Annotated in this window: 51 protein-coding genes, 1 tRNA gene, 1 pseudogene and 1 riboswitch (1 of these 54 running past the window's edge); of the genes and pseudogenes, 42 read left to right on the top strand and 11 right to left on the bottom strand. The window is 73.3% G+C overall.

The window, feature by feature from the left end; genetic code table 11:
• From WDV06_RS14595 to WDV06_RS14575, 5 genes are all read left to right on the top strand, one after another.
• A protein-coding gene (locus tag WDV06_RS14595) for an LLM class F420-dependent oxidoreductase (protein ID WP_395510149.1) crosses the window boundary here: on the top strand, positions 1–87 show its final stretch. The gene continues 939 nt to the left of window position 1, outside the view; 87 of the gene's 1026 nt are visible here — the last part of the coding sequence; its start codon lies off the left edge, out of view; it ends in the stop codon at positions 85–87.
• Positions 88–95: 8 nt separating this feature from the next.
• On the top strand, positions 96–1238 hold the full coding sequence (locus WDV06_RS14590) for an acyl-CoA dehydrogenase family protein (RefSeq protein ID WP_395510148.1): 1143 nt from the start codon (positions 96–98) through the stop codon (positions 1236–1238).
• A gap of 49 nt (positions 1239–1287) precedes the next feature.
• On the top strand, positions 1288–2502 hold the full coding sequence (locus tag WDV06_RS14585) for an acetyl-CoA C-acetyltransferase (protein ID WP_395510147.1): 1215 nt from the start codon (positions 1288–1290) through the stop codon (positions 2500–2502).
• Between the two features lie 45 nt (positions 2503–2547).
• A complete protein-coding gene (locus WDV06_RS14580) occupies positions 2548–4719 on the top strand; it encodes a 3-hydroxyacyl-CoA dehydrogenase NAD-binding domain-containing protein (protein WP_395510146.1) in 2172 nt (723 codons plus the stop codon).
• A 211-nt stretch (positions 4720–4930) separates the two neighbouring features.
• On the top strand, positions 4931–5791 hold the full coding sequence (locus WDV06_RS14575; protein ID WP_395510145.1) for a hypothetical protein: 861 nt from the start codon (positions 4931–4933) through the stop codon (positions 5789–5791).
• A gap of 62 nt (positions 5792–5853) precedes the next feature.
• On the opposite strand, the gene WDV06_RS14570 is transcribed toward WDV06_RS14575, so the two are convergent.
• Entirely contained in the window at positions 5854–6585 is a 732-nt protein-coding gene (locus WDV06_RS14570) for a MerR family transcriptional regulator (protein WP_395510144.1), read from the bottom strand.
• Between the two features lie 85 nt (positions 6586–6670).
• Between WDV06_RS14570 and WDV06_RS14565 the strand changes: the two genes are divergently transcribed.
• Positions 6671–8530 (top strand): AMP-dependent synthetase/ligase, encoded by a 1860-nt coding sequence (locus WDV06_RS14565; RefSeq protein WP_395510143.1) that lies wholly within the window; start codon positions 6671–6673, stop codon positions 8528–8530.
• Between the two features lie 45 nt (positions 8531–8575).
• Here WDV06_RS14565 and sph read toward each other — a convergent pair whose 3' ends face one another.
• Positions 8576–9565: a sphingomyelin phosphodiesterase gene (gene sph / locus WDV06_RS14560; RefSeq protein ID WP_395510142.1), complete on the bottom strand. Its 990-nt coding sequence runs from the start codon at positions 9563–9565 to the stop codon at positions 8576–8578.
• Between the two features lie 150 nt (positions 9566–9715).
• Between sph and WDV06_RS14555 the strand changes: the two genes are divergently transcribed.
• A complete protein-coding gene (locus WDV06_RS14555) occupies positions 9716–10606 on the top strand; it encodes an oxygenase MpaB family protein (protein ID WP_395510141.1) in 891 nt (296 codons plus the stop codon).
• Positions 10607–10642: 36 nt separating this feature from the next.
• Here the strand turns inward: WDV06_RS14555 and WDV06_RS14550 are convergent, their stop codons facing one another.
• Positions 10643–12142, bottom strand: a complete 1500-nt coding sequence (locus WDV06_RS14550; RefSeq protein ID WP_395510140.1) for a M1 family metallopeptidase — start codon at positions 12140–12142, stop codon at positions 10643–10645.
• Positions 12143–12436: 294 nt separating this feature from the next.
• On the opposite strand from WDV06_RS14550, the gene WDV06_RS14545 reads away from it, so the two are divergent.
• From WDV06_RS14545 to WDV06_RS14520, 6 genes are all read left to right on the top strand, one after another.
• Complete coding sequence (locus tag WDV06_RS14545) at positions 12437–13300, top strand: SCO6745 family protein (protein WP_395510139.1); 864 nt, start codon at positions 12437–12439, stop codon at positions 13298–13300.
• Positions 13301–13396: 96 nt separating this feature from the next.
• Positions 13397–15841, top strand: a complete 2445-nt coding sequence (locus WDV06_RS14540) for a Tex family protein (RefSeq protein ID WP_395510138.1) — start codon at positions 13397–13399, stop codon at positions 15839–15841.
• Positions 15842–16086: 245 nt separating this feature from the next.
• Complete coding sequence (locus tag WDV06_RS14535) at positions 16087–16593, top strand: hypothetical protein (protein WP_395510137.1); 507 nt, start codon at positions 16087–16089, stop codon at positions 16591–16593.
• Positions 16583–17788, top strand: a complete 1206-nt coding sequence (locus WDV06_RS14530) for an MAB_1171c family putative transporter (RefSeq protein WP_395510136.1) — start codon at positions 16583–16585, stop codon at positions 17786–17788. Before WDV06_RS14535 ends, WDV06_RS14530 begins: the two co-directional genes overlap by 11 nt.
• Before the next feature lie 49 nt (positions 17789–17837).
• Entirely contained in the window at positions 17838–18623 is a 786-nt protein-coding gene (locus tag WDV06_RS14525) for an SDR family NAD(P)-dependent oxidoreductase (RefSeq protein WP_395510135.1), read from the top strand.
• A gap of 76 nt (positions 18624–18699) precedes the next feature.
• Positions 18700–18930 carry a hypothetical protein gene (locus WDV06_RS14520; RefSeq protein ID WP_395510134.1) on the top strand — a complete coding sequence of 77 codons (231 nt, stop codon included), beginning with the start codon at positions 18700–18702 and terminating at the stop codon, positions 18928–18930.
• A 23-nt stretch (positions 18931–18953) separates the two neighbouring features.
• On the opposite strand, the gene WDV06_RS14515 is transcribed toward WDV06_RS14520, so the two are convergent.
• On the bottom strand, positions 18954–20591 hold the full coding sequence (locus tag WDV06_RS14515) for an ABC-F family ATP-binding cassette domain-containing protein (protein ID WP_395510133.1): 1638 nt from the start codon (positions 20589–20591) through the stop codon (positions 18954–18956).
• Positions 20592–20722: 131 nt separating this feature from the next.
• Between WDV06_RS14515 and WDV06_RS14510 the strand changes: the two genes are divergently transcribed.
• Entirely contained in the window at positions 20723–21694 is a 972-nt protein-coding gene (locus tag WDV06_RS14510) for a GlxA family transcriptional regulator (protein WP_395510132.1), read from the top strand.
• 108 nt (positions 21695–21802) lie between these two features.
• The gene (locus WDV06_RS14505) at positions 21803–22426 is read left to right on the top strand and encodes a DJ-1/PfpI family protein (protein WP_395510131.1); all 624 of its coding nucleotides are present in this window, start codon (positions 21803–21805) and stop codon (positions 22424–22426) included.
• Between the two features lie 3 nt (positions 22427–22429).
• On the opposite strand, the gene WDV06_RS14500 is transcribed toward WDV06_RS14505, so the two are convergent.
• On the bottom strand, positions 22430–23197 hold the full coding sequence (locus tag WDV06_RS14500; protein ID WP_395510130.1) for an enoyl-CoA hydratase/isomerase family protein: 768 nt from the start codon (positions 23195–23197) through the stop codon (positions 22430–22432).
• Between the two features lie 80 nt (positions 23198–23277).
• Here WDV06_RS14500 and WDV06_RS14495 point away from each other — a divergent pair, with 80 nt between their 5' ends.
• Both WDV06_RS14495 and WDV06_RS14490 read left to right on the top strand, forming a co-directional pair.
• Positions 23278–23946, top strand: a complete 669-nt coding sequence (locus WDV06_RS14495) for an HdeD family acid-resistance protein (RefSeq protein ID WP_395510129.1) — start codon at positions 23278–23280, stop codon at positions 23944–23946.
• A gap of 130 nt (positions 23947–24076) precedes the next feature.
• Entirely contained in the window at positions 24077–24571 is a 495-nt protein-coding gene (locus tag WDV06_RS14490) for an ATP-binding protein (RefSeq protein WP_395510170.1), read from the top strand.
• A gap of 61 nt (positions 24572–24632) precedes the next feature.
• Here the strand turns inward: WDV06_RS14490 and idi are convergent, their stop codons facing one another.
• Both idi and WDV06_RS14480 read right to left on the bottom strand, forming a co-directional pair.
• Positions 24633–25235, bottom strand: a complete 603-nt coding sequence (gene idi / locus WDV06_RS14485) for an isopentenyl-diphosphate Delta-isomerase (protein ID WP_395510128.1) — start codon at positions 25233–25235, stop codon at positions 24633–24635.
• Between the two features lie 131 nt (positions 25236–25366).
• Complete coding sequence (locus WDV06_RS14480) at positions 25367–26557, bottom strand: GNAT family N-acetyltransferase (RefSeq protein ID WP_395510169.1); 1191 nt, start codon at positions 26555–26557, stop codon at positions 25367–25369.
• Positions 26558–26974: 417 nt separating this feature from the next.
• Here WDV06_RS14480 and WDV06_RS14475 point away from each other — a divergent pair, with 417 nt between their 5' ends.
• From WDV06_RS14475 to WDV06_RS14405, 15 genes are all read left to right on the top strand, one after another.
• On the top strand, positions 26975–28765 hold the full coding sequence (locus tag WDV06_RS14475) for a DUF5941 domain-containing protein (protein ID WP_395510168.1): 1791 nt from the start codon (positions 26975–26977) through the stop codon (positions 28763–28765).
• A complete protein-coding gene (locus WDV06_RS14470; protein ID WP_395510127.1) occupies positions 28762–29514 on the top strand; it encodes a phosphocholine cytidylyltransferase family protein in 753 nt (250 codons plus the stop codon). The genes WDV06_RS14475 and WDV06_RS14470 overlap by 4 nt, the downstream gene beginning before the upstream one ends.
• Positions 29502–30563: an iron-containing alcohol dehydrogenase family protein gene (locus WDV06_RS14465; protein WP_395510126.1), complete on the top strand. Its 1062-nt coding sequence runs from the start codon at positions 29502–29504 to the stop codon at positions 30561–30563. The genes WDV06_RS14470 and WDV06_RS14465 overlap by 13 nt, the downstream gene beginning before the upstream one ends.
• Entirely contained in the window at positions 30541–31320 is a 780-nt protein-coding gene (locus WDV06_RS14460) for a CDP-alcohol phosphatidyltransferase family protein (RefSeq protein ID WP_395510125.1), read from the top strand. The genes WDV06_RS14465 and WDV06_RS14460 overlap by 23 nt, the downstream gene beginning before the upstream one ends.
• A gap of 35 nt (positions 31321–31355) precedes the next feature.
• Positions 31356–32201 carry a glycosyltransferase family 2 protein gene (locus tag WDV06_RS14455; RefSeq protein ID WP_395510167.1) on the top strand — a complete coding sequence of 282 codons (846 nt, stop codon included), beginning with the start codon at positions 31356–31358 and terminating at the stop codon, positions 32199–32201.
• Positions 32202–32297: 96 nt separating this feature from the next.
• Positions 32298–33233 carry an ABC transporter permease gene (locus WDV06_RS14450; RefSeq protein ID WP_395510124.1) on the top strand — a complete coding sequence of 312 codons (936 nt, stop codon included), beginning with the start codon at positions 32298–32300 and terminating at the stop codon, positions 33231–33233.
• Complete coding sequence (locus WDV06_RS14445) at positions 33226–34008, top strand: ABC transporter ATP-binding protein (protein ID WP_395510123.1); 783 nt, start codon at positions 33226–33228, stop codon at positions 34006–34008. The genes WDV06_RS14450 and WDV06_RS14445 overlap by 8 nt, the downstream gene beginning before the upstream one ends.
• 318 nt (positions 34009–34326) lie before the next feature.
• The gene (gene hpnC, locus WDV06_RS14440; RefSeq protein WP_395510122.1) at positions 34327–35265 is read left to right on the top strand and encodes a squalene synthase HpnC; all 939 of its coding nucleotides are present in this window, start codon (positions 34327–34329) and stop codon (positions 35263–35265) included.
• Positions 35262–36212 (top strand): presqualene diphosphate synthase HpnD, encoded by a 951-nt coding sequence (hpnD, locus tag WDV06_RS14435; RefSeq protein ID WP_395510121.1) that lies wholly within the window; start codon positions 35262–35264, stop codon positions 36210–36212. The genes hpnC and hpnD overlap by 4 nt, the downstream gene beginning before the upstream one ends.
• Positions 36213–36360: 148 nt before the next feature.
• Positions 36361–37749, top strand: a complete 1389-nt coding sequence (hpnE, locus tag WDV06_RS14430; protein WP_395510120.1) for a hydroxysqualene dehydroxylase HpnE — start codon at positions 36361–36363, stop codon at positions 37747–37749.
• A 53-nt stretch (positions 37750–37802) separates the two neighbouring features.
• Complete coding sequence (locus tag WDV06_RS14425) at positions 37803–38903, top strand: polyprenyl synthetase family protein (RefSeq protein ID WP_395510119.1); 1101 nt, start codon at positions 37803–37805, stop codon at positions 38901–38903.
• Between the two features lie 115 nt (positions 38904–39018).
• A complete protein-coding gene (gene shc / locus WDV06_RS14420) occupies positions 39019–41076 on the top strand; it encodes a squalene--hopene cyclase (RefSeq protein WP_395510118.1) in 2058 nt (685 codons plus the stop codon).
• Complete coding sequence (locus WDV06_RS14415; protein ID WP_395510117.1) at positions 41076–41702, top strand: phosphorylase family protein; 627 nt, start codon at positions 41076–41078, stop codon at positions 41700–41702. The genes shc and WDV06_RS14415 overlap by 1 nt, the downstream gene beginning before the upstream one ends.
• Positions 41703–41707: 5 nt before the next feature.
• Positions 41708–42739, top strand: coding sequence for an adenosyl-hopene transferase HpnH (gene hpnH / locus WDV06_RS14410; protein ID WP_395510116.1), 1032 nt, complete (start codon positions 41708–41710; stop codon positions 42737–42739).
• Positions 42736–44151, top strand: coding sequence for an aspartate aminotransferase family protein (locus WDV06_RS14405; RefSeq protein ID WP_395510115.1), 1416 nt, complete (start codon positions 42736–42738; stop codon positions 44149–44151). Before hpnH ends, WDV06_RS14405 begins: the two co-directional genes overlap by 4 nt.
• Positions 44152–44186: 35 nt before the next feature.
• Here the strand turns inward: WDV06_RS14405 and WDV06_RS14400 are convergent, their stop codons facing one another.
• Positions 44187–45005: a tyrosine-protein phosphatase gene (locus WDV06_RS14400; RefSeq protein WP_395510114.1), complete on the bottom strand. Its 819-nt coding sequence runs from the start codon at positions 45003–45005 to the stop codon at positions 44187–44189.
• Positions 45006–45325: 320 nt separating this feature from the next.
• Positions 45326–45473, top strand: a riboswitch (cyclic di-AMP (ydaO/yuaA leader).
• A gap of 4 nt (positions 45474–45477) precedes the next feature.
• On the opposite strand from WDV06_RS14400, the gene WDV06_RS14395 reads away from it, so the two are divergent.
• The 8 genes from WDV06_RS14395 to WDV06_RS14360 all read left to right on the top strand — a co-directional run bounded on the left by WDV06_RS14395 (position 45478) and on the right by WDV06_RS14360 (position 52841).
• Positions 45478–46449, top strand: a complete 972-nt coding sequence (locus WDV06_RS14395; protein ID WP_395510113.1) for a LysM peptidoglycan-binding domain-containing M23 family metallopeptidase — start codon at positions 45478–45480, stop codon at positions 46447–46449.
• A gap of 164 nt (positions 46450–46613) precedes the next feature.
• Positions 46614–47399, top strand: a complete 786-nt coding sequence (locus WDV06_RS14390; protein ID WP_395510112.1) for an SGNH/GDSL hydrolase family protein — start codon at positions 46614–46616, stop codon at positions 47397–47399.
• A 180-nt stretch (positions 47400–47579) separates the two neighbouring features.
• A complete protein-coding gene (locus WDV06_RS14385; protein ID WP_395510111.1) occupies positions 47580–48794 on the top strand; it encodes an MBL fold metallo-hydrolase in 1215 nt (404 codons plus the stop codon).
• 219 nt (positions 48795–49013) lie between these two features.
• Entirely contained in the window at positions 49014–50741 is a 1728-nt protein-coding gene (locus WDV06_RS14380; RefSeq protein ID WP_395510110.1) for a sensor histidine kinase, read from the top strand.
• Positions 50742–50799: 58 nt separating this feature from the next.
• Positions 50800–51249, top strand: a complete 450-nt coding sequence (locus WDV06_RS14375) for a roadblock/LC7 domain-containing protein (protein WP_395510109.1) — start codon at positions 50800–50802, stop codon at positions 51247–51249.
• Positions 51250–51332: 83 nt separating this feature from the next.
• A complete protein-coding gene (locus WDV06_RS14370; RefSeq protein ID WP_395510108.1) occupies positions 51333–51677 on the top strand; it encodes a DUF742 domain-containing protein in 345 nt (114 codons plus the stop codon).
• Complete coding sequence (locus WDV06_RS14365; protein ID WP_395510107.1) at positions 51655–52299, top strand: GTP-binding protein; 645 nt, start codon at positions 51655–51657, stop codon at positions 52297–52299. Before WDV06_RS14370 ends, WDV06_RS14365 begins: the two co-directional genes overlap by 23 nt.
• Entirely contained in the window at positions 52296–52841 is a 546-nt protein-coding gene (locus WDV06_RS14360; protein WP_395510106.1) for a GAF domain-containing protein, read from the top strand. The genes WDV06_RS14365 and WDV06_RS14360 overlap by 4 nt, the downstream gene beginning before the upstream one ends.
• A gap of 14 nt (positions 52842–52855) precedes the next feature.
• Here WDV06_RS14360 and WDV06_RS14355 read toward each other — a convergent pair whose 3' ends face one another.
• Positions 52856–53755, bottom strand: a complete 900-nt coding sequence (locus tag WDV06_RS14355) for a transketolase family protein (protein WP_395510105.1) — start codon at positions 53753–53755, stop codon at positions 52856–52858.
• A gap of 12 nt (positions 53756–53767) precedes the next feature.
• The gene (locus tag WDV06_RS14350) at positions 53768–54469 is read right to left on the bottom strand and encodes a transketolase (protein WP_395510104.1); all 702 of its coding nucleotides are present in this window, start codon (positions 54467–54469) and stop codon (positions 53768–53770) included.
• A gap of 157 nt (positions 54470–54626) precedes the next feature.
• Between WDV06_RS14350 and WDV06_RS14345 the strand changes: the two genes are divergently transcribed.
• Positions 54627–54700, top strand: a tRNA-Pro gene (locus WDV06_RS14345).
• Positions 54701–54773: 73 nt separating this feature from the next.
• Here WDV06_RS14345 and WDV06_RS14340 read toward each other — a convergent pair.
• Positions 54774–55052 (bottom strand): annotated as a pseudogene (locus tag WDV06_RS14340) (hypothetical protein); the annotation flags it as partial.
• A 322-nt stretch (positions 55053–55374) separates the two neighbouring features.
• On the opposite strand from WDV06_RS14340, the gene WDV06_RS14335 reads away from it, so the two are divergent.
• A complete protein-coding gene (locus WDV06_RS14335) occupies positions 55375–55779 on the top strand; it encodes a hypothetical protein (protein WP_395510103.1) in 405 nt (134 codons plus the stop codon).
• The last annotated feature ends 740 nt before the right edge of the window (positions 55780–56519 follow it).

The raw sequence follows: 56519 nt of genomic DNA, 5'->3' as shown, positions 1-56519 counted from the left end.
CGGGAGGCGGGCGCCACCATGCTCAACGTCACGCCCGTCGGCCCCGAGCCGGCCCGGCTGATCGAAACCGTCAAGAGCTGGCTCTAGGGGGACCCATGCAACGCCGCATTTTCGACGCCGACCACGAGGCGTTCCGCGAGACCGTCCGCACCTTCCTCACCAAGGAGGTGCTGCCGCACTACGAGCAGTGGGAGAAGGACGGCATCGTCAGCCGCGACGCCTGGCGCGCCGCCGGCCGGCAGGGCCTGCTCGGCCTCGCCGTCCCCGAGGAGTACGGGGGCGGCGGCAACCCCGACTTCCGCTACGCGGCCGTCCTCGCCGAGGAGTTCACCCGGGCCGGGGCCCCCGGCCTGGCGATCGGCCTGCACAACGACATCATCGGCCCCTACCTGACCTCGCTGGCGACCGAGGAGCAGAAGCGCCGCTGGCTGCCCGGGTTCTGCTCCGGCGAGACCATCACCGCCATCGCGATGACCGAGCCCGGCGCGGGCTCCGACCTCCAGGGCATCCGCACCAGCGCCGAGGACCGGGGCGACCACTGGCTGCTCAACGGCTCAAAGACCTTCATCTCCAACGGCATCCTCGCCGACCTGGTCATCGTCGTCGCGAAGACCACCCCCGAGGGCGGCGCGCACGGGCTGTCCCTCCTCGTCGTCGAACGCGGCATGGACGGCTTCGAACGCGGCCGCAACCTCGACAAGATCGGCCAGAAGTCCCAGGACACCGCCGAACTCTTCTTCCACGACGTCCGCGTCCCCAAGGAGAACCTGCTCGGCGAGCTCAACGGGGCCTTCGTCCACCTGATGACCAACCTCGCCCAGGAGCGGATGGGCATCGCCATGGCCGCCATCGCCGCCGCCGAGCACCTGCTGGAGATCACCACCCAGTACGTCAAGGAGCGCGAGGCCTTCGGCCGCCCGCTCGCCAGGCTCCAGCACATCCGGTTCGAGATCGCCGAGATGGCCACCGAGTGCGCGGTCACCCGGTCCTTCCTCGACCGCTGCATCACCGACCACGCGAACGGCGAACTGGACCACGTCCACGCCTCCATGGCCAAGTGGTGGGCCACCGAACTCCAAAAGCGCGTCGCCGACCGCTGCCTCCAACTGCACGGGGGCTACGGCTACATGACCGAGTACCGCGTGGCGCGGGCCTTCACCGACGGCCGCATCCAGACCATCTACGGGGGCACGACCGAGATCATGAAGGAGATCATCGGCCGCTCCCTCCTCGGCTGAGCCCCGCCCCCGCCCGACTTCCGCCGGAACTCCCCGAAAGGCACGACCTGTGAGCACCGAAGCGTACGTGTACGACGCGATCCGCACCCCGCGCGGACGCGGCAAGGCCAACGGCGCCCTGCACGGCACCAAGCCGATCGACCTCGTCGTCGGCCTCATCCACGCCCTGCGCGAACGCAACGCCGGCCTCGACCCCGCCACCATCGACGACATCGTCCTCGGCGTGGTCGGCCCGGTCGGAGACCAGGGCTCCGACATCGCCCGCATCGCCGCCATCGCCGCCGGGCTCCCCGACACCGTCGCGGGCGTGCAGGAGAACCGCTTCTGTGCCTCCGGCCTCGAAGCCGTCAACCTCGCCGCGGCCAAGGTCCGTTCCGGCTGGGAGGACCTGGTCCTCGCGGGCGGCGTCGAGTCCATGTCCCGCGTCCCCATGGCCTCCGACGGCGGCGCCTGGTTCGCCGACCCGATGACCAACTGGGACACCGGCTTCGTCCCCCAGGGCATCGGTGCCGACCTGATCGCCACCATCGAGGGATTCACCCGGCGCGACGTCGACGAATACGCCGCCCTCTCCCAGGAACGGGCCGCCACCGCCATCAAGGAGGGCCGCTTCGCCGGCTCCGTCGTCCCCGTCACCGACCGCAACGGCCTGGTCGTCCTCGACCACGAGGAGTTCGTCCGCCCCGGCACCACCGCCGACACCCTCGCGGGGCTCAAGCCCTCCTTCGCCGACATCGGCGACCTCGGCGGCTTCGACGCCGTCGCCCTGCAGAAGTACCACTGGATCGAGAAGATCGACCACGTCCACCACGCCGGCAACTCCTCCGGCATCGTCGACGGCGCCTCCCTCGTCGCCATCGGCACCCGCGAGGCCGGCGAACGAAACGGCCTGCGCCCCCGCGCCCGCATCGTCTCGGCGGCCGTCTCCGGCTCCGAGCCCACCATCATGCTCACCGGCCCCGCCCCCGCCACCCGCAAGGCCCTCGCCAAGGCCGGCCTGACCATCGACGACATCGACCTCATCGAGATGAACGAAGCCTTCGCCGGCGTCGTCCTGCGCTTCGTCAAGGACATGGGCGTCTCCCTCGACAAGGTCAACGTCAACGGCGGCGCCATCGCGCTCGGCCACCCGCTCGGCGCCACCGGCGCCATGCTGCTGGGCACCGTCATCGACGAACTGGAGCGCCAGGACAAGCGCTACGGCCTCGTCACCCTCTGCGTCGGCGGCGGCATGGGCGTCGCCACCATCGTCGAACGCGTCTGATCCGTCCTGACCCCTGGTCCCACCTCTCACACGGAAGTAGCGAACATGAGCGAGTCCACCACGATCCGCTGGGAACAGGACGAGACCGGCGTCGTCACCCTGGTCCTCGACGACCCCGACCAGTCCGCCAACACGATGAACCAGGCCTTCAAGGACTCCATCGCGGCCATCGCCGACCGCGCCGAAGCCGAGAAGGACTCCATCCGGGGCATCATCTACACCTCCGCCAAGAAGACCTTCTTCGCCGGCGGCGACCTCAAGGACATGATCGGGCTGCGCCCCGAACACGCGCGGCTGGCCTTCGATACCGGCACCGAGATCAAGCGGTCCCTGCGCCGCATCGAGACCCTCGGCAAGCCCGTGGTCGCCGCCATCAACGGAGCGGCCCTCGGCGGCGGTTACGAGATCTGCCTCGCCTCCCACCACCGCGTCGCCCTCGACGCCCCCGGCTCCAGGATCGGCCTGCCCGAGGTCACCCTCGGCCTGCTCCCGGCCGGCGGCGGCGTCACCCGCACCGTGCGCCTGATGGGCATCGCCGACGCCCTCCTGAAGGTCCTCCTCCAGGGCACCCGGTACAATCCGCAGCGCGCCCTCGCGGCCGGCCTCGTCCACGAACTGGCCGCCACCCCTGAGGAGATGCTGGCCAAGGCCCGCGCCTTCATCGACGCCAACCCCGAGTCGAAGCAGCCCTGGGACGTCCCCGGCTACAAGATCCCGGGCGGTACGCCGTCCAACCCGCGCTTCGCCGCGAACCTGCCGGCCTTCCCCGCGAACCTCAAGAAGCAGCTGAACGGTGCCCCCTACCCGGCCCCGCGCAACATCCTGGCCTGCGCCGTCGAGGGCTCCCAGGTCGACTTCGAGACCGCGCTGACCATCGAGGCCCGCTACTTCACCGAGCTGGTCACCGGCCAGACCGCGAAGAACATGATCCAGGCCTTCTTCTTCGACCTCCAGGCCGTCAACGCCGGCCGCAGCCGCCCGCAGGGCGTCGAACCGCGCCAGGTCCGCAAGGTCGCCGTCCTCGGCGCCGGCATGATGGGCGCCGGCATCGCCTACTCCTGCGCCCGCGCGGGCATCGAGGTCGTCCTCAAGGACGTCACGCCCGAGGCCGCCGCCAAGGGCAAGGCCTACTCCGAGAAGCTGCTGGACAAGGCGCTCGCCAAGGGCCGCACCACCGAGGCCGAGCGCGCCGAGCTGCTGGCCCGCATCACCCCGACCGCCGCCGCGGCCGACCTGGCCGGCTGTGACGCCGTCATCGAGGCCGTCTTCGAGGACACCGCCCTCAAGCACAAGGTGTTCCAGGAGATCCAGGACGTCGTCGCCCCCGACGCCCTGCTCTGCTCCAACACCTCCACCCTCCCCATCACCGGCCTCGCGGAAGGCGTCGCGCGCCCCGCCGACTTCATCGGCCTGCACTTCTTCTCGCCCGTCGACAAGATGCCGCTGGTGGAGATCATCAAGGGCGAGCGCACCGGTGACGAGGCCATCGCCCGCGCCTTCGACCTGGTCCGCCAGATCAACAAGACCCCGATCGTGGTCAACGACTCCCGCGGCTTCTTCACCTCGCGCGTCATCGGCCAGTTCATCAACGAGGGCGTCGCGATGGTCGGCGAGGGCATCGAGCCCGCCTCGATCGAACAGGCCGCCGCCCAGGCCGGATACCCGGCCAAGGTGCTCTCCCTGATGGACGAGCTCACCCTCACCCTCCCGCGCAAGATCCGCAACGAGACCCGCAAGGCCTTCGAAGCCGAGGGCCGCCCCTGGACCGAGCACCCCGCCGACACCGTCATCGACCGCATGGTCGACGAGTTCGGCCGCCCCGGCCGCAGCGGGGGCGGCGGCTTCTACGAGTACGACGAGAGCGGCAAGCGCACCCGCATCTGGCCGGGCCTGCGCGAGCACTTCGCCAAGCCGGACGCGGAGATCCCCTTCGAGGACATGAAGGAGCGCATGCTCTTCGCCGAGGCCGTGGACACCGTCCGCTGCCTGGACGAGGGCGTGCTCACCTCCGTCGCCGACGCCAACATCGGCTCCATCATGGGCATCGGCTTCCCGGCCTGGACCGGCGGCGTGCTCCAGTACATCAACGGCTACGAGGGCGGCCTGCCCGGCTTCGTGGCCCGCGCCCGTGAACTCGCCGCCACCTACGGCGAACGCTTCACCCCGCCCGCCTCCCTGGTGGCCAAGGCCGAGCGCGGGGAGACGTACGCGGACTGACCGGCCACGCCCGTCCGGGCACCGGACATGGAAAGGGGCCGCCCCGGGACGTTCCCGGGGCGGCCCCTCCGCGCGGCCCGGCGTCCGGGATGCGACGGGGCGCGGTGCGGCGCACCATGGACGGGGCACGTGTCCCACTCCGACCGTGCACAGCTGGGGGGAACACCCGTTCACGTGCGAGGAAACGGGGAGACCCATGAAGAAATGCCTGGTGGCGGCATTCGCCACCTCCGTCATGGTCGTCACGCCGGCCGCGCCCGCGACGTCCGCGGCCGCCGCCTCGGCCTTCTGCAACCAGACGACCCCGAGCACCTCGCTCGCCGCCTACAACAAGGACACCGGAGCCGTGGGCACCGGCACCCTGGCGGCCGGGCGCTGGCGCTACGGCTCGAACATCAACGTTCCCGACGGGTACACGCACGGCGTCGCGAGCCGCGACTCGCTGCTGTTCTACAACGCCGACACGGGGGCCGGGGAGAGCGGTACCTTCAGGGCGGGGAAGTACACCCGCGTCCAGACCTACGACAACTTCTCGACGGGGTGGACCCACGTCGTGGCGTCGGGCGACTCGGCCCTCTTCTACAACGCCGACAACGGCCAAGGGGGCACCGGCACGCTCAGGAACGGCCGCTACCACCACGTCCGTTCGTACGACAACTTCAGCACGGGCTGGGACTCCATCGCCGCCTCCTGTGACACGGCGGTCTTCACGAAGTCCGGCGAAGTCGGCTACGGCACCCTCACGGGCGGCGTCTACCAGCACGTGGACGCCAGGAACACCGAAGACCTGGGGACCCTGGTCGCGACCAAGGACACGGTCCTGGCCCTGGAGAACACCGGTTCCCAACTCACGTACCGCGTCGCCCGGGCGACCGGCGGCAGGGTCGGCGGCTTCCGTGACATCGGCACGTCCGGCGTGTGGGACGAGGAGGGCCGCACCGGGGACAGCCTGTTCTTCTACAAGACGGACGGCACGGCGTGGACCTCGAAGCTCAGCGGGGGCACCTACGCCAACGTCGGACCGCTCAACGGCGTCTCCTCCGACTGGTCGTTCATCGCGGGCGGTGTGTGACCCCTCGCGTACGACTCCCGGCAGGTACGAATCCCGTCAAGTGCGGCTCCCGCGGGCGGCGTTCACTCGGTCTCCGAGGCGAACGCCGCCCGCAGCTCCTCCTTCAGCGACCGCTGGAACGCCGTCACCAGGGCCTGCACCACCATCGGCTGCATGTGCGCCGACAGGGCCTTCATCGACTCGATCCGCTCCAGATCGTCCTCGCCCTCGGTGAAGGGCCCCCACACCTCGTCGCGGAACAGCGCGGTCAGCTCGTGCGCCGCCGTCCGCGCGTGCTCCAGCAGGATCCCCCGCGCCACCAGCAGCGTCTCGTGCGCGATCGGCACGTCGAGCAGCGCCACCCCCAGCCGCAGCAGGCCCAGGTCCACCCGGAAGCCCTCGCCCGCCTCCGCGAGCACGTTCATCGCCGCCAGCCGGCGCAGGTCCCCGTCCGGCAGGGCGCGCCCCGCCCGCCGTTCCAGCTCCTCCCGCGACACCTCGCGCGCCGTGTCCGGCGCCCAGGTCGCCACCAGAGCCCGGTGAATGGCCAGGTCGTGCGCGCTCAGGTCGTCGGGGAGCGCGTCCAGGTAGCGCTGGATCGCCGACAGGGTCATCCCCTGGTGCTGGAGCTCCTCGATCAGCGCCAGCCGCGACAGGTGCTCCGGGCCGTAGTGCCCCACCCGGCGGGGTCCGATCACGGGAGGGGGCAAAAGCCCGCGCGTGCTGTAGAACCGTACGGTGCGGACGGTGACACCGGCCTTCGACGCCAGCTCGTCGACGGTGAGCATCGGCTCGGTCGCCCCGTGGTCGGCCATCGTCCGCTCCTTGCTCTCTGCTGCACGGCTTGGGTTCAACAGTATTGCTGTCGCACCAACGATGTGAAACGGCCAGGAGCTGCCCATGACCACGAACCTGCGACTGCCCGGACGTCCCGAAGACCTCACCCTCCCCGCCCTGCTCGCCCGCAACGCCGCCGAGCACCCGGACCTGCCCGCCCTCTCCTGGCGCACCGTGGACGGGGGCGGCGCGGGCGGGGACACGGGCGGGGACGGCTGGGAGACCCTCACCTGGAGCGAGGCCCGCCGCCGCGTCGCCGTCCTCGCCGCCGGATACACCGCCCTGGGCGTCGCCCGCGGCGAGCACGTCCTGCTGATGATGGGCAACCGGCCCGAGCACTGGCTCAGCGACCTCGCCCTCGTGCACATAGGGGCCGTCCCCGTCACCGTCTACGGGACCTCCGCGCCCGAGCAGATCGCCCACATCGCCCGCCACAGCCGGGCCCGCCTGGCCGTCGTCGAGGGCGCCCGCGAGCTCGCCCGCTGGGCCCCGCTGCTGGACGACCCCGCCACCCCGCTGGAGCGCCTCGTCGTCGCCGAGGCCGGCGAGGCCGGCCCGCACACCGCCTACGCCTCCCTCTACGCGAGCGGCGCCCGCCTGCACCGCCCCGACGCCTTCGAGAAGGCCTGGCAGGAGTCCCGCCCCGCGGACCCGCTGACCGTCGTCTACACCTCGGGCACCACCGGCGACCCCAAGGGGGTGCGGCTCAGCCACCGCAACATCCTGCTCCAGTCCGTGCGCCTGGACCGGCACGTGGAGCTCCCCGAGCACGCCGAACACGTCTGCTACCTGCCCTTCGCCCACATCGCCGAGCGGATCCTCGGCATCTACCTGCCGCTGCTGCGCGCCGCGCACGTCCGGCTGGTCGCCGACCCCGCCGCCGTGGCCGCGGCGGTGCGCGAACTGCGGCCCGTGCAGTTCTTCGGCGTGCCCCGGGTCTGGGAGAAGCTCGCGGCCGGCGTACGGGCGGTGCTGGCGGGCCTCCCCGAGGAGCAGCGGCGGGCCATCGAGGGGGCCGGGGACGTGGCCCGCGCCCGGGCCGGGCACCGGGAGCGCGGCGAGGAGGTGCCGGCCGCGCTGGAGGCCTCGTACGCGGAGGTGAAGGAACGGGTCCTGGACCCGCTGCTGCGGCTGGCGGGACTGGACCGGCTGGCCTGGACGGCCAGCGCGACGGCGCCGATGCCGATCGAGGTGGTCCGCTTCTGGGCGGGGTGGGGGATCACCATCATGGACGCCTGGGGACTGACCGAGACCTCCGGCGTGTGCACCGTCAACAGCAACAGCCCCGGCGGCTTCCGGCTGGGTTCGGTGGGCCGGCCGATCGAGGGGCTGGAGCTCCGGATAGCCGAGGACGGCGAGGTCCTCGCGCGCGGCGCGACCGTCTTCGACGGCTACCTGCGGCCCGACGGCACGGTGGAGGGCGCGGCCGACGCCGAGGGGTGGTTCCCGACGGGGGACATCGGGAGGCTCGACGAGGACGGCTTCCTGTGGCTGACCGACCGCAAGAAGGAGCTGATCATCACCTCGAACGGCAAGAACGTGGCCCCGGCCCTGGTGGAGAACACCGTCAAGGAACACCCGCTGATCGGCCAGGCCCTGGTCCACGGCGACGGCCGCTCCTACCTCGTCGCCCTGCTCGTCCTGGACCCCGAACTGGCCCCGGCCTGGGCCGCCGCCCGGGGCATCGAGACGACCACCCTGGCCGACCTGGCCGCGCACCCGGCCGTCCTGGAGGAGACGGCCCGGGCGGTCGAGGCCGCCAACGCCCGCCTCAACCGCACGGAACAGATCAAGCGCTACCGCCTCCTGGCGGAGGAATGGGGCCCGGAGACGGGGGAGCTCACCCCGACCCTGAAGCTCCGCCGCCGGGTGGTCCGGGAGAAGTACGGGGCCCTGATCGAGGGGCTGTACGAGGGGGAGTGAGGCACGGGCCCGCCACCGCCCCGCGAGGGCGGTGGCGGGCGCCCGCTAGCGGCCCACCACCGGGTAGTGGTCCGAGAGGTTCGTGTACGTGTAGGACTTGCCCCAGCTGGTGACCGTCCAGGGGGTCGACTGTTCCCGCACCACGTTGTTCTCCCAGCCCGCCGGGCGGGCGTTGCCCTTGCGGTAGAGGACGTAGTCCAGGTCCTCGCGGGGGTCCGTCGGGTAGCGGTAGTTCGTGATGGAGTTGAGGGCCGTGTCGAAGGAGTACGGGTGGCCCGTGCGTGCGTCGGCCGGGGCCAGGTCGAGGTCGTTGAGCATCGAGGAGTACTCCGCGCTGCGGGAGTCGACGTTCATGTCGCCCGCCACGATGACCTGTTCGCCCGCCGGGATGTTCTTGGCGTCCAGGAAGGCGTCCATCGCCTTGAACTGGCGGCTGCGCATCTGCGCCGCCTCGCCCGCGCCGCAGCCCGGGTCGGTGGACTGGGCGTGCGTGCCGACCACGTGGACCCGGGTGCCGTTGACGTCCAGGACCACGTACGCGAAGCCCTTGTTGGACCACCAGTCGGCGCCGCAGGCGTCCTTGTAGACCACCTGCTCCTTGCGCACGATCGGCCACTTGCTGAGGACCGTGACCCCGCCGTCCTCCGGGGTGGTGGAGGAGTACGAGCCGCCCGTGGCGTCCCAGCCGCTCTTGCTGCGGCCCACGACCGGGGTCTGGTACGGGTACTGGGCGGAGGCGTTGGCCTTCAGCGCGTCCGACGCGCCGTTGTCGAAGGCCTCCTGGAGGACCACCACGTCGTGGCCCTGGAAGAAGGAGGCCTTCGGGATCTCCGCGGCCCGGTGGTCCTGGCCCCAGTTCGGGTACAGGTTCGTGCTCATCAGGAACGTGTTGTACGTCAGGACGCTCAGGCGGGGCGCCGCGGTGGCCCCGGCGGCCGTGGCGGCGGGCGCGGAGGCGAGGGCGAGGGCTGCGGCGGCTGCGGTCGCGGCCACGGCCGTGGCGGCGGCGCGGCTGCGGTGCGAGATCTGCGGCATGGAGGTCTCCATCAGTCCGTGGAATCCCCGGGAATCCTGCGGGGGGAAGATCGACGCCGTCATACAAGCAGCCGCGGTTACTTCGGGGTAACACCCGTGACAAGACTTTCTGTCCGGACCACGACTTCTCGCGCTCGCATAATTGACCTCATGAACCACACGGGTCACATCTCCCCCGAAAGCCCCACCAGGCGCCTCGATCCCGAGCCCCCGCCGCCGGGTGGAGTGCTGTGGAGCACCGCCGGCGACATCCGCTCCCTGCTGACCCTGCCCGCCGCCTTCACCCTGCAGGTGGCCCACCCGGCCGTCGGGGCCGGGGTCGACCGCTACTCGGTCTTCCGCACCGACCCCTGGGGGCGCGGCGAGCGCTCCCTGCGCTCCGTGATGCTGTGGGTCTACGGCGGGGACGAGGCCGTCGCCGAGGGCCGTCGGGTGCGCCGCCTGCACAAGGAGATCCGGGGCACCGACACCCGGGGCCGGCGCTACCACTCCCTGGACCCCGCCTGCTACGCCTGGGTGCACGCCACCGGTTTCCCCGTCGCCCAGTACGCCGGGCGCTACCTGTTCCGCCGCACGACGCCCGAGCAGGACCGCCAGATGTACCGGGAGTGGCTCCAGGTGGGCCGGATCCTGGGGCTGCGCGACCGGGACATGCCGCAGACCGTCGAGGAGTTCTGGCCGTACTACCACCGGATGCTGGCCGAGGAGATCGAGCCGACCAAGGTCGCGCGCGAGCTCGTCTCCACCGATGCCCCCCTGCCCCGCCCGGAGCCCGCCTCGCGGGTCCTGCGGCTGCTGCTGCGGTTCTCCTGGCCGCTCCTGCGCCCGGTCTACCTGCGCTTCCGGGCCTTCGTCACCGTCGGCTACATGCCGCCCGACGCGCGGGCCGCCATCGGCCTGGAGTGGACCCCGGCCCAGGAACGCCGGCTCCGGCGGTTCAGCGCCGCCGTACGTCTCCTCGTACCGCTCCTGCCCGAACGGCTGCGCTACCTGCCGCGGGCCCGCGCCGCCCGGGCGCGGTGGCGCGCCGGGACCCGCTGACGGGGCCCCGGCGCGCGCAGAACCGGACGACGCGGGTCAGTGCTCGTGGATCGTGTTCGTCGCGGCGATCTTCTTCCAGGACTTCGGCTCCACCGCCGGCTTCGCCGGGGCCAGGGAACGCGCGCCCGCCTTGGCGCCCGGGGCGTCGAAGGCGGGCTTGCCCGGGGTGTAGAGCCAGGTGTCGAAGAGCTGGGCGAGCGGCTTGTTCGAGACCTTCTCCGCGTACCGGACGAAGTCCCCGACCTTGGCGTTGCCGTAGGCCCGCTCGGTCGGCCAGCCCTTGAGGATCTGGAAGAACTTCTCGTCGCCGACCTCGTTGCGCAGCGCCTGGATGGCGATCGCGCCCCGGTCGTACACGGCGCCGTGGAACTGGTTCTCGGCGCCGGGGTCACCCGGCTTGACCTGCCAGAACGGGTCCTCGGCCGGGCGGGTGTCGTACGCCCACCGGGCGAGCTCCTGCGCGGTGCCCTCGCCCTCCTTCTCCGACCACAGCCACTGGGCGTAGCGGGCGAAGCCCTCGTTGACCCAGATGTCCTTCCAGTTGTCCACGGACACGCTGTCGCCGTACCACTGGTGCGCCAGCTCGTGCACGACGACCGAGACGTTGGCGCCGTTCGCGAACTGGCGCGGGCTGTAGAACGGCCGCGTCTGGGTCTCCAGCGCGAAGCCGCTGGGCACGTTCGGGACGTAGCCCCCCAGCGCGTTGAAGGGGTAGGGGCCGAAGACCGACTCCAGCCACTCCGCGACCTCGCCGGTCCGCTCGACGCTCGCCCGCGCCGAGCCCGCGTTGTCCCCCAGGTCCTTGCTGTAGGCGTTGAGGATCGGCAGTCCGCTCGCCGTCTTGTCGGTGGTGATGTCGAACTTGCCGATGGCGAGGGTGGCCAGGTACGTGGCCTGCGGCTTGTTGGAGCGCCAGTTGTAGCGGGTCCAGCCGAGCCTGGAGGTCTGCGACTGGAGCACGCCGTTGCTGATGGCCTGCGTGCCGTCCGGGACGTTGACCGAGATGTCGAAGGTGGCCTTGTCGAGCGGGTGGTCGTTGCTCGGGAACCACCACACCGCCGAGTCGGGCTCCTGCGCCGCGATGCCGCCGTCCGGGGTGCGCTGCCAGGCCGACCACCCGTCGATCTTGAACTCCGAGGGCTTTCCGGCGTACTTGACGACGACGGTGGCCTGCCTGCCCTTCGCCAGCGGCTGCGCGGGGGTGACCTCCAGCTCGTGCGCGCCCGAGGTGGCGAACCGCGCCTTGACCCCGTTGACGCGGATCTCGCTCACCTTGAGGCCGAAGTCCAGGTTGAAGCGGGACAGGTCCTGCTTGGCGGTGGTCAGGAGGGTGGCCGTGCCCTCCAGCAGGTCGGTCTTCGGCTGGTACTGCAGGCGCAGGTCGTAGTGGGAGACGTCGTAGCCGCCGTTCCCGCTCTCCGGGTAGTAGCTGTCGCCGATCCCGGGCGCACCCTGGACGGAGCTGGCCGCCGACGCCGGGATCACCAGCAGGAGGGAGGCGGCCAGGACGCTCGGGGCGATCACTTTGCGGTACACGAAGAGCTCCAAGGGGTAGGGGAGACAGATCGGTTCGACGTTCGTCGGACGTCGTACGTCGTTCGACCGTATTCACCCGTGGTGGCTCCGGTCATGTCCATGGCCCCTGCTGTCACACGATCGCCATTCGGCCGTCACGATCACGGCCCCCCGCGGTGCGCCGTCCGTGGGACGGGCGGTCAGGGGAGTCCTGATGCGGGCCGCTCCCGCCGGCGGGAGCGGGCGCAGGTTGGCGCGAATGCGCCCCATCGGAAAGGACTATGCTCCATACCGGCTAGTCGGTAAGGTGCGATCATGACCCTCGACCCGCTCGCCGCGCGACGGTGCTGGCACACCGCGATCAACCCGCTCCACGCCACCACGTACTTCTCACCCGAGATCTTCGAGGAGCTCGGCACCCTCGGGATCACCCACCGGGTCGCCGTCAACCTCGCCAGCCGCTCCGCGGCCATGGGCGCCGTCGGCCCCGGCGCGGTCACCGCGGCCTTCTACAACTACCGCCACGACCTCGTCGCCCGGCACCTGCCCGCCGTCTGGGGCACCGCCACCCCCGAGCAGGTCCTCGCCGCCCGCCTGCGCGCGGCCGACCGCACCGTGCGCCGCCTCCTCGGCCCCGAGGCCATCGCCTCGCCCGAGCTCGCCGAAGCCGCCGAGCTCGCCCTCCGGGCCACCGAGGCCTGCACCCGGCACGGCCGCACCCTCTACGCCGCCCACGCCGACCTCCCCGTCCCCGAGGAGCCGCACCTGCGGCTGTGGCACGCCACCACCCTGCTGCGCGAGCACCGAGGCGACGGGCACCTCGCCGCCCTCCTCCTCACCGGCCTCGACCCCCTGGAGGCGCTCGTCAGCCACACCGCCACCGGCCGCGGCATGACCCCCAAGTGGGTCAAGTCCATCCGCGGCTGGGAACAGTCCGACCTCGACGCCGCCGCCGACCGCCTCCGCGCCCGCGGGGTCCTCGACGCCGACGGGGAGCTCACCGAGGAGGGCCAGGCCCTGCGCGAGCGGCTGGAGACCGAGACCGACCGCCTCGACGCCGCCCCGTACGAGCACCTCGGCGCGACCGGCGTCGCCCGGCTCCACGCGCTCGGCGGGGCCCTCGTCCGGCAGGCCGTCGGCGCCGGGGCCTTCCCGCCCGACCTCTTCGGAAAGGGCTGAGGGGCTCCCCGCCGACGTCACCGGCACCTGCCACAATTGCAGCCTTCCACGCACACGCACGAAGGCACGAAGGCAGGCGGGACCGCAGTGACGACGATGTCCATCGAAGGCAGGATCGCCGAGGAGCTCGGCGTACGGGAACGGCAGGTCAAGGCCGCCGTCGAGCTGCTCGACGGCGGCTCCACCGTGCCGTTCATCGCGCGCTACCGCAAGGAAGCGACCGAGATGCTCGACGACGCCCAGCTGCGCACCCTGGAGGAGCGGCTGCGCTACCTGCGCGAGCTGGAGGACCGCCGCGCGGCGATCCTCGACTCCGTGCGCGAGCAGGGCAAGCTCGACGCCGGGCTGGAGGCCCGGATCAACGCGGCCGACACCAAGGCCCGGCTGGAGGACATCTACCTCCCCTTCAAGCCCAAGCGGCGCACCAAGGCGCAGATCGCCCGCGAGGCCGGTCTGGAGCCGCTCGCCGAGGGCCTGCTGGCCGACCCGTCCGCCGAACCGGCCGCCGCCGCGGCCGCGTTCGTCGACGCCGGCAAGGGGGTCGCCGACGCCGCGGCCGCCCTGGAGGGCGCCCGCGCCATCCTCACCGAGAAGTTCGCCGAGGACGCCGACCTCATCGGCGACCTCCGTGAGCGCATGTGGGGCCGCGGCCGCCTCGTCGCGAAGGTCCGCGAGGGCAAGGAGGAGGCGGGCGCGAAGTTCGCCGACTACTTCGACTTCGCCGAACCCTTCACCGCCCTCCCCTCCCACCGCGTCCTCGCCATGCTGCGCGGCGAGAAGGAGGAGGTGCTCAGCCTGGAGCTGGAGCCGGAGGAGCCTTCGCAGACCCCCGGCCCGTCCACCTACGAAGGCCTGATCGCCCGCCGCTTCGGCATCGCCGACCGGTCCCGCCCCGGCGACAAGTGGCTGGCCGACACCGTCCGCTGGGCCTGGCGCACGAAGATCCAGGTCCACCTCGGCATCGACCTGCGCACCCGGCTGCGCGCCGCCGCCGAGGACGAGGCCGTACGGGTCTTCGCGGCCAACCTCCGCGACCTGCTGCTCGCCGCCCCCGCCGGCACCCGCGCCACCCTCGGCCTCGACCCGGGCTTCCGCACCGGCGTGAAGGTCGCCGTCGTCGACGCCACCGGCAAGGTCGTCGCCACCGAGGTGATCCACCCGCACGTTCCCGCCAACAAGTGGGACCAGTCCCTGGCGACCCTCGCCCGGCTGGCGAAGGAGCACGCCGTCGAGCTGATCGCCATCGGCAACGGCACGGCCTCCCGCGAGACCGACAAGCTCGCCGGGGACCTCATCTCCCGCCACCCCGAGCTCGGGCTCACCAAGGTGATGGTCTCCGAGGCCGGCGCCTCCGTGTACTCGGCCTCCGCCTTCGCCTCGCAGGAACTGCCCGGCATGGACGTCTCGCTGCGCGGCGCGGTCTCCATCGCCCGCCGCCTCCAGGACCCGCTCGCCGAACTCGTCAAGATCGACCCGAAGTCCATCGGCGTCGGCCAGTACCAGCACGACCTGTCCGAGGTGAAGCTCTCGCGCTCCCTCGACGCGGTCGTCGAGGACTGCGTCAACGGCGTCGGCGTGGACGTCAACACGGCCTCCGCCCCGCTGCTGTCGCGGGTCTCGGGCATCAGCGGCACCCTCGCCGAGAACATCGTGGCCCACCGCGACGCCAACGGCCCCTTCCGCAGCCGCAAGGGCCTCAAGGACGTCGCCCGCCTCGGCCCCAAGGCGTACGAGCAGTGCGCGGGCTTCCTGCGCATCCGCGGCGGCGACGACCCGCTCGACGCCTCCGCCGTGCACCCCGAGGCCTACCCGGTGGTACGGGCCATGGGCAAGAAGGCCGGCGGCGAGGTCGCCGCGCTGATCGGCAACACCTCCGTCCTGCGCTCCCTGCGCCCCGACGAGTTCGTCACCGAGGCCTTCGGCCTGCCCACCGTCACCGACATCCTGCGCGAGCTGGAGAAGCCCGGCCGCGACCCGCGCCCGGCGTTCCGGACGGCCAGCTTCAAGGAGGGCGTGGAGAAGATCGGCGACCTCGCCCCGGGCATGGTCCTGGAAGGCGTCGTCACCAACGTGGCCGCCTTCGGCGCCTTCATCGACATCGGCGTCCACCAAGACGGCCTGGCCCACGTCTCCGCCCTGTCGAACACCTTCGTCAAGGACCCGCGCGACGTCGTCAAGCCCGGCGACATCGTCAAGGTCAAGGTCATGGACGTGGACATCCCGCGCAAGCGGATCTCGCTCACCCTGCGGCTGGAGGACGGGGCCGGAGCGGAACGCGCCCCCGGCGCACCGCGCCAGTGCGACGAGCGGCGGAGCGGCGGCCGTCCCCCGCAGCAGCGCGGCCAGGGGCGCGGGGACGGCCAGGGCCAGGGCCAGGGCCAGAGCCGGGGCCAGGGGCAGCGCGGCGGCGGTCAGCGCCAGGGCGGCCAGGGCGGCGGCCAGCGCGCCGGGGCCCCGGCCCCGGCCAACAGCGCCATGGCCGACGCCCTGCGCCGGGCCGGCCTCACCGGCGGTGGCCAGGAGGACCGCCGCAAGCGGTAGCGGCAGGGGCCTGCCGGAGCCGGCAGACCTGGCCGGATAAGGACCCTGAGGGAGGGCCGTCCTTGCCAACTCCCGTACGTGATCGGTAGGCATGGTGGAACGCCCGTTCGTCTCGCGCGGACGGGCGTTCCGCGTTTCTCCCTCCGGGACCGCACTCCCGAGGCCGCCTCAAGGCACAGGACGTCATGCCGAACCCCACCCACGCCTACCGACGCTGCCCGAGAAAGGGTCCTAAGAGGGAACACATGCCCTACCGGAATCTCAGCCTGCGCAGACGCTGCGAGATGATTCTCGGCCACCTCGATCTGGCGCACCCGTTCTCCCTGGACACCCTCTGTGCCCGCATGGCCGACCGGCGCGGCCGTCCGATCAGGCTCCACCCCCTGCCCCGCGAAGCCGCCGAATCCGGCGTCTGCGGACTGTGGGTGGGCACCGAGAGCGTGGACTACGTCTTCTACGAGGCCCACACCACGCCCCTGCACCGCGAGCACATCGTCCTCCACGAGCTCGGCCACATCCTCTTCGGCCACCACTCACTGGAGGGCGAGGAGGTCGACGGCCGGGCCCCCGTGGTCCTCGGCCGCACCAACTACACCACCCGCCAGGAGCAGGAGGCGGAGATGCTGGCCAGCATGATCCGCATCCACACGGCGGGCACCGGCCACCCTCGCCCCGCCCCCGGCCCCCGGGGCGCGCTCGCCCGGCTGGAGTCCGCCATGGGGTACGAGCGGGGCCGCCACGATGGCAGCTGACCTCGCGGCCTTCGGCGACCGCCTGGCCGTCCCCAGCGTGGTGTGCCTGTGGATCGCCGTCCTGCTGCGCGCCCCCGGCGCCCTGCGCTCCCCGCAGCAGCGCGGCCTGTGGCTCGCCGTCGCCACCGCGGCCGCCGCGATGACCCTGAACCTGCCCGACGTCGTCGCGTACGCCCTGCACCGCGAGGCCTCCTACGCGCACACCATCGGCCTCGTCCGCAACCTCATCGGCGTCCTGTCGGCGGGCGCCGTGCTCTACTTCGTGGCCGCCGCCACCCGCGGCCGCAGGCTCCAGCTGGCCTCCTGGGCCGGCACCGTGCTCTGGCTCGCCGCCCTCGTCACCCTGGACGCCGCCGCGCCCGCCCACGGCACGCACACCATCCCGGCCTCCGGCGCCCCCGTGCCCTCCCTGCCGTACTGGCTCGTGCTGATCTCCGCCCACCTGATCGCCAACACCATCTGCGTGTACGTGTGCTGGCGCTACAGCCGGCGCACCGAGAGCCGCGGACTGGCCGCCGGACTGCGGCTGTTCGGCCTGGGCACCGGCCTGGCCTGGCTGTTCTGGACCGCGTACCTGCTCAAGGCCCTGTTCGCCAGCACCTGGGCGGCGCCCGCCCTGCCGCTGCTGATGAACCTGCACGGACTGCTGCGCGCCGCCGCGATCCTCGTCCCCACCCTCTTCACCCTCCGCCACACCCTCGCCGACACCGCCACCGCCTGGAGGCTGTGGCCGCTGTGGCGGGACCTGGTCCAGGCCGTCCCGCACGTGGTCCTCTCCCGGCCCCGCGCCGGGAGGGTACTGGAACTCCTGTGGCCGCCCGTGCCGCGCAACCTGCTCGTCTACCGCAAGGTCATCGAGACCCGGGACGCCATCCTGATCCTGGGGGAGTACGTCGCCCCCGGCGTCCCCGAACTCGCGCGCGGCCACGTCGCCGGCAGCCGGATCCCCGAGCAGCGGCACACGGCGGCCGCGCTGGCCTGCGTCCTGAAGGAGGCACTCCGGGCCAAGCTCGCCGGACTGCCCGACCGGCCGGCCCAGGCACCCGCCCTGGAGCTCCCGGCCGTCATGCAGAGCTCGGCGGAGGGCGGCGGCGGCCTGGAGGACGAGGCCCGCTTCCTGGTGCACGTCGCCGAGGCCTACGCCTCGCCGGAGACCTCCGCCTTCGCACCCGCCTGCGCCCCGGGCACCACCTGAACCACCGGCACCGTCCGTACCGCCGCACCACCCCGAGGAAGTGACGTCCGTGACCACCACCGTCCTGATCACCGGAGCCAGCGCCGGCCTGGGCGCCGCCTTCGCCCGCGGCTTCGCCGCCAAGGGCTGCGCCTTGGTCCTCGTCGCCCGGGACAAGGCCCGCCTGGAGGCCGTGGCCGCCGAATGCGGCCGGGACTTCGGCGCCGTCTGCGAGGTCCTGCCGGCCGACCTCCTCGACCCGGCCGGCCGGGCCGCCGTCGAAGGCCGCCTCACCGACACCGCGCGGCCCGTGGACGTCCTGGTCAACAACGCGGGGTTCGGCCTGCCCGCGCCCTACCCGTACAACCCCGTCGAGGACGAGGAGCGGATGCTCGACCTCCTCGTGAAGGTCCCGCTCCGCCTCACCCACGCCCTGCTGCCCGGGCTCAGGGAGCGCCGCCGCGGCGCGGTGCTCAACGTCTCCTCGGTCGCGGGCCTGCTGCCGACCGGGACCTACGGGGCGGCCAAGGCGTGGGTGACCGCCTTCAGCGAGTCCCTGCGGGTCGACATGGCGCCGTACGGCGTCCGGGTCCTGGCGGTGGTGCCGGGCTTCACCCGCACCGAGTTCCAGGAGCGCGCGGGAATGGACGTCGGCTCCCTGCGCGACGCCGTGTGGCTGGAGCCGGAGGCGGTGGTGGCCAAGGCCCTGCGCGACCTGGCCCTGCGCCGCCCCGTCAGCATCACGGGGCGCCACTACCGGGCGTACGCGTTCGCGGTCCGCCACCTCCCGCGTGCCTTCGTGGCCGGCCGGATGGCCCGCGAGCGGCGGGCCCCGGCCGATCCGGCGGTCCGCTGAGGACCGGTTTGGGAGCCCGGCGCCCGGGCAGCCGCCGAACGAGGGGGCGGCACGGGGGGCGGGAGGAGGACCTGTCATGGACGAGCAAGGCGGCGCCGGAGGCGTCCCGCTCCACGACGACGACGACCCGCAGCGGCAGCGCAAACCCCACCCGGAGCGGTCCGCGTCCGGGCCTCCCCGGTCGGGGGAGGCGCCGGGCCCGGTCCGGCGCGAGGACACGGACGAGGCCAGCCGCCTCGACCGCCCCGCACCCCCGGACCCCGAGCCGCCGCTCAGGCGCGGAGGCCACGGCGGCGGTCACGGCTAGGACGAGGGGCCCGGGCCGGCGGGTCAGAGTTCGGTGACCTTGCCGGCCGTGACCTCCAGGCGGCGGGTGACGCGCACCGCGTCCAGCATGCGCCGGTCGTGGGTGACGAGCAGCAGGGTGCCCTCGTAGGCCTCCAGGGCCGACTCCAGCTGCTCGATCGCGGGCAGGTCGAGGTGGTTCGTCGGCTCGTCCAGGACGAGGAGGTTCACCCCGCGTCCCTGGAGCAGCGCCAGCGCCGCCCGGGTGCGCTCGCCGGGGGACAGGGTCGCCGCCGGGCGCAGCACGTGCGCCGCCTTCAGGCCGAACTTCGCCAGCAGCGTGCGGACCTCCGCCGGCTCGGTGTCCGGGACGGCCGCGCAGAAGGCCTCCAGCAGCGGCTCCTCGCCGAGGAACAGCCCGCGCGCCTGGTCGACCTCGCCGACCAGCACGCCCGAGCCGAGCACGGCGGAGCCGGAGTCGGGGACCAGCCGGCCCAGCAGGACCGCGAGGAGGGTGGACTTGCCGGCGCCGTTGGCCCCGGTGATCGCCACCCGGTCCGCCCAGTCGATCTGGAGGCTGGCCGGGCCGAAGGCGAAGTCGCCGCGCTTGACGGCCGCTTCGCGCAGCGTGGCGACGACCGAGCCGGAGCGCGGGGCCGCCGCGATCTCCATGCGCAGCTCCCACTCCTTGCGCGGCTCCTCCACGACCTCCAGCCGCTCGATCGCCCGCTGCGTCTGGCGGGCCTTCGCGGCCTGCTTCTCGCTGGACTCGCCGCGCAGCGCCCGGCCGATCTTGTCGTTGTCGGAGGACTTGCGGCGGGCGTTGCGCACGCCCTTGTCCATCCAATTGCGCTGCATCTGGGCGCGGCCTTCGAGGGCGGCCTTCTTGTCCGCGTACTCCTCGAACTCCTCACGGGCGTGGCTGCGGGCCCGCGCGCGCTCCTCCAGGTACGACGCGTAGCCGCCGCCGTAGAGGTTGATCTGCTGCTGGGCCAGGTCGAGTTCGAGGACCTTGGTGACCGTGCGCGTCAGGAACTCGCGGTCGTGGCTGATGACGACCGTGCCCGCGCGCAGCCCCGTCACGAACCGCTCCAGCCGCTCCAGGCCGGCGAGGTCGAGGTCGTTGGTGGGCTCGTCCAGGAGGAACACGTCGTAGCGGGACAGCAGCAGCGAGGCGAGGCCGGCGCGGGCGGCCTGGCCGCCGGACAGGGCCGTCATCGGCAGATCGAGGCTCACCGCGAGGCCCAGCTCGTCCGCGGTCTCCTGGGCGCGCTCGTCCAGGTCGGCGCCGCCGAGGTCCAGCCAGCGGTCGAGGGCCTCCGCGTACGCGTCGTCGGCGCCGGGGGTGCCGTCGACGAGCCCCTGCGTGGCCTCGTCCAGCGCCGCCTGCGCGGCCGCCACTCCGGTGCGGCGGGCCAGGAACTCCCGCACCGTCTCGCCCTCCCGCCGCTCGGGCTCCTGCGGGAGGTGGCCGACGGCCGCCCCGGGAGGGGAGAGCCGCAGCTCACCGGTCTCGGGGGTGTCCAGTCCGGCGAGCAGCCGCAGCAGGGTCGACTTCCCGGCGCCGTTGACGCCGACCAGGCCGATGACGTCGCCGGGCGCGACGACGAGGTCGAGACCGGCGAAGAGGGTGCGCTCGCCGTGCGCGGCGGTGAGGTTCTTGGCGACGAGGGTTGCAGTCATGATGCCCCGATCCTATCGGCGCGCCGCCGGCCCGCGGCCTGTCCGGCGGTCGGGCGCCGACCCGGCCCGGTGGCCGGATAGGTGGGCTGTCCGTCATTGCGGCCATCCGGGCCGGCTCACACCATGGAGGCATGCCACTGCGAGACGTGCTGGTCGTCCTCTACGACGGGGTCCAGAGCCTGGACGTGACGGGACCGGTCGAGGTCTTCGACGGAGCCGGCCGCTGCCGCCCGGACGACGGCGGGTACGCGGTCCGGACGGTCTCCCCCGGGGGCGGCCCGGTCCGCACCGGCAGCGGGCTGACGCTGGTCCCCGACGGGGACCTGGAGGGTGCCCGCCCCGGCCCGGGCACCACCCTGCTGGTGCCCGGCGGCCGCCGAACGGGCGACTTCGACCCGAGGATCACGGACTGGCTGCGCGCGCACGGGGGTCGTGCGGGCCGGCTGGTGTCCGTCTGCACGGGCGGGCTGCTCCTCGCGGAGGCCGGGCTGCTGGACGGGCGGCGGGCGACGACGCACTGGTCGGTGTGCGAGCGGATGGCACGGCGGTACCCGCGGGTGACGGTGGAACCGGACCCCATCTACGTCCGGGACGGCCCGGTCGCCACCTCGGCGGGGGTCACCGCCGGGATCGACCTGGCGCTGGCGCTGGTGGAGGAGGACCTCGGGCGGGACGTCGCGCTGCTGATCGCCCGGCACCTGGTGGTGTTCCTGCGCCGGCCGGGCAACCAGGCGCAGTTCAGCGCCCACCTGGCGGCGCAGACCGCGCGGCGGGAGCCGCTGCGGGAGGTGCAGCACTGGATCACCGAGAACCCGGGCGGCGACCTGAGCGTGGAGGCCCTCGCGGCCCGGGCCGCGCTCTCGCCGCGCCACTTCGCGCGGGCCTTCCAGGCGGAGACGGGGGTGACGCCGGGGCGGTACGTCGAGCGGGTCCGGGTGGAGCACGCGCGGCGGCTGCTGGAGGAGTCGGGGGAAGGCGTCGCCCGCATATCCCGCGCGTGCGGGTACGGCACGCCGGAGGCGTTGCGGCGGGCCTTCGTCCGCACCCTGGGCCAGCCCCCGTCCGAATACCGCCGCCGCTTCGGGTCCCCGGCCGCGGAGTGACCCTCAGGGGCCGTCTCCCGCCCCGCGCGGCGGCGGGCCCGGGCCCGGTACGACACGACGGCCGTCCGGCGGGCGGCCGTCGCCACCACAGCAACCTCCGGAGGAGACATGCAGATCGCCGTCCTGCTCTACGACCGCTTCACCGCCCTCGACGCCATCGGCCCCTACGAGACCCTCAGCCGCCTCGAAGGCGCCGAGACCGTCTTCGTGGCGGAGCACAAGGGCCCGGTGCGCACGGACAACGGCGCGGCCGTGCTCGTCGCCGAGAAGGCACTCGACGAGGTGACCCGCCCCGACATCGTCATCGTCCCCGGCGGCCCCCACCCCGAGGTGGAGATGAAGAACCCGGCCGTGCTGGACTGGCTCCGCGCCGTCGACGCCACCACCGCCTGGACCACGTCCGTCTGCACCGGCTCGCTGCTCCTGGCCGCCGCCGGGCTGCTCGACGGGCGCCGGGCGACCAGCCACTGGCTCTACCTCGACCGCCTCGTCCCCTTCGGGGCGGAGCCCACCGGCGAGCGGGTGGTCTTCGACGGGAAATACGTCACCGCCGCCGGGGTCTCCTCCGGCCTGGACATGGGGCTCGGACTGCTCGGCAGGATCGCGGGGGACACGTACGCGCAGACCGTGCAGCTGATGTGCGAGTACGACCCCCAGCCTCCCTACGACGCGGGCTCCCCGGCCAAGGCCCCGGCCGAGATCGTCGCCCGGCTGCGTTCCGCCAACCCCTGACGGCTACGTCCCGGACGGGGCGGGGCGCCAGCTGAAGACCGGGTCGCGGCGCTCCAGGAAGGCGGCGACGCCCTCCGCGGTGTCGCCGCTCGCGGCGGCCTGGCCGCTCCAGTGGGCGTCCCGGTCCGTGCGCCCGTCCGCGAATTCCTTCGCCGCGGCCTGCGTCAGCGCCGACCGGCTCGTCAGGATCCGGGTGAACCCGGCCACCCGCTCCTCCAGCTCCCCGGCCGGCAGCAGCTCGTGCAGGAACCCGGCCCGCAGCGCGGTCCGCGCCCCGATCAGCTCCGCCGAGTAGAGGAGGTACTTGGCCCACGCGGGCCCGACCACCGAGGCCAGCCGCCGGGTGGACGACGCCGGGTAGACGATGCCCAGCCTGGCCGGGGTCACCCCGAACCGGGCCCCCTCCTCGGCGAACCGCAGGTCGCACGCGGCCGCCAGCTGGCTGCCGCCGCCCACGCAGAAGCCGCGGATCGCCGCCACCGTCGGCTTCGGGAACGCGGCCAGGGCCTCCTCCGCCGCCACCGCCAGGGCCTGCGGATCCTCGTCCCCGGTGAGGGAGGAGATGTCGGCGCCCGCGCAGAAGGTGGCACCGGCCCCGGTCAGGACCAGTACCCGTACGGCCGGGTCGGCGGCCAGCCCCGGGAGCAGCTCCGGCAGGGCCCGCCACATCGCGGCCGTCATGGCGTTGCGCTTCGCGGGGTGGGAGATGGTGACCGTGGCCACCCCGTCGGCCACCGTGTGGTGGAGGGCTGCTTCCTCGGCGTGGTCCATGCGCCGGATGCTATCCCGGGGCGACGATCCTATGATCAAGGGGACTCCGTCCCCGGGGGGTGCGAGGAGGTGGCACGCCCATGGGCGCCGACAACCAGGCCACGCGGAAGCGGCCGCAGCAGCGGGAGAAGAAGAAGCTGAAGCGGAGCTTCGGGCTGACGGCGCTGCTCGGGGTGGTCCTGGTGCTCGCCGGGCTGGTGGGCCTGGTCTACGCGGGTGTGGCCACCCTCACCTCCATGTTCCTCTTCGGCTGGCTGCTGCTCGTCGGCGGCGTGGTCGGTCTCGTCCAGGCCGTCCAGTCGCGCGGGAGCAACTACTTCTGGCTCGCCGTCGTCGTCGCCGCGGTCGACATCGCCGCCGGCTTCGTGATCCTGCGCCGCCCCGAGGCGAGCGCCGAGGCGCTGACCATGTTCGCCGCGCTCCTCTTCCTCACCGGCGGGGTGTTCCGCCTCGTGGGCTCCCTGGTGGTGCGCGGGAGCAACTTCGGGCTCGCCCTGGTCCAGGGCGCCTTCGGCATCCTGCTCGGCCTCCTGATCCTCGCCCAGTGGCCCGGCAACAGCCTGTACGTGATCGGGACCTTCTTCTCCCTCGCCCTGCTGTTCGACGGGCTGAGCCTGGTGGCCGCGGGGCTCGGCGGCCGGCGGATCCTGGGGCTGGTCAGGGAGGACGAGGGCGCCGGTCCGTACGCGGCGGACGCGGCAGACACTGCCAAGCGGAGCACGGCGGATCAGGAACAGTCCAACAACTGACTCCGTCATACGCCACTGGTCAGAATGTGTCCGATTGCTGCTGACTTCTGGTCAGTGGAGCGGTCCGGACCAGGCTGCTCGCCACTCTTGACGCGTGGAGACGATCGAGCGCGAAGACGGGGGCCGGAAGATGGACGACAGCGGGAGCATCCCGCAGGCCAGGGGAGGTGAGACGTCGGCTCCGGCCGACCCCCTCACGTACGAGGGGGTGTGGCGCTTCACCGCGCCGGCGGTAGAAGAATCCGTTCCGCAGGCCCGCCGCGCGGTCCGCGACCTGCTCGGCCGCCAAGGCGTGCCGGCCGGGCCGGACCTCGTGTACGCCCTGCTGCTGATCGTCTCCGAGCTGGTGACGAACTCGGTCCGGCACGCCGCCCTGCTCTCCCCGGAGGTGGCCGTCGAGGTCGCGGTGGGCCGCGAGTGGGTACGGGTGGCCGTCGAGGACGACCACCCCTACCGGCCCAAGGCTCTGGAGGCGGACTTCGGCCAGACCGGCGGCCGGGGCCTGCTGCTGGTCCGCGAGATCACGCGGGAGGCCGGCGGGGTGTGCGACGTCGAGCACACCTCCACCGGCGGCAAGGTGATCTGGGCCGCCCTGCCGCTCCAGGTCCCGGCCCGCCCCCGCTGAGTCCCGGCGGCCCCCGCGCACGGCACCGCGCACGGCCACCGCACCCCGGACGGCGCAGCGGCTACCAGCCGGCCGCGTCCCCGGTCAGCTCGCGGATCGCGGGACGGGCCGCGTCGAGCACCGTCATGAACCAGGCCGAGAAGGGCACCTCCGCGTGCCGCTTCGCCAGCTCCTCGGCCGTCACGAACGCGGTGTCCCCGACCTCCTCCGGATCCGGGTGCAGCGAGGCCTGGGCCAGTCCCACGAACAGGTGGTTGTACTCCTGCTCCACCAGCCCCGACGCCGGGTCCGGGTGGTTGTAGCGCACCGTTCCCGCCTCCGCGAGCAGGGACGGCGACAGCCCCAGCTCCTCGTGGGTGCGGCGGGCCGCCGCCGCGAACGGGGACTCGCCGGGGTAGGGGTGGCCGCAGCAGGTGTTCGACCAGACACCCGGGGAGTGGTACTTCCCGAGGGCGCGCTGCTGGAGCAGCAGCCGGCCCTGCTCGTCGAAGAGGAACACGGAGAACGCCCGGTGCAGCAGACCGGGGGGCTGATGGGCGGAGAGCTTCTCCGCCGTGCCGATGGTGTTGCCGGACTCGTCGACCAGTTCGAGCATGATCGATTCTTGAGCGCCGGTGCCGGCGGACGCGCTGCTGGTGGCGTCAGTGGCTGATGTGGTCGGCATACCCATCCTTCGCTTCGGACTTCGGTCTTCAGTCTGCCGTACAAAAGAGGCTTGTCCCCACTTCGGCCATCTGCGCATGTCCGCCCTCCGCCGCGTGATACACGGCGGAGGGCGGACGGCCCGTCAGGACCTCAGATCCCGAACGGGGACGGATACGTGATCGTGCCCGCCGGCACCGGAACGGAATCGTCCAGCACCAGGGCCATCATCGCCTCGTCCGGAACCTCGAAGGGTGCCCGGATCCCGTAGCGCGACGCCGGCACGAACCCGAAGCGCGGGTAGTACGACGGATGCCCCAGGACCAGCACCAACGCCTCCCCGCGCGCCGCGGCGGCCGCGAGCAGCGCACGTACGACCGCGCTGCCGGCGCCCGAGCGCTGGAGCGCGGGATCGGCGGCCACCGGCGCGAGCGCGAGCGCGGGTGCCCCGCCGACCTCGCACCGGGTCAGCAGCGCGTGCGCCGCCACCGCCCCGTCCGGGCCCTCGGCCACGTACGAGAGCCCCGGCAGCCAGGCTCCGTCGGCGCGCAGCGCGTCGACGAGATCAGCCTCCAGCGGGGTCTCGAAGGCCGCCAGGTTGACGTCCCGCACGGCCGCCGCGTCGGCCGGGGTCTCGGGCCGGGTCCGCCAGCGGGCCCCGCCCGCGGCCCCGTCCCCGGCGGTCACCGGGGCCAGCACCCGGCTCCGGTAGCCGTACTCGTGCCCGTGCCGCGCGCGTACGGTGATCTCCTCGCACACGCCGGCCAGCGCGGCGGCCTCCGCCGGGGAGGCGGGGGTGCGGGCGGCGGCCCGTTCGCCGAGGGGCCCGTGGTACTCGGCCCAGTCGGTGTCCGGGTGGAGGACGTCGCCCAGCAGCCGGTACCCGGCCGCCTGCACGGCGGCGGTGTTGCGGGCGGTGGAGCGCAGCGGGTAGCGGGGGTCCCGGAAGGCGCGGGCCCCGGCCGGGGGTTCCCCGGCGGTCCACTCGCACGCGCCGAGCACGAGCCGGCCGCCGGGCGCGAGCAGCCGCTTCCACTCGGCGAGCGCCCGGTCGAAGCAGAGGAGGCGCGCGGCCGCTTCGGCCCACACGAGGTCGAAGGAGCCGTCCTCGAAGGGGAGCGTGCCCCGGTCATGCGGGAAGGGCCCGTAGAGGTCGGCGGCGGTCACCTCGGCGAGGCCCGCGCCGCCCGCCTCGGCGGCGAGCAGCAGCGCGCTGCGGCCGGGGCCGCTGCCGATGTGGAGCACGCGCGGCCGCTCGGGCAGCGGCCCGCACAGGGACAGCAGGTGCCGGGTGGTGGTGTCGGAGCCGGGGGACTGCCGGGGCAGCCCGCGGTGCAGCTCCATGAAGGCCGCGAAGGCCTCCGCGGCGGAGTCGGAGGAGCCGTGGTGGCCGGTGTCACTGGTGATGTCGGTCAACGTGAACCCTTGGGAGGGGGGCTCCGGCCGACGGGGCCGATCGGTGTCAGGGAAAGTGATCAGGCCCGGCCGGACGCCCGGGAGGACGGGGAGACGTACCGGAGTTCGCCGCGCACGGCGGCGATCGCTGCGACGGTCATCGATCCACCCCTTCCAGGTTCCGAGCCGGCGTTCACCTTAACATCGGTTCCCAAACCGGACGGATGGGGGCCGAACGGCTGATGGATGCCGTCTTCCATTCATCCGATAGCCTCTGCCGACAGCCGCAGCCGCCGTGCCGCCGCGCTTTCTTCGCCGCAGCCCACAGGCGCCGCCCGGAACGTTCGTTGCAAGGAGTGAGTCCGTCTGTCGACCGTCATCCTCACCGGCCTGCCGGTCCCCGGATCACCGCTTGAAGACGAGCTCCGCTCGCTCGGGTTCGACGTCCGTCCGGTCCCCGCTCCCGAAGACACCGCCGCGGCCCTGGCCGCCGTGCCGGCCGGACAGCGGGTGGCCGTCGTCGACAGCGGGTTCGTCGGCCACCCGCACGCGCTGCGCCTCGCGCTGACCGACCCGCGCTTCGACGCCTGCGCCGTGACCGGCGCCTTCGCCGTCCAGGCCGGGGCCCGCGCGGCCCTGGAGCGGGCCGCGGGGCAGGCCGCGGACGGCGACGGGCCGTACCCGGACCGGCTCGCGGCTCGGGTCGAGGCCTCGGGCACCCCCGTCCAGCGGCCCGAGCTCGGCAGCCTGGTCGCCGCCGTGCCCGCCGGCGAGGCGGAGCGCGCGGAGGCCCTGGCCGCCGTCGCGGCCGTGGACGACGAGGCCGTCCGGCTGCGCGGCGCCGTCAAAGCCCGCGACGGGTTCTTCACCACGTTCTTCATCAGCCCGTACTCGCGCTACATCGCCCGCTGGTGCGCGCGCCGCGGCCTGACCCCGAACCAGGTCACCACGGCCTCCCTGCTCACCGCGCTGCTCGCGGCGGGCTGCGCCGCCACCGGCGAGCGCTGGGGCTACGTCGTCGCCGGCGTCCTGCTGCTCGTCTCCTTCGTCCTGGACTGCACCGACGGGCAGCTCGCCCGCTACTCGCTCCAGTACTCGACGATGGGCGCCTGGCTCGACGCCACCTTCGACCGGGTCAAGGAGTACTCCTTCTACGCCGGTCTCGCGCTCGGCGCGGCCCGCAACGGGGACGACGTCTGGGCGCTCGCGCTCGGCTCGATGATCCTCATGACCTGCCGGCACGTGGTGGACTTCTCCTTCAACGAGGCCAACCTCGACGCCACCGCCGCGGGCAAGTCCGTCACCGGAAGCCCCACGGCCGCCCTCTCCACCCGGCTCGACAGCGTCGGCTGGACCGTCTGGGTCCGGCGGATGATCATCCTGCCGATCGGTGAGCGCTGGGCGATGATCGCGGTCCTGACCGCGGCCACCACCCCGCGGATCGTCTTCTACGCCCTGCTGATCGGCTGCGCCTTCGGCGCGCTGTACACCACCGCCGGACGCGTCCTGCGCTCGGTGACCCGCAGGGCCAAGCGCACGGACCGGGCCGCGCGGGCGCTGTCCGACCTGGCCGACTCCGGTCCGATCGCGGAGCTGGTCGCCAGGACCGCCTTCCGCCCGGCGGCCGTCCTGAGCCTTCCCCTCGCCGTGATCGGCGCGGTGGTCCTGGTCGGCGCGGCCTGGTACGCGCCCTACGGCAGCACGACGGTCGTCTGGGCCGCCCTGCTGTACGCCGGGCTCAGCGGTGGTGCCGTCAGCGCCCCGCTGCGCGGCCCGCTGGACTGGCTGCTGCCCCCGCTGTTCCGGGCCGCCGAGTACACCACCGTCCTCGTCCTCGCCGTCAAGGCGGACGTCCCCGGGGCCCTCCCGGCCGCATTCGGACTGGTCGCGGCGGTCGCCTACCATCACTACGACACGGTCTACCGCATCCGCGGTGGCTCGGGCGCCCCGCCGCGCTGGCTGGTGCGGACGACGGGCGGTCACGAGGGCAGGGTCCTGCTGGCCGTGGTCCTGGCAGCCGTCCTCGCCCGTGGCGCGTTCCCCGTCGCGCTCACGGCCGTGGCCGTGTTCGTGGCTCTGGTGGTGCTCGTGGAGAGCATCCGCTTCTGGGTCTCCGCCGGAGCACCCGCCGTACACGACGAAGGAGAACCCGCATGATCGGCCTTGTACTCGCTGCCGGTGCCGGACGCCGTCTGCGTCCCTACACCGACACCCTGCCCAAGGCCCTCGTGCCCGTCGGCCCCGAAGGGCAGGAGGACAGCCTCACCGTCCTCGACCTGACCCTGGGCAACTTCGCCGAGGTCGGCCTCACCGAGGTCGCGATCGTCGTCGGCTACCGCAAGGAGGCCGTGTACGAGCGCCGCGAGGCCCTGGAGGCCAAGTACGGGGTCAAGATCACGCTGATCGACAACGACAAGGCCGAGGAGTGGAACAACGCCTACTCCCTGTGGTGCGCGCGTGACGTCCTGAAGCAGGGTGTGATCCTCGCCAACGGCGACACCGTCCACCCGGTCTCCGTGGAGAAGACCCTCCTCGCCGCCCGCGGCGACGGCCGGAAGATCATCCTCGCCCTCGACACGGTCAAGAACCTGGCCGACGAGGAGATGAAGGTGGTCGTCGACGGCGCCCGGGGCGTGCGGAAGATCACCAAGCTGATGGAGCCGTCCGAGGCGACCGGCGAGTACATCGGCGTCACCCTCATCGAGCCGGAGGCCGCCGCGGCCCTGGCCGAGGCCCTGAAGACCACCTTCGAGCGCGACCCCGACCTCTACTACGAGGACGGCTACCAGCAGCTCGTCGACGACGGTTTCACCATCGACGTGGCCCCCATCGGCGACGTGCGGTGGGTCGAGATCGACAACCACGACGACCTCGCCAAGGGCCGGACGATCGCATGCCAGTACTGACGCGGCTGATCCCCTCGCCGGTCGTCGTCGACATCAGCCGCGGGGCGATGGACAAGCTGGACGGCATCCTCGCCGACCAGCGGATCTCCGCCTCCGGCCGGCTCGCGATCGCGATCAGCGGGGGCTCCGGACAGGCACTCCGCGCCCGTCTGGAGCGGGCCCTGCCGCACGCCGACTGGTACCCGGTCGTCGACGGCACCATCGACTCGGCGGTCAAGCTCGCCGACGACATAAAGGGCCGCCGCTACGACGCCGTCGTGGGGCTGGGCGGCGGCAAGATCATCGACGTGGCGAAGTACGCCGCGGCGCGGGTCGGGCTGCCCATGGTGGCCATCGCCACCAACCTCTCCCACGACGGCATCTGCTCCCCGGTGTCCATCCTGGACAACGACAACGGCCGCGGCTCCTACGGCGTGCCCACGCCGATCGCCATGGTCATCGACCTCGACGTGATCCGCGAGGCGCCCACGCGCTTCGTCCGCGCCGGCATCGGCGACGTGATCTCCAACATCTCGGCCATCGCCGACTGGGAGCTCTCGCACAAGATCACCGGCGAGTCCGTGGACGGCCTGGCCGCCGCCATGGCCCGCACGGCGGGCGAGTCGGTGCTGCGCCACCCCGGCGGCTGCGGCGACGACGAGTTCCTCACCGTGCTCTCCGAGGCCCTCGTCCTCTCCGGCATCGCCATGTCGATCAGCGGCGACAGCCGCCCCTCCTCCGGTGCCTGCCACGAGATCAGCCACGCCTTCGACCTGCTCCACCCCGGACGCTCCGCGCTCCACGGCGAGCAGGTCGGCATCGGCGCGGCCTTCGCCATGCACCTGCGCGGCGCCCGCGAGCAGTCCGGGCTCTTCGCCGAGGTGCTGCGCCGGCACGGCCTGCCCGTGCGGCCCGAGGAGATCGGCTTCAGCGCCGACGAGTTCGTCGCGGCCGTGGAGTACGCCCCCCAGACCCGCCCGGGACGGTTCACCATCCTGGAGCACCTCAACCTGTCCGCAGCCGAGATCAGGGACGCTTACGCCGACTATGCCCAGACCATCCGTAGCTGAACTGCGCCCCGTCGTTCACCCGGCGGGCGTCAAGGACCGGCGCAGTGGCGAGCACTGGGGCGGCCGCCTCTACATGCGCGAGGTCTCCCTGCGCATCACCCGCCTGCTGGTCACCACCAAGGTCACGCCCAACCAGCTGACCTACGTGATGACGCTCGCCGGCGTCCTCGCCGCCCCGGCCCTGCTCGTGCCCGGCGTGTGGGGCGCCGTCCTCGGCGTGGTCGCCGTCCAGCTCTACCTGCTGCTCGACTGCGTCGACGGCGAGGTCGCCCGCTGGAAGAAGCAGTACTCGCTCTCCGGCGTCTACCTGGACCGCGTCGGCGCCTACCTGTGCGACGCCGCGGTCCTCGTGGGCTTCGGACTGCGCGCCGCCGACCTGTGGGGCGGCGGCCGGATCGACTGGCTGTGGGCCTTCCTGGGCACCCTCGCGGCCCTCGGCGCGATCCTGATCAAGGCCGAGACAGACCTGGTCGGCGTCGCCCGGCACCAGGCGGGCAAGCCCGTGGTCCAGGACTCCGCCGCCGAACCGCGCTCCTCCGGCATGGCCCTGGCCCGCCGGGCCGCCGCCGCGCTGAAGTTCCACCGCCTGGTCCTCGGGATCGAGGCCTCGCTGCTCATACTGGTGCTGGCGGTCCTCGACCAGGCCCGCGGCGACCTGTTCTTCTCCCGCCTCGGCGTCGCCGTGCTCGCCGGCATCGCGCTGCTCCAGACGGTGCTGCACCTGGTGTCCATCCTCGTGTCGAGCAGGCTGCGGTGAGCGCCCCGCTGCGCGTCGGCGCGGTGATCATCACCATGGGCAACCGCCCCGACGAGCTCAAGGCGCTCCTGGACTCGGTGGCCCGCCAGGACGGCGGCCCCGTCGAGACGGTCGTCGTCGGCCAGGGCGTCGAGGTCACCGGCCTGCCCGAGGGCGTACGGACGGTGCACCTCCCCGAGAACCTGGGCATCCCCGGCGGCCGTAACGTCGGCATCGAGGCCTTCGGCCGGGGCGGCCGCGACGTGGACGTCCTGCTCTTCCTCGACGACGACGGGCTCCTGGAGCGCACCGACACCGCCGAGCTGTGCCGGCAGGCCTTCGCCGAGGACCCGGAGCTGGGCATCATCAGCTTCCGCATCGCCGACCCGGACACCGGGGCGACCCAGCGCCGCCACGTGCCCCGGCTGCGCGCCTCGGACCCGATGCGCTCCTCCCGCGTGACCACCTTCCTGGGCGGCGCCAACGCGGTCCGCACGAAGGTCTTCGCGCAGGTGGGCACCCTGCCGGCCGAGTTCTTCTACGCCCACGAGGAGACCGACCTGGCCTGGCGGGCCCTCGACGCCGGGTGGCTGATCGACTACCGCGCGGACATGGTCCTGCTGCACCCGACGACCGCGCCCTCGCGGCACGCCGTCTACCACCGTATGGTGGCGCGCAACCGGGTGTGGCTCGCCCGCCGCAACCTGCCCGTCCCGCTGGTCCCGGTCTACCTGGGGGTCTGGCTCGGGCTGACGCTCGTGCGCAGGCCCTCGGCGCCGGCGCTCAAGGCCTGGTTCGGCGGGTTCAAGGAGGGCTGGACCACCCCCTGCGGCCCCCGTCGCCCCATGCGGTGGCGTACGGTCTGGCGGCTGACGCGACTGGGCCGACCGCCTGTCATCTGAGAAGCTCGCGTCTGGGACCATGGGCCCCGACCACGGGTCCGGCGTTCCAGGCCCGATGCCCCACCTGCGCATCTGGAAGACGGAAAGTTTCAACTTGTGAGTGACACAACCCACCACGGCGCCCTCGCCACGAGCAAGCCGCCGTCCGACGACGCGAGGCTGACCCCGGCGGAACTCGCCGCGAAGTACGGCCTGTCCGTCAGCGGCGCACGGCCGACCCTGGCCGCCTACGTGCGCCAGCTCTGGGACCGGCGCCACTTCATCATGGCGTTCTCCCGGGCCAAGCTGGTCGCCCAGTACAGCGAGGCGAAGCTCGGCCAGATCTGGCAGGTGGCGACCCCGCTGCTCAACGCGCTCGTCTACTACCTGATCTTCGGCCTGATCATGAACGCCGGCCGGGGCATGGAGAAGGGGGTCTACATCCCCTTCCTGGTGACGGGCATCTTCGTCTTCACCTTCACGCAGAGCTCGCTGATGGCCGGCGTCCGGGCCATCCCCGGCAACCTGGGCCTGGTCCGCGCCCTGCACTTCCCGCGCGCCTCCCTGCCGATCTCCTTCTCGATGCAGCAGCTCCAGCAGCTGCTCTACTCGATGATCGTCGTGCTGATCGTCACGGTGGCGTTCGGCAACTACCCGCGGCCGGCCTGGCTGCTGGTCATCCCGACGCTGGCGCTGCAGTTCGCCTTCAACACCGGCCTCGCGCTGATCTTCGGGCGGATGGGTTCGAAGACCCCCGACCTCGCGCAGCTGATGCCGTTCCTCACCCGTACGTGGATGTACGCCTCGGGCGTCATGTTCTCGATCAGCGGGGCGCTCAAGGACCGGCACGTGCCCGAGTGGGTCACGGACGTGCTCCAGTGGAACCCGGCCGCCATCTACATGGACCTGATCCGCTACGCGCTGATCGACGACTACGGCCGGCACAACCTGCCGCCGCACGTCTGGGCCTTCGCCGTCGGCTGGGCCGTCGTGATCGGCCTCGGCGGTTTCGTCTACTTCTGGAAGGCTGAGGAGCGTTACGGCCGTGGCTGAGAACAACCGGGACAACGTCCCCACCGTCATCGCCGACGACGTGCACATCGTCTACCGCGTCAACACCGGCAGCTCCGGCAAGGGCAGCGCCACCGCCGCGCTGAGCAAGATCATGCGCCGGGGCAAGCGCGACGCCCCCGGCGTCCGCCGGGTGCACGCCGTGCGCGGCGTCTCCTTCACGGCGTACCGCGGCGAGGCGATCGGCCTCATCGGCTCCAACGGCTCCGGCAAGTCCACCCTGCTGCGCGCCATCGCGGGCCTGCTGCCCTGCGAGTCCGGCAAGGTCTACACCGACGGCCAGCCCTCGCTGCTGGGCGTCAACGCCGCTCTGATGAACGACCTCACGGGCGAGCGCAACGTCGTCCTCGGTGGTCTCGCGATGGGCATGAGCCGCGAGCAGATCAGGGAGCGCTACCAGGACATCGTCGACTTCTCCGGCATCAACGAGAAGGGCGACTTCATCTCCCTGCCGATGCGCACCTACTCCTCCGGCATGGCCGCGCGCCTGCGGTTCTCCATCGCCGCCGCCAAGGACCACGACGTCCTGATGATCGACGAGGCGCTCGCCACCGGCGACCGCAAGTTCCAGGTCCGCTCCGAGGAGCGCATCCGCGAGCTGCGCAAGAAGGCCGGCACGGTCTTCCTGGTGAGCCACAACAACAACTCCATCCGCGACACCTGCAGCCGGGTGCTGTGGCTGGAGAAGGGCGAGCTCCTGATGGACGGGCCCACCGAAGAGGTCGTCGCCGCGTACGAGAAGGCCAGCAGCCACTGACCGGCCGCGCCGCCGCGCCAGGCCCCTGCCGCTCCCCGCGGCGGGGGCCTCGCCATGAGGCCGACATTCCGGGCGTGGTGGGCACCCGATAGGCCCCCGTGGCGTTGTACAGCGTAAGCTGGACCAGTTCTCAATCGCGCCAAGAGGGGACGATTCCCCGCAGCCGGTTCGCCCGGGATACTCCCCGGTAAACTCCGCGGCGTGTCCGAAATGGGATGACTTGGGTCGGCAGTGTAGAACGGGAGACGTGACGGCAATGGCTACGGGAACTCTGCGGCCCCCAGGCACAGCGGCCGTCCCGGCCCCGGGCGGCGGGCGGTGACCCCCGGGCACGGCCTCCGTCCCCCTTCGGCCCCGGCCCCCGGCGCGCACGCCGGCGCCACCCTCGCCAAGGCCGCCTCGGAGAACTTCCCCGTCGCCCCCGCCTTCCTGCCCCGCGCCTGGCGCCAGGGCCTCATGGCGGTCTACGGCTACGCCCGCCTCGTCGACGACATCGGCGACGGCGACCTCGCGCCGGGCGGCCGCGACGCCGTCCTCCTCGGCCTCGACCCGGCCGCGGCCGACGACCGCCTCGCGATGCTCGACGCCCTAGAGGCCGACCTGCTGCGCGTCTTCGGCGGCACCGACGGTCCGCCGCGCCACCCCCTGCTGCTCGCGCTCCAGCCCGTCGTCCGCGAGCACCGCCTCAGCCCCGAGCACTTCCTCGGGCTCATCGAGGCCAACCGCCAGGACCAGCGGGTCACCCGCTACGAGACGTACGGACAGCTCCTCGCCTACTGCGAGCTCTCCGCCAACACCGTCGGCCGCCTCGTGCTGGAGCTCACCGGCACGGCCACCCCCGAGCGGATCCGCCGCTCCGACGCGATCTGCACCGCCCTGCAGATCGCCGAACACCTCCAGGACGTCGCCGAGGACCTCGGCCGCGACCGGATCTACCTCCCGGCCGAGGACATGGCGCGCTTCCGCGTCGCCGAGGCCGACCTCGCGGCCCCCACCGCCGGAGCCTCCGTACGCTCCCTGGTCGCCTTCGAAACAGAACGCGCGTACGGGCTCCTGGAGGAAGGGACCCCGCTCGTGGGCAGCGTCCACGGCAGGCTACGGCTGTTGCTCGCGGGGTTCGTGGGAGGGGGGCGAGCCGCCCTGAGGGCGATCTCGGCCGCCGGCTTCGACGTCCTGCCCGGGCCGCCCAAGCCCACCCGAGGCCTGCTCCTCCGCGAGGTGGCCGCCGTCCTGCGCACAGCGCCGAGAAAGGGGTGAGCCCCAACGTGGAGGGCCCCAACCACGCGTCCGCTCCGTCCGCCCCGGTCCTCGCCGCCTACAGCTACTGCGAGGCCGTGACCGGAACCCAGGCGCGCAACTTCGCCTACGGCATCCGGCTGCTGCCCACGGACAAGCGGCAGGCGATGTCCGCGCTGTACGCCTTCTCGCGGCGCGTCGACGACATCGGCGACGGCACCCTCGCGCCCGGGGCCAAGCTGGCCCGCCTGGAGGAGACCCGCGCCCTCCTCGGCCGGATCCGGGACGAGGAGATCGACGAGGACGACACCGACCCGGTCGCCGTCGCCCTCGCGCACGCCGCCCGCCGCTTCCCCATCCCCCTCGGCGGCCTCGACGAACTCATCGACGGTGTCCTGATGGACGTCCGCGGCGAGGAGTACGAGACCTGGGAGGACCTCAAGGCCTACTGCCGCTGCGTCGCCGGGGCCATCGGCCGGCTCTCGCTCGGCGTCTTCGGCACGGTCGGCCCCGGCGAGCACGCCGCCGAGTACGCCGACACCCTGGGCCTGGCGCTCCAGCTCACCAACATCCTCCGGGACGTCCGCGAGGACGCCGGCAACGGCCGCACCTACCTCCCCGCCGAGGACCTCGCCAAGTTCGGCTGCTCCGAAGGCTTCCGCAGCGGCCGGCTCCCCGCCGGCTCCGACTTCCCCGGCCTGGTCCACCACGAAGTCCGGCGCGCGCGGGCCCTGTTCACCGAGGGCTACCGGCTGCTGCCGATGCTCGACCGGCGCAGCGGCGCCTGCGTGGCCGCGATGGCCGGCATCTACCGCCGCCTGCTCGACCGCATCGAGCGCGAGCCCATGGCCGTCCTGCGCGGACGCGTCTCGCTGCCGCCCCACGAGAAGGCGTACGTGGCCGTGCGCGGCCTGTCCGGCCTCGACGCCCGCACCATCTCCCGCCAGACCGCCCGGAGGCGCGCCTGATGCCCCGGACCCCGGCCCCGGCCGCCGGCGCCGCGGCGCGCCCCGCCCGGGCAACCCGCGGGCGCGCGGGCGCGTCCCTCCGTGCGGGGTTCACCCGTACCGCAGCACATCCCGGCCCGGCGGGCCGGCGCACCACCCGGGAGGCCTCATGAGCGCCAGCGCAGCCGGCGACGGCCGCGCCGTCGTCGTCGGCGGCGGGCTCGCCGGAGTCACCGCCGCCCTCGAACTCGCCGACGCCGGACTGCGGGTGACCCTCCTCGAAGGACGGCCCCGCCTCGGCGGCCTCGCCTTCTCCTTCAAGCGCGGCGACCTGACCGTCGACAACGGCCAGCACGTCTACCTCCGCTGCTGCACCGCCTACCGGTGGTTCCTCGACCGCGTCGACGGCGCCGCCCTCGCCCCGCTCCAGGACCGGCTCGACGTCCCCGTCCTCGACGTCGCCCACCCCTCCGGCCCCCGCCTGGGCCGGCTGCGCCGCAGCGCCCTGCCCGTCCCCCTGCACCTCGCCTCCTCCCTGGCCCGCTACCCGCACCTCTCCCTCGCCGAGCGGGCGTCCGTCGGCCGGGCCGCCCTCGCGCTGCGCCGCCTCGACCCCGCCGACCCGGCGCTCGACGGCCTCGACTTCGCCACCTGGCTCGCCCGCTACGGCCAGAGCCCGCGCACCATCGACGCCCTGTGGGACCTCGTCGGCATCGCCACCCTCAACGCCACCGCCCGGCAGGCCTCCCTGGGCCTGGCGGCCATGGTCTTCAAGACCGGCCTGCTCTCCGAGAACGGCGCCGCCGACATCGGCTGGGCCCGCGTCCCGCTGGGCGAACTCCACGACACCCTCGCCCGCAAGGCCCTCGACGCCGCCGGGGTCCGCACCGCGCTGCGCACCCGCGTCACCGCGATCGCCCGTACCGGCGAAGGGAACTGGCGGATCGACACCGACGGCGAGTCCCTCGACGCGGCCACCGTCGTCCTCGCCGTCCCGCAGCGCGAGGCCCACGGCCTGCTGCCCGCCGGCGCGCTCGCCGACCCCGACAAGCTCCTCAACATCGGCACCGCCCCGATCCTCAACGTCCACGTCGTCTACGACCGCAAGGTGCTCCGGCAGCCCTTCTTCGCCGCCCTCGGCACCCCCGTGCAGTGGGTCTTCGACCGCACCGACTCCTCCGGACTCACCGACGGCGGCCAGTACCTGGCCCTGTCCCAGTCCGTCGCCCAGGACGACATCGACGAGCCCGTCTCCGTCCTGCGCGCCAAGTACCTGCCCGAACTGGAGCGGCTGCTGCCCGCCGCCCGGGGCGCGAAGGTCCGCGACTTCTTCGTCACCCGCGAACGCACCGCCACCTTCGCCCCCAGCCCCGGCGTCGGCCGGCTGCGCCCCGGCCCCCGGACCGACACGCCGGGGCTCTATCTCGCCGGTGCGTGGACCGCGACCGGCTGGCCCGCGACCATGGAGAGCGCCGTCCGCAGCGGCCTCGGCGCGGCACACGCCGCGCTCGCCGCTCTCGGCCGCCCCCGGGAACATCCTCTGCAGGAGGCGGTATGACGACCACCACGAGCACCACCAGCACAGCACGTACAGGAACCAGAGGAGAGCCAGTGAACCCGGGCAACCCGGCTAGCGAGAACACGGATGCCGGCGCCGGCTCGGCCGGCGGGGGAGTGGAGAAGGCCGACACCCTCGCCCTCCTCGAACGCGGCCGCACGCTGTCGACCCCCGTGCTCCGCGCGGCGGTGGACCGGCTCGCGGCGCCCATGGACACCGTCGCCGCCTACCACTTCGGCTGGATCGACGCCGAGGGCAACCCGGCGGACGGTGACGGCGGCAAGGCCGTGCGCCCCGCCCTCGCGCTGCTCTCCGCCGAGGCCGCCGGAGCCGCCGCCGAGGTCGGCATCCCCGGCGCCGTCGCCGTCGAACTCGTCCACAACTTCTCGCTGCTGCACGACGACCTGATGGACGGTGACGAGCAGCGCCGCCACCGCGACACGGTGTGGAAGGTCCACGGCCCCGCGCAGGCCATCCTCGTCGGCGACGCGCTCTTCGCCCTCGCCAACGAGGTGCTGCTGGAGCTCGGCACCGTGGAGGCCGGCCGCGCCACCCGCCGGCTGACCACCGCCAGCCGCAAGCTCATCGACGGCCAGGCCCAGGACATCTCCTACGAGCACCGCGAGCGCGTCAGCGTTCAGGAATGCCTGGAGATGGAAGGGAACAAGACCGGAGCCCTGCTCGCGTGCGCCGTGTCCATCGGAGCCGTCCTCGGCGGCGCGGACGACCGCACCGCCGACAAGCTGGAGGAGTACGGCTACCACCTCGGCCTCGCCTTCCAGGCCGTCGACGACCTCCTCGGCATCTGGGGCGACCCGGAGTCCACCGGCAAGCAGACCTGGAGCGACCTGCGCCAGCGCAAGAAGTCCCTGCCCGTCGTCGCGGCCCTCGCCGCGGGCGGACCGGCCTGTGAGGAGCTCGGCCGGCTGCTCGCGGCCGACGCCAAGAGCAACGACTTCGAGAACTTCTCCGAGGAGGAGTTCGCCCACCGGGCCGCCCTCATCGAGGCCGCCGGCGGCCGCCAGTGGACCGCCGACGAGGCCCGCCGCCAGCACGCGATCGCCGTCCGGGCGCTCGACGACGTGGACATGCCGCAGCGGGTGCGCGAGCAGCTCGTCGCCCTCGCCGACTTCGTCGTCGTGCGCAAGAGGTGATCTCCGCCGGAAAGTGGATATGAATCGCGAGTCGCCGGCCGGGCGGCCCTCCTGAGGGCGGCACCGGCCGACGGCAGACCCGGGCACAGCCGACGCACTGTACGAAGGGGAAGCCATGACAGCGACGACCGACGGCGGCGGTGCGATCACCGACGGCGCGGATCCGCGACACGACACCGCGGCGGCCCCGGCCGCCGCGGCCGCAGGCCCGTCCGGCGAGGACACCGGCCTGCCGAAGGCGGTCCGGGACGCCGCCGACCGGGCCACCCGGGAACTGCTGGACCGCCAGGACACCGCCGGGTGGTGGAAGGGCGACCTCCAGACCAACGTCACCATGGACGCCGAGGACCTGCTGCTGCGCCAGTTCCTCGGCATCCGCGACGAGGAGACCACCCGGGCCGCCGCCCTCTTCATCCGCGGCGAGCAGCAGCCCGACGGCACCTGGGCCACCTTCCACGGCGGCCCGCCCGAAATCTCCGCCACCATCGAGGCGTACGTGGCCCTGCGCCTGGCCGGGGACGCCCCCGACGCCCCGCACATGGCCCGCGCCTCGGCGTGGATCCGCGACCAGGGCGGGATCGCCTCCGCCCGGGTCTTCACCCGGATCTGGCTGGCCCTCTTCGGCTGGTGGAGCTGGGACCACCTGCCCGAACTCCCGCCGGAACTGGTCTTCCTGCCGCCCTGGGTGCCGCTGAACATCTATGACTTCGGCTGCTGGGCCCGCCAGACGATCGTCCCCCTGACGGTCGTCTCCGCGCTGCGGCCCGTGTGCCCGGCCCCCTTCACCCTCGACGAGCTGCGGACCGGCGACCACGATGCGTACCCGGCCAAACCGCTGGCACCGGCGGCCAGTTGGGACGGGATCTTCCAGCGGATGGACAAGGCCCTGCACCTCTACCGGCGCGTCGCCCCGCGCCGGCTGCGCAAGGCGGCCATGGCCGCCGCCGGACGCTGGATCGTGGAGCGCCAGGAGAACGACGGCTGCTGGGGCGGCATCCAGCCCCCCGCCGTGTACTCCGTGATCGCCCTGCACCTGCTCGGCTACGACCTCGGGCACCCGGTGATGCGGGCCGGGCTGGAGTCCCTCGACCGCTTCGCAGTCTGGCGCGAGGACGGCGCCCGCATGGTCGAGGCCTGCCAGTCACCGGTCTGGGACACCTGCCTGGCCGCCATCGCCCTGGCCGACGCGGGCGTCCGCCCCGACCACCCGGCGCTGGTGAAAGCCGCCGACTGGATGCTCGGCGAGGAGGTCCGCCGCAGCGGCGACTGGGCCGTGCGCCGGCCCGGCCTCGCCCCCGGCGGCTGGGCGTTCGAGTTCCACAACGACACCTACCCCGACGTCGACGACACCGCCGAGGTCGTCCTCGCCCTGCGCCGCATCCGCCACCCCGAGCCGGGCAAGGTCGACGCCGCCATCGACCGCGGGGTCTCCTGGACCCTCGGCATGCAGTCCGGGGACGGTGCCTGGGCCGCCTTCGACGCCGACAACACCAGCCCCCTCCCCAACCGGCTGCCCTTCTGCGACTTCGGCGAGGTCATCGACCCGCCCTCCGCCGACGTCACCGCCCACGTGGTGGAGATGCTCGCCGCCGAGGGGAAGGCCGACGACCCGCGCACCCGGCGGGGCATCGCCTGGCTGCTCGCCGAACAGGAGCCGGAGGGCTGCTGGTTCGGCCGCTGGGGCACCAACTACGTGTACGGGACGGGCTCGGTGGTGCCCGCCCTGACCGCCGCCGGGATCTCCCCGGGCCACCCGGCCGTCCGGCGGGCCGTCCGCTGGCTGGAGTCCGTGCAGAACGAGGACGGGGGCTGGGGCGAGGACCAGCGCTCCTACCGGGACCGCGCCTGGGCCGGGAAGGGCGCCTCCACCGCCTCCCAGACCGCCTGGGCGCTGATGGCCCTGCTCGCGGCGGGGGAGCGGGAGGGCGAGGCCGTCCGGCGCGGGCTCGCGTACCTGGTGGAGACCCAGCGCCCCGACGGCACCTGGGACGAGCCGTACTTCACCGGCACCGGGTTCCCCTGGGACTTCTCCATCAACTACCACCTCTACCGGCAGGTGTTCCCGCTCACCGCCCTGGGCCGCTACCTGTACGGGGACCCCCTCACCCCGGCCCGCACCGCCCGGCACACGGGCGGGGCCGCGCCCGCGGCCGTCACCGCCGAGGAGGCCTGATGCCGGCCCGGGCGGCTCCGCCCCCGCCGCCCCTGCTGATCGCCTGCGCCCTGCGCATCGAGCGGGCCGCCCTCGGAGGCGCCGCCGGGGGCACGGTGCTGCGGACCGGCATGGGCCCGCGCGCCGCCGACCGGGCCGTGGCGCGCGCCCTGGGGCGGCCCGGGATGGAGCGGGCCGCCGTCCTCGCCACCGGCTTCTGCGCCGGCCTGCTGCCCGGCATGAACCCCGGTGACCTGGTCGTCGCCGAGGAGACCCGCGACCCCCGCGGGGCCGTCACCTGCACCGGCGCCCCCCTGCTCGCCGAGGCCCTGGCCCGCGCCGTCCCGGGGCGGACCGTGCACACCGGCACACTGACCGGCTCCGACCACGTCGTCCGCGGCCAGGAGCGCGACCGGCTGCGCGCCTCCGGCGCCATCGCGGTCGACATGGAGTCCGCGGCCACCCTGTGGACCGCCTCCGGAGCGGGCCGCCCCGTTGCGGCCGTCCGGGTGATCGTGGACGCTCCCGAGCACGAGCTCGTCCGTATCGGCACGGTACGCGGTGGAATATCTGCCTTCCGTGTCCTACGTGCCGTACTTCCCGCTTTCCATGACTGGCACCGTTCGTTGCTGCTTCCCAGGAGGTGAACCAGATGGCCATGCCCTTGCGACAGTCCATCAGGGTCGGGACCTATCTTCTCGAACAGAAGCTCCGCAAGCGCGAGAAGTTCCCGCTGATCGTCGAGCTGGAGCCGCTCTACGCCTGCAACCTGGCCTGTGAGGGGTGCGGGAAGATCCAGCACCCGGCCGGGGTGCTCAAGCAGCGCATGCCCGTCGCCCAGGCGGTGGGCGCCGTCCTGGAGTCCGGCGCGCCCATGGTGTCCATCGCGGGCGGCGAACCCCTGATGCACCCCCAGATCGACGAGATCGTCCGGCAGCTGGTGGCCCGGCGGAAGTACGTCTTCCTCTGCACCAACGCCCTGCTGCTCCGCAAGAAGATCGAGAAGTTCACCCCGTCCCCCTACTTCGCCTTCGCCGTGCACATCGACGGGCTGCGCGAGCGCCACGACGAATCCGTGGCCAAGGAAGGCGTCTTCGACGAGGCCGTCGCCGCCATCAAGGAGGCCAAACGGCGCGGGTTCCGGGTGACCACCAACTCCACCTTCTTCAACACCGACACCCCCCAGACGGTCATCGAGGTGCTGAACTACCTCAATGACGACCTCCAGGTCGACGAGATGATGATCTCGCCCGCCTATGCCTACGAAAAGGCCCCCGACCAAGAACACTTCCTCGGCGTCGAACAGACCCGGGAACTCTTCAAGAAGGCCTTCGCCGGCGGCAACCGGCGCCGCTGGCGGCTCAACCACTCGCCGCTCTTCCTGGACTTCCTGGAAGGAAAGGCCGATTTCCCCTGCACGGCCTGGGCCATTCCGAATTACTCCCTCTTCGGCTGGCAGCGCCCCTGCTACCTGATGAGCGACGGATACGTGCCCACCTACCGGGAACTCGTGAACGACACCGACTGGAGCAAGTACGGCCGCGGCAAGGACCCGCGCTGCGCCAACTGCATGGCGCACTGCGGCTACGAGCCCACCGCCGTCCTCGCCACCATGGGCTCCCTCAAGGAGTCCCTGCGCGCCGCCCGCGAGACGGTCGCCGGGAACCGGGACGCGTCGGCATGACGGCGCCGCGGACGGGGGCCGCCGGCGGGGCAGGGGACTTCGACCTCGCCGCGCTGCTCGCCGAGCGCGGCGGCGAACGCTACGAGCTGCACGCCCGCCACCTCAACCACCAGCTGCCCCGCATGCTGCGCACCATCGGCTTCGACAAGGTGTACGTGCGCGCCGAGGGCGCCCACTTCTGGGACGAGGAGGGCAACGACTACCTCGACATGCTCGCCGGATTCGGGGTGATGGGCCTGGGCCGCCACCACCCCGTGGTCCGCCGGGCGCTGCACGACGTCCTGGACGCCGGTCTCGCCGACCTGACCCGCTTCGACTGCCAGCCGCTGCCGGGGCTGCTGGCCGAGAAGCTGCTGTCCCACAGCCCCCACCTGGACCGCGTCTTCTTCGGCAACAGCGGCACCGAGGCCGTCGAGACCGCCCTGAAGTTCGCCCGCTGCGCCACCGGCCGGCCCAGGATCCTCTACTGCGACCACGCCTTCCACGGGCTCACCGCGGGCTCGCTCTCGGTCAACGGGGAGGGCGGCTTCCGCGACGGCTTCGCGCCGCTGCTGCCCGACACGAAGATCCCCCTCGGGGACCTCGCGGCCCTGGAGCGCGAGCTGCGCCGCGGTGACGTGGCGGCTTTCGTGGTCGAGCCGGTCCAGGGCAAGGGGGTGCACGCCGCCCCGCCGGGGTTCCTGCGCGCCGCCCAGGAGCTCCTGCACCGGCACAAGGCGCTCCTGATCGCCGACGAGGTGCAGACCGGCCTCGGACGGACCGGCGACTTCTACGCGTACCAGAACGAACCGGGCGTGGAGCCGGACCTGGTCTGCGTGGCCAAGGCCCTCTCCGGCGGCTACGTGCCCGTCGGCGCGACCCTCGGCAAGGACTGGATCTTCCAGAAGGTGTACTCGTCGATGGACCGGGTGCTGGTGCACTCCGCCAGCTTCGGCTCCAACGCCCAGGCGATGGCGGCGGGGCTGGCGGTCCTGCACGTCATGGAGGACGAGGAGGTGGTGGCCAACGCGCGGGCCATGGGCGACCTGCTGCGCGGGCGGCTGGCGGCCCTCGTGGACACCTACGAGATGCTGCACGAGGTGCGCGGGCGCGGGCTGATGATCGGCATCGAGTTCGGCCGGCCCTCCTCCCTGGGGCTCCGCAGCCGCTGGACGATGCTCCAGGCGGCCCGCAAGGGACTGTTCGCCCAGATGGTGGTGGCGCCGCTGCTGAACAGGCACCGGATCCTCACCCAGGTCTCGGGGGACCACCTGGAGGTCATCAAGCTGATCCCGCCGCTGATCGTGGACGAGGCGGACGTGGAGCGCTTCGTCGGCGCCTTCCGCGAGGTCATGGACGAGGCCCACGGCGGCGGCTCGCTGATGTGGGACTTCGGCCGGACCCTGGTGAAGCAGGCCGTCGGCAACCGCTAGCGAGGGGCCCCGGCGCGCCGGGGCCCCGTGCGGACTCAGTCCAGCAGCCGGTCCCGCAGCGCCTCCAGCGTCGCGGGGGCGAGCCCGAGGCCGTCGGCCAGGTAGCGGTCCACCCCGCCCCAGTGCGTGTCGATGGTCTCGTAGGCGGCGAGCAGGTACTCGGCGCGGGCGTCGAACAGCGGCGCCAGCAGGTCCGTCACCTCGGGGGAGCGGGCCTCCGGCGTGTCGCCGCCGCGCCGCATCCGGTAGCGGTTGTGCGGGGCGTTCGACACCAGGTAGTCCGCCACGATCGCCTCGCGCTCGACCCCGAGCGCGAGCAGGGTGACCGCGACCGAGAGCCCGGCCCGGTCCTTGCCTGCGGCGCAGTGCAGCAGCGCCGGCACGCTGTCCTCGGCGAGGGCGTGCACCACCCGGCTGTGCTCGGCGGTGCGTCCGAGGATCATCTCGCGGTACGAGGCGGTCATGCGGGCGGCGGCCCTGCCCCCGCCCAGGAGCCCGCGGAGCTGGTCGAGGCCGCCCTCGCGGACCATCCGCCAGAACTCCCCGCCGTCGGCCGGGTCCGAGAGGGGGATGTTCACGTTGCGCACGCCCGGGAGCGCGACGTCCGGCCCCTCCAGGGCCTGGTCGGCGCGGTTGCGGAAGTCGAAGACGGTGTGCAGACCGAGGGAGGCGAGGAATTCTGCATCGGTTTCGGTGGCATGCGCCAGATGTCCGCTTCGGAACAGTCGTCCCGTCCTGACCCTCCGTCCGTCCGCGGTCGGCAGGCCGCCCACGTCGCGGAAATTGCGCACTCCGGTCATTACGGGCGCCGGCTCGGGGTGTGTCGGGAGGTCCTGCGGTATCTGCTGGGTCACGTGTACTCCTCCGTGCGTGCGGCTTGTCCGAATTGATCTGGTTGGAACCAACTTGCCGTAGGTGGACGCGAGATCGGGCCGAACTCCGTGAGCCAGATCATACGGTGACCGTGCGTGCCTGATCGCGAAAGTCGAATTCCCTGGCCGGTGCGGCCGTTGCCGGTCGGGAATGGACGCAGGGTGACCGGAATTCCGTTGATCCCTCATACCTGCTATTCCGTCAGGGAATTCACGGCTTGTTGCCCGTGCCCCCGCTGGATTACCTTCGCGAGCGATCCGGGTGGACCGCCTAATCCTGCCGCCGCCCGGGAACCGCACCCGACAACGACGCGCGGCAGGAGCGGGGGAACCAGGAAGGCCGCCGGGCCGGATCCATTCCGGTGCGGCTCGGGGTGAAGTCGTACACGTACGGCCGGGCATCTCCAGTCCGAACCCGACAGCTCACCTCGCAGGCGCCGGAGAGGAATGCGCCATGCCCGGAAAGGGTAAGCACCGCCGCCCCAAGTCCCGTTCCATATCCCGCGGACTCGCCGTCGCAGGGACCGGGGGCGCGGCCCTCGCGCTGCCGCTCATGGGGGCCGCCGGCGCCCAGGCGGCCGCTCCCGCGGCCCAGGCTCCGGCGGCCGCCCCCGCCGTCGCCCCGGCCGCCGCCCCGTCGGTGTACACCGTCGTGCCGGGCGACTGCCTCTCGACGATCGCCGCCGAGCGCGGCCTCTCCGGCGGCTGGGAGCAGCTGTACGCCGACAACCGCGAGGCCGTCGGCGACGACCCCTCGCTGATCCACCCGGGCCTGCGCCTGGCCCTCGGCGGGCAGGCCGCGGCCCCCGCCCCGAAGGCGGCTGCGGCGCCGGCCGAGGAATCCTCGACCGGAACTCCGGCGGCCGGCGGGGACGCGGCCGGCGCGGCCCGCTCCGGCGCCGCCGCCACCGGGTCGGGCGCGTCCGGCGCCTCCGGTGCCGCGCAGCTGAAGGGCGCTGCGGCCCCGTCCCGCGGAATGAAGCAGTCCGCGCCCGCCGCGCAGTCCGCGCCCGCGAGCGCCGCGGGCTTCGTCGCCCCCGTCAGCGGTGGCATCTCCACCCAGTACCGCACCCCCGGCGCCATGTGGTCCTCCGGCTACCACACCGGCGTCGACTTCATCGCGAGCACCGGCACCACCGTCCGGGCCGTCGGCGCGGGCACCGTGGTTTCCGCAGGCTGGGGCGGCGCCTACGGCAACCAGGTCGTCATCCGGCACGCCGACGGCAAGTACTCCCAGTACGGCCACCTGTCCCAGCTGAACGTGTCCACGGGGCAGGCCGTCACCGCCGGCCAGACCATCGGACTCTCCGGCGCCACCGGCAACGTGACGGGCCCGCACCTCCACTTCGAGATCCGTACGGGTCCGTCGTACGGCTCCGACATCGACCCGCTGGCCTACCTCCGCTCGAAGGGCGTCAGCGTCTGAGGCCGCCCCGGCGGCGGAGCGCCGGGACGCGAGGGGCCGGGACCCGAGGGGGGTCCCGGCCCCGCTTGTACTTATTCCTTATCCCCCGCGTGGTATAGATCACGGCCCGTCAAGCCCTCATTACGTTGGCGTAGGTTGGCGGCGGGGGTGAAGGATGGGTTCCCGTGGCAGCGACGAAGACGACACTCAAGACCATCGGCTCGTACGCGGCGATCGGGGACAGCTTCACCGAAGGCGTGGGGGACCCGGGGCCCGGGGACACGTACCTCGGCTGGGCGGACCGCCTCGCCGTACTCCTGGCGGATCAGCGCGACGAGCACGACTTCCGGTACGCGAACCTGGCGGTACGGGGCAAGGTGCTCGACCAGATCGTGGAGGAGCAGGTTCCGCGGGCCAAGGAACTCGCCCCCGAACTCGTCTCCTTCTGTGCGGGCGGCAACGACATCATCCGGCCCGGCAGCGACCCCGACGACGTGGCCGAGCGCTTCGAGGCGGCCGTGGCCGACCTCACGGCCTCCGTCGGCCTCGTCATGATCACCACCGGCTTCGACACCCGGGGCGTGCCGGTCCTCAAGCACCTGCGCGGCAAGATCGCGACGTACAACGTCCACGTGCGCGCCATCGCGGACCGCTACGGCTGCCCGGTGCTCGACCTCTGGTCGCTCAAGACCGTCCAGGACCGGCGTGCCTGGGACGACGACCGCCTCCACCTCTCGCCCGAGGGCCACACCCGCGTCGCGCTGCGCGCCGCGCAGGTGCTCGGCTACGAGGTCCCGGCCGACCCCGACCAGCCCTGGCCGCCGGCCGCTCCCCGCGGCTCCGTGGACGTCACCCGCGACAACATCCAGTGGGCGCGCGAGCACCTCGTGCCGTGGATCGGGCGGCGGCTGCGCGGTGAGTCCTCCGGTGACAACGTCGAGGCGAAGCGGCCCGACCTGCTCCCGCTGTAGCCCGGCCGGCGGCGGACGCGGTGCCTGCGCCGGGCCCGCCGCCGACGAGGCGGACCGGGAGGCGGACGGACGAGGCGGACCGACGAGGCGCCGCGCGGCGGAATCCTCGGAAGCCGGTGCGCGTTGGGAAGGTCGTGGGCGTACCCCGCCCCACCCCACCCGCACTACCCAGGAGGCGCCTTGACCGGCTCCCTTCCCCTGCGTCCCCGGCTGCGCGCCCTGCGGCCCGAAGCCTTCGGCGCGGACCCGTCCGGCGCGCGGCTGGAGCGCATCCTGCGCTCGCCGAACTTCGCCGACGGCGTCTTCCAGAACCCGGTGGGGGCCAGGACCAGGCCATCCGGCTCGATGCTGGAGTTCGCCAAGATCTACTTCAACCGGGAGCAGCGGATCCGGCGCAACCCCGGCGCGCCGATCCCCGTCTACCCCACCACCCTCGCCGAGCTGGCCAAGCCCCCCGTCGGCGGCCTGCGCCTGACCTGGATGGGGCACTCCAGCGTGCTCGCCGAGATCGACGGCCGCCGCGTGCTTTTCGACCCCGTCTGGGGCGAGCGCTGCTCCCCCTTCCCCTTCGCGGGGCCCAAGCGCCTGCACCCCGTACCGGTGCCGCTGGCCTCCCTCGGCGAGGTCGACGTCGTGGTCATCTCCCACGACCACTACGACCACCTGGACCTGCCCACCATCAAGGCCCTGGCCGGCACCGGCACGGTCTTCGCCGTCCCGCTGGGCGTCGGCGCGCACCTGGAGCACTGGGGCGTGCCGGCGAGCCGGCTGCGCGAGCTGGACTGGAACGAGTCCACCGAGGTCGCGGGAATCTCGCTGACGGCCACTCCGGCCCGCCACTTCTGCGGGCGGGGCCTGCGCAACCAGCAGTTCACCCTGTGGGCCTCCTGGGTGGTCGCGGGCGACGGACACCGGATCTTCCACAGCGGGGACACCGGCTATTTCCCCGGCTTCAAGGAGATCGGCGCCGAGCACGGCCCCTTCGACGCGACGATGATCCAGATCGGCGCCTACTCGGAGTACTGGCCCGACATCCACATGACCCCCGAGGAGGGCATGCGGGCGCACCTCGACCTCCAGGGCGGCGCCCCGGCCGGCACCATGCTGCCGATCCACTGGGGCACCTTCAACCTCGCCCCGCACCCGTGGGACGAGCCCGGCGAGGGCACCGTCGCCGCCGCCGGAGCGGCCGGCGCGGCCATCGCCCTGCCGATCCCCGGCCAGCCCTTCGAACCCGGCGCCCCCGACGCCCCGGCCGCCCCCTGGTGGCGCCCCTTCGCCACGGGTGCCGCGACCCCCGCCGCCGCCCCGGCCGCGGCCGCCGCGACGGGCGCCTGCGACCCGGCGCCGTCCCCGGCGGACGGCCTCGGGGAACCGGAGGCCGTCGGTTCGTGACCCCGGAGCGCGTCCGCCCCGAGCTGCACGGGCGTGCGCGCTCCCGGCGCATTCGGGCTGTCGTACGAGCGCTCCATCGGGAGCGGGAAGCAGTCCGGTGAAGTTGCCCAACTGGGCAACGACCGCGTGAGCGCGCGGTCTAGCGTGGGTATCCGGTGATCAACACCGGCCCCCGGGCACTCGCTCCGGCGGGCCGGGCCCCACGTACCGAGGACGCCGATGTCCGGACTCCGCGCAGCCCGCCACGCCCCGTCGAGACACGCCGCCACGGGCCCCGGCCGGCAGATAGGGCCCCAGCTGGTCCGCGCCGCCGTGCTGCCCACGCTCGCCGCCGGGCTCAGCGGTACCGCCGCGGTGATCTTCACCCTCCAGCTGGGCGGGGGCGCCGGGGAGCGGGACGCGCGGCTGTGGCCGGTGCTCGCGGGCTGCGCGCTGCTGGCCGTCGGCGCCCTCGCCGCCGCCCTGCTGGGGGCCCAGCGCGGGGCCAAGGCCGTCCGGGACCGGTGCGAGGCGCTGCGGCGCTCCAGCATGCGCGGCCGCCAGGAGCTGCGCACGGCCGCCGAACGGCTGGAGCGGGGGGAACGGCCCGGCCGCCCCGTGCGGGCCGGACGGGGCGCCCCGCCGCCCCAGGCGGGTCCGTCCGGGGTGGACGAGTTCTGGCTCCTCGCCCAGGAGCTGCGCGGCGCCCGGGAGCAGGCGCACGAGACCCTCGTCCGGCTGGCCGCCCCGGCGGCGCCGAGCGACAGCGACCGCAAGGTCGAGGTCTTCGTCAACCTCGCGCGCCGGCTCCAGTCGCTGGTGCACCGCGAGATCTCGCTCCTCGACGAGCTGGAGGACACGGTCGAGGACCCCGACCTGCTCCGCCGGCTCTTCCACGTCGACCACCTCGCCACCCGGATCCGCCGGCACGCCGAGAACCTCGCCGTCCTGGGCGGGGCCGCCTCCCGGCGCCAGTGGACGCGGCCGATCGACCTGAGCGAGGTGCTGCGGTCCTCGGTGGCCGAGGTCGAGCAGTACACCCGCGTGAAGGTGGTGCCCCCGGCCGGCGGCACCGTCCGCGGGCACGCCGTCGCCGACGTGGTGCACCTGCTGGCCGAACTCGTCGAGAACGCGACGGTGTTCTCCGCTCCCGACACCGACGTGGTGGTCCGCGCCGAACGGGTCACGGCCGGCATCGCGGTCGAGGTCGAGGACCGCGGGCTGGGCATGCCGGCACAGGAGCAGTGCCGGATGAACACGCTGCTCGGCGACCCCGAACAGGTCAGCGTCCGGCACCTGCTGGCGGACGGCCGGATCGGCCTGTTCGTGGTCTCCGTCCTGGCCCGGCGGCACGGGATCGCCGTCGAGCTGAAGTCGAACATCTACGGCGGGGTCCTCGCCGTCCTCGTCCTGCCCCACGGGCTGCTGGGCGCCGAGGCCCCGGACGCCGCCGACGCCCTGGGCGGCACCCGCCCCACCTCCTGGGGCACGGCCGAAGCGTCCCCGCCGCTGGAGCCGGCCCGCATCGCGGCGCCCGGGCCCGAGCCCGCCCCCGCCGCGCACCCCGACCGGTCCCCGGACCCGGCCCACCGCGCCGCCCCCACCGGCCGCCCGGCCCCCGACCTCGGCCTGGACCTCGGCCTCGTGCCCGCCGCCCCGGAGGGGATCACGGGCCGGGGCGCCGAGCCCGGACGGGGCCCCGCGTGGGCCCGCGGGCCGCAGGAGGGCGACCGGCCCGCGCACCCCGCGCCCCTGCCGCACCGGGTGCCCGCCGCCCGGGCCGACCCCGACGGCCGGCCGCCGCTGCCCCGGCGGCGCGCCCAGACGCACCTCGCACCGCAGCTGCGCGAGGACCCCGCCCCCCGCCCCGCGGACGAGGACGCCGAACAGCCGCTGCACGACCCCGGCCTGATGGCGTCCTTCCAGCGGGGCTTCGGCCTCGCCCAGTCGTCCGAACAGCAGTCATGACCCCCGCCTGACCCCCCGCTCAACCCCCCACACGAACCCCAGCAAGGAGCACACCCCCATGGCCGGCGAAGTGGCGACGCAGACGAAGACACCCAACCTCTCGGACCTCGACTGGCTGCTCGGCGGACTGGTCCAACGCGTCCCGTACACCCGCGCCGCGGTGCTGCTGACCAACGACGGGCTCGTGACCTGCGTGCACGGCCTGGACCCCGACAGCGCCGACCACATGGCGGCCCTGGCCTCCGGTCTGTACTCCCTCGGCCGCAGCGCCGGGGCCCGCTTCGGCGACGGAGCCGAGGTCCGGCAGGTCGTCGTCGAACTCGACACCGCGCTCGTCTTCGTCTCCGCGGCCGGCTCCGGCACCTGCCTGGCCGTCCTCGCGGACCGGGAGGCCGACGCGGGCGTGCTCGGCTACGAGATGGCGATGCTGGTCAAGAGCGTACGGCCGTACCTGGCCGCCCCGCCCCGCCGCCCGGTCGCCCTCGCCGACGCCGAAGCGGGGCGGTGAGGGCCCGGACCGGGGGGGTCCACACGACGGGGGCCGGGGCACCGCGGGACACGCCCTGGCTCGACGACTCGGCCGGCCGGGTCATGCGCCCGTACACGGCCAGCGGCGGCCGCACGCGTGCCGCCGTCGCCCTCGACCTGCTGTCCCTGGTGAGCGCCACCGGGGTCCGGCCGAGGGTGCCGCTCGGCGCCGAGCACACGCTCGCCCTGCGCTGCTGCGCGGCCGCCCCGGCGGTGACGGTCGCCGAGGTCGCCGGCCACCTGCGGCTCCCGGCGGTGGTGGTCAAGGTGCTGCTGTCCGACCTCGTGGAGCACGGGGCGGTACGGACGCGGGCGCCGAGGTTCCCGGGTGGCGGGGGAGGATCCTTCGCCGCCGACGACCAGTCCCTGCTGAGGGCGGTGCTCGATGGCCTACGCCGAAGGCTCTGAGGACCCGGCCCTGCCCGCGACCTTGAAGATCCTGGTCGCGGGCGGGTTCGGGGCGGGGAAGACCACCTTCGTGGGCGCGGTCAGCGAGATCGAGCCGCTGTGCACGGAGGAACTGCTGAGCGGGGCCGGCGAGGCCGCCGACCCGCTCGACGGGGTGGCGGGCAAGACGGCGACCACCGTCGCCCTGGACTTCGGCCGGCTCACCCTCGACGACCGGCACGTGCTCTACCTGTTCGGCACGCCCGGCCAGCAGCGCTTCTGGTTCCTGTGGGAGGAGCTCTGCGCGGGCGCCCTCGGCGCCGTCGTCCTCGCCGACACCCGCCGCCTCGACGACTGCTTCCCCGCCGTGGACTTCTTCGAACGGCGCGGCATCGGCTTCATCGTCGCCGTCAACGAGTTCGACGGCGCCCACCGCTACACGGCCGAGGAGGTCCGCGCGGCCGTGGGGCTCGCCCCCGAGGTGCCCGTCGTCTGCTGCGACGCCCGCCTCAGGGGCTCCGGTACGGGGACGCTCGCCGCCCTCGTCCACCACCTGCTGTCCACCGCGCAGCGCGCCGCGGCGGCCGGACCGCCGGCCCCGCACCCGTCCGACCACCACCACCCACCGGGGGGACCACCGTGAACCGCTACGAATCCACCGGCCACCTGCTGCTCACCCCCGTGGACCGGGAGGCACCCGCGCGGGTGCTCCGGCTGCGCGAGATGAACCTGGGAGAGCGCGTGGACGAAGAGCTCGACGCCTTCGCCCGCCGCGTCGCGCAGACCCTCGACGCCCCGTCCGCCGGGGTCAACTTCGTCGGCGAGGAACGCCAGTTCTTCGCCGGCCTGCACCACGAACCGGACGCGGCCTCGCACGGCTACCCGGCACGGGTGCTGCCCCGCGACCACGGCTACTGCCCGCACGTCGTGGTGCGCCGCAGGGCCCTGGTCCTGGAGGACGTACGGGACTTCGCGCGCTTCGCGGGCAACGCCGTCGTGGACGGGAGCGGGATCCGCTCCTACCTGGGGGCGCCGCTCACCGACCGGCGGGGCATCGTCCTCGGCACGGTGTGCGCGGCGGACGTGGTGCCGCGCCGGTGGGGACCGGCCGGCCTGACCACGGTCAAGGCCCTCGCCGCCGAGCTGGTGGAGCGGCTCCAGGAGCGCGCGGACCGCTCCGCCTGACGGGCCCGCGGGACTCAGCGCAGGAAGGCCGTGATCCGCTTCCGCAGCGAGGCGGCGTCCAGACCGTGGGCCGCCGTGTGCTCCTCGATCGTCCCGAACCGGCGCAGCTCGGCGCGCCCCACCCCCAGCGGCAGCACCCGGTGCGGGACGTCGAGCAGCGCCCGCCCGGCGGCCGCCGCCGAGGTGCCGGCGAGGTACGGCTCCACCAGGACCACGTCGGCCGAGGCCCGGCCGACGGCGGCGCGCAGGGCCGCGTCGTCGAAGGGGCGCACGGTGGTGGCGTACAACACGGTGACGTCGAGGCCCTCGGTCGCGGAGAGGACGCCGTCGAGCATCGGGCCGACGGCGAGGACCACGCCCGCGCGGCCCTCCCGCACGGTCTGGAACCGCAGGCCGTCGGCGCCCGGCCGCGGGGCCCCGTTCGCCATCTGCGACAGCCGGACGTAGACCCGGTCGTCCCCGGCGGCGTACGCGTGGCGCAGCAGGGCCTCGGCCTCGTCGGGGTGGCCGGGGACGTGTACGGTCCAGCCGTCGAGGGTGTCCAGCAGGGCCACGTCGCCCGGGGCCATGTGCGTGTACCCGCCGGCGGGCCAGTCGTAGCTGGCGCTGGAGCTGACCAGGACCCCGCCCGTGTCCTGGTGCCCGAAGTCCAGCTTGAGCTGCTCGAACGGCCGCTCCACCAGGAAGCTGGCGAAGGTGTGCAGCACCGGCCGCAGCCCGGTCAGTGCCAGGCCGCCGCCCACGCCCACGAGCAACTGCTCACGGATCCCGACGTTGATCACGCGGTCGGGATGGCGCCGCTGGGCGGGCCGGAACCCGTCCATGGTGATCTCGGCGAGCACCACGGCCAGCCGGGGATCCTCGTCGAGCAGCTCCGACGTGACCGAGACGAACCGTTCCCGCATGGTGTCCATGGCGTTTCCCCCTCAGTACTTCTTCTCGACCCGGGCGACGACGGCGTGCGGCCGGCCCGGGTGCGGTGCGGTGAAGGCGGCGTGGAGCGCCGCGTGGTCGCGTCCGTCGACCGTGGCCGTGCTCCAGCCCGCCGCCTCGAAGCGCGAGGCGATCCCGCCGGACCAGCCGTGGGTGGCGGAGTCGTTGTCGACGATGACGGTGTGCAGGGCCTCCAGCCCGGCCGCGCCGGCGTAGGCGATGGCCTCGTGGTTGCTGCCCTCGTCGAGCTCCGCGTCCCCGATCAGGACCCAGACGGCGGGCTCGTCGAGCCCCTGCGCCCGCAGCCCGAGCGCGCTGCCGACGGCGAGCGGCAGTCCGTGCCCGAGGGAGCCGCTGGCGATCTCCACGCCGGGGACCAGGACGCGGTCGGGGTGGTGGCCGAGCGGGGAGTCGAACGCGCCGAAGCCGGGCAGCCAGTGCACGGGGAAGAACCCCTTGGCGGCGAGCACGGCGTAGTAGGCCATCGGCCCGTGCCCCTTGGAGAGCAGGAACCGGTCCCGCCCGGGTGCGTCCGCGCTGCCCGGGCCGACCCGCAGCACCCGGTCGTACAGCACCCACAGCACGTCGAGCGTGGAGGTGGCGGCGGGTCCGTGCTTTTCGTCCCCGGTCATGAGGGCCATCAGGCGGCCCAGGTCCTCGTAGCGGAAGCCGGTGTCCGCGGTTGCGTGTGTCATGCAGGAACCATGCGACCTCAAGTGGACTTGAGGTCAAGGGGCCGCCGCCCGGCCCGCCGGATCCGGCCGCCCCGCGCATGGTGCGCGCGACCACCCGCGGAAGTGCGGTATGGTTCTCATGCCGGTTCGGCCGGGGGAAACCCCAGGTCAGCGGCATCGGGACGTGGCGCAGCTTGGTAGCGCACTTGACTGGGGGTCAAGGGGTCGCAGGTTCAAATCCTGTCGTCCCGACTTGCGAATACGCAGGTCAGAGGCCGTATCGGAAGCATCCGATACGGCCTCAAGATCGTTTCTGGGGACCATCTCATACTCCGACGCGTAGCCACGCGTCCGGGGAGGAACGGGATGGCGCGAGCGGGGCGCCGTCGTCGTCCCGTCGCGCGAGGTCGGCGTCGTCGTCCGGCGTGGTGGCGGGGGCCTGGACGTGGTGCTTGCCGAGGGCGAGGGGAGCGGCCCCCTTGACGCCGACAGCCTTGATGACGGCGGCGGCGACCGCGTCGCGATCTTCCAGAGGAGCGATGCCGACCAGGTTCGCGAGCGCGGCTTTGGTGCCGGGGACGGCCTCGGTCTTCTGGCGACCGAGTTCGTGTTGGCCGGCAGCCCGCCGCCAATGCCCGGGAACAGGTACTCGTGGCCGGCAGACGCCCTGCCGGTGCAGCGTCCGCAGTGGCGCATCCAGGACGGCGAACACGCGCCCCATCAGGCCCAGGCCGCAATGGCGCCGGCGGGGCATCGGCTCGACAACCTCCGAGAAGGCACCTGACAAACGGTCCCGGTCCACCAAAGTCCCCTATCCATAGGTTATTTTGACTGGCCTGTCCGTCTCGAATCGACTGCCCTAACGAACGAAGGGAAACGCCATGAGGATCACCAGGACTGCACCTAGGACGCGGGCCAGGATTGCCGTGTCCGTCGCGGCCCTGGCCGCGGGCTCACTCCTACTCACCGCCTGCGGCGGAAGCAGCGACAGCGGCGGCAAGCTCGACGGCACCTACTACGTCAAGGACGTCAACGGCACGTCCGACCTCGGCCAGCTGGTCGTCAAGGGCAACAGCGTCTCGCATCATGAGTACGGCTGCGATGGTGTCTACGAGAAGCCGGGCGTGACCAGCACCGGCGAGTTCAACAAGGATCAGACCCAGATCATATGGACGGTCGCCGGAGACGACACCCGCAACAAGCGGACCGGCAGCGAGTCAATCTCGACCAGCAACACCTCGATCAGCATCGGCGGTAGCGTGTACGTGCGTGACGACTCCGATGCCGGCAAGGCACTGTTGGGCGGCTTCAAGAACAAGTGTGCCAAGTAGCGTCGACGTTCCGCCGGCCGGCGAGCAGCACTGAACCCCGTGGGCATCGCGTCCACGGGGTTCTGTCCGTCCTCGGCTGGTCAAGCCTCTGACGCCTCCTCCTGAAGCTGCGGCGCCGGGTATGGACGACGCACCCGGTGAGGTTGATCGTTCTCACCGGGTGCGTCAGGCCTCCACGCCCGCCCTCGATCGGAGGATCAGTCCTCCTCGCCCCGGCCTCGGCGGGGGCCAACGGTCCGCCGCGGCTGCGGCTCCGGGGTCTCCACGCTCCGGGGGTCCGGATCGGCCGTCCGGCGCGGACGTGGAACCGGAGCCTGCGGCGGCGTAGGAGCCGGTGCAGGGGCCGGCGGCCGCGGAGCACGCCCCGGCGGGGCAGGCGTCGGGCGCGGCGTCGGCGCCTGGATCGCACCCGGCTGACCCGCTGCCTGTGTCCGACCCGGAGTCCGCGCACCCGGCGCAGCCGGAGCACCGGCCCCTGGCTGCCTCGGAGTCGAGGAGCCGTCGCGGCGGGCGTTGTTCACGGGCAGCGGCCGGTCGCTGTTCGTCTGCGCCTCGGCCTGCTCCTGCCGTGCCGGCGGCCGGATGGGGGTCTGGGCCCGAGCCGGGGCAGGGGTGCTCTGAGCGGGGGGCGTGGGACGCGCGCTCGGCTCACCCCGCGTCGGAGCCGGGGCAGGCACGGCGTCGGGGCCGAAGCGCTGCGGTGCGGCCTGCTGGTTGCCGTCCTGTTGGCTCTGCGCACC

The organism is Streptomyces racemochromogenes (assembly GCF_044129415.1).
GTDB classification, from domain to species: domain Bacteria; phylum Actinomycetota; class Actinomycetes; order Streptomycetales; family Streptomycetaceae; genus Streptomyces; species Streptomyces racemochromogenes_A.
This window is presented reverse-complemented; position numbering and strand designations above follow the sequence as displayed.

What these genes read in the sequence shown, in the direction of transcription:
- WDV06_RS14590 (WP_395510148.1), top strand. Translation starts at nt 96, where the DNA reads ATGCAACGCCGCATTTTCGACGCCGACCACGAGGCGTTCCGCGAGACC.
- WDV06_RS14580 (WP_395510146.1), top strand. Translation starts at nt 2,548, where the DNA reads ATGAGCGAGTCCACCACGATCCGCTGGGAACAGGACGAGACCGGCGTC.
- WDV06_RS14570 (WP_395510144.1), bottom strand. Translation starts at nt 6,585, where the DNA reads ATGGCCGACCACGGGGCGACCGAGCCGATGCTCACCGTCGACGAGCTG.
- WDV06_RS14565 (WP_395510143.1), top strand. Translation starts at nt 6,671, where the DNA reads ATGACCACGAACCTGCGACTGCCCGGACGTCCCGAAGACCTCACCCTC.
- sph (WP_395510142.1), bottom strand. Translation starts at nt 9,565, where the DNA reads ATGCCGCAGATCTCGCACCGCAGCCGCGCCGCCGCCACGGCCGTGGCC.
- WDV06_RS14555 (WP_395510141.1), top strand. Translation starts at nt 9,716, where the DNA reads ATGAACCACACGGGTCACATCTCCCCCGAAAGCCCCACCAGGCGCCTC.
- WDV06_RS14545 (WP_395510139.1), top strand. Translation starts at nt 12,437, where the DNA reads ATGACCCTCGACCCGCTCGCCGCGCGACGGTGCTGGCACACCGCGATC.
- WDV06_RS14540 (WP_395510138.1), top strand. Translation starts at nt 13,397, where the DNA reads ATGTCCATCGAAGGCAGGATCGCCGAGGAGCTCGGCGTACGGGAACGG.
- WDV06_RS14535 (WP_395510137.1), top strand. Translation starts at nt 16,087, where the DNA reads ATGCCCTACCGGAATCTCAGCCTGCGCAGACGCTGCGAGATGATTCTC.
- WDV06_RS14530 (WP_395510136.1), top strand. Translation starts at nt 16,583, where the DNA reads ATGGCAGCTGACCTCGCGGCCTTCGGCGACCGCCTGGCCGTCCCCAGC.
- WDV06_RS14520 (WP_395510134.1), top strand. Translation starts at nt 18,700, where the DNA reads ATGGACGAGCAAGGCGGCGCCGGAGGCGTCCCGCTCCACGACGACGAC.
- WDV06_RS14515 (WP_395510133.1), bottom strand. Translation starts at nt 20,591, where the DNA reads ATGACTGCAACCCTCGTCGCCAAGAACCTCACCGCCGCGCACGGCGAG.
- WDV06_RS14510 (WP_395510132.1), top strand. Translation starts at nt 20,723, where the DNA reads ATGCCACTGCGAGACGTGCTGGTCGTCCTCTACGACGGGGTCCAGAGC.
- WDV06_RS14505 (WP_395510131.1), top strand. Translation starts at nt 21,803, where the DNA reads ATGCAGATCGCCGTCCTGCTCTACGACCGCTTCACCGCCCTCGACGCC.
- WDV06_RS14500 (WP_395510130.1), bottom strand. Translation starts at nt 23,197, where the DNA reads ATGGACCACGCCGAGGAAGCAGCCCTCCACCACACGGTGGCCGACGGG.
- WDV06_RS14495 (WP_395510129.1), top strand. Translation starts at nt 23,278, where the DNA reads ATGGGCGCCGACAACCAGGCCACGCGGAAGCGGCCGCAGCAGCGGGAG.
- WDV06_RS14490 (WP_395510170.1), top strand. Translation starts at nt 24,077, where the DNA reads ATGGACGACAGCGGGAGCATCCCGCAGGCCAGGGGAGGTGAGACGTCG.
- idi (WP_395510128.1), bottom strand. Translation starts at nt 25,235, where the DNA reads ATGCCGACCACATCAGCCACTGACGCCACCAGCAGCGCGTCCGCCGGC.
- WDV06_RS14480 (WP_395510169.1), bottom strand. Translation starts at nt 26,557, where the DNA reads ATGGAGCTGCACCGCGGGCTGCCCCGGCAGTCCCCCGGCTCCGACACC.
- WDV06_RS14470 (WP_395510127.1), top strand. Translation starts at nt 28,762, where the DNA reads ATGATCGGCCTTGTACTCGCTGCCGGTGCCGGACGCCGTCTGCGTCCC.
- WDV06_RS14465 (WP_395510126.1), top strand. Translation starts at nt 29,502, where the DNA reads ATGCCAGTACTGACGCGGCTGATCCCCTCGCCGGTCGTCGTCGACATC.
- WDV06_RS14460 (WP_395510125.1), top strand. Translation starts at nt 30,541, where the DNA reads ATGCCCAGACCATCCGTAGCTGAACTGCGCCCCGTCGTTCACCCGGCG.
- WDV06_RS14455 (WP_395510167.1), top strand. Translation starts at nt 31,356, where the DNA reads ATGGGCAACCGCCCCGACGAGCTCAAGGCGCTCCTGGACTCGGTGGCC.
- hpnE (WP_395510120.1), top strand. Translation starts at nt 36,361, where the DNA reads ATGAGCGCCAGCGCAGCCGGCGACGGCCGCGCCGTCGTCGTCGGCGGC.
- shc (WP_395510118.1), top strand. Translation starts at nt 39,019, where the DNA reads ATGACAGCGACGACCGACGGCGGCGGTGCGATCACCGACGGCGCGGAT.
- WDV06_RS14415 (WP_395510117.1), top strand. Translation starts at nt 41,076, where the DNA reads ATGCCGGCCCGGGCGGCTCCGCCCCCGCCGCCCCTGCTGATCGCCTGC.
- hpnH (WP_395510116.1), top strand. Translation starts at nt 41,708, where the DNA reads ATGGCCATGCCCTTGCGACAGTCCATCAGGGTCGGGACCTATCTTCTC.
- WDV06_RS14405 (WP_395510115.1), top strand. Translation starts at nt 42,736, where the DNA reads ATGACGGCGCCGCGGACGGGGGCCGCCGGCGGGGCAGGGGACTTCGAC.
- WDV06_RS14395 (WP_395510113.1), top strand. Translation starts at nt 45,478, where the DNA reads ATGCCCGGAAAGGGTAAGCACCGCCGCCCCAAGTCCCGTTCCATATCC.
- WDV06_RS14380 (WP_395510110.1), top strand. Translation starts at nt 49,014, where the DNA reads ATGTCCGGACTCCGCGCAGCCCGCCACGCCCCGTCGAGACACGCCGCC.
- WDV06_RS14375 (WP_395510109.1), top strand. Translation starts at nt 50,800, where the DNA reads ATGGCCGGCGAAGTGGCGACGCAGACGAAGACACCCAACCTCTCGGAC.
- WDV06_RS14370 (WP_395510108.1), top strand. Translation starts at nt 51,333, where the DNA reads ATGCGCCCGTACACGGCCAGCGGCGGCCGCACGCGTGCCGCCGTCGCC.
- WDV06_RS14365 (WP_395510107.1), top strand. Translation starts at nt 51,655, where the DNA reads ATGGCCTACGCCGAAGGCTCTGAGGACCCGGCCCTGCCCGCGACCTTG.
- WDV06_RS14355 (WP_395510105.1), bottom strand. Translation starts at nt 53,755, where the DNA reads ATGGACACCATGCGGGAACGGTTCGTCTCGGTCACGTCGGAGCTGCTC.
- WDV06_RS14350 (WP_395510104.1), bottom strand. Translation starts at nt 54,469, where the DNA reads ATGACACACGCAACCGCGGACACCGGCTTCCGCTACGAGGACCTGGGC.